Genomic DNA, 55,498 nt, shown 5'->3' with positions numbered 1-55,498 from the left:
GGCTCGTGGAGCTGGCCCCCGCGGGCGAGCTTTACGCCGCGCCCCTGCACCCCTACACGCGCGCGCTGCTGGCGGCCATCCCCGCGCCGGACCCCTCGGCCCGCCACAAGCGGGGCGAAGAGGCAGCGGAAACACGCGCCCCGGGCCCAGGCTGCCCCCTGGCCGCGCGCTGCGCCGAGGCCGTGCAAGGCTGCGCGGAAGAACCCGCGCCCTGGCGCGAGGCGGCCCCGGGCCACTTCGTGCGCTGCCACGCCCCAAGCGATTGAAACAACAAAAGGAGTCTTTATACCATGCTGGGCAACCAGGATAACCTGATCAAGGACATCGTGCGCGTCTTCATCTTCGAGAACTGGGCCAGATTCTACTACACGGCGGAGCAGGACGGCAAAACCGTGCTGGACATCCCCGAGGACGTGCTCGAGGCCTGCCGCAAGGCCCACCCCGACCTGGTGGCCCTGCTGGAGGAGACCAACAAGGCCGAGATCACCCCCGAATCCTGCCTGAAGAACGTGGGGGCGTTCGTCTGCCGCCTGCTGGACGGCGAGAAGTACCCGGGGGGCAAGGTGCTCCCGGCCCTGGATTCCAAGGCCTTCAAGATCGAGATGCACATGTTCTTCATGTGGCAGCGCGGCCACGAGCGCTACCTGGACGAGCGCGCCATGACCTTCGACGAATGGATGGAGATGTTCGTCAACTGGCGGCTTCTGGACGAGGTCAAGGCCTTCCAGGCCAAGCTGGAGCAGTCGCCGGAGCAGGCCCAGGCCGCTTCGGGCAAGACGCACTAGGGGCGAAAGACAAACCGGAGAGGGCGCCGCCCTCTCCGGACCTCTCCCGCCAGGGAACGATGTTCCCTGGACCCTTCACGGCTTCGCGCCGTTCACCAGCCGCATGTTCGCGTCCGGATGCCCCTTGGTTGGGCGAGCCTGGCGCGCAAGCGGCGACGGATAGTCTTCCCCCATCGATCCCGAACGCCGCGCGCCGGGCGCACAGCCATGCTCCGCGCTTAATCTTAACCCTCTTCCGGAATCCGCAGCACCTTCACGTTCACGAACTCCATGAGGCCCTGCACCCCGAGCTCCCGGCCGAACCCGGAATCCTTGACCCCCCCGAAGGGCAGCCTGGGGTCGGACTTCACCAGCGTGTTCACGGCCACGGTGCCCGCCTCCAGAAGCCCGGCGAGCTTTCGGCCCATGCGCCCGCTCTTCGTCCAGACGCTGGCCCCGAGCCCGAAGCGGCTGGAGTTGGCCAGCCACAGGGCCTCCTCGGCGTTCTCCACGGAGGTGATGCTGGCCACGGGCCCGAAGACCTCCTCCTCGAACACGGGCATCCCGGGCCGCACCCCGGCCAGCACCACCGGCCGGTAGTAGAACCCGGGACCCTCCACGGGGCCGCCCTCCAGCACCACGCGCGCGCCCATGGCCACGGACTCGCGCACCTGCCGGTCGAGGTTGTCGCGCAGATCCCTTCTCGCCATGGGGCCGATGCGCGTTTCGGCGCGCGTGGGGTCGCCCATGGGCAGGATGGACACGGCCTTGGCCATGCGCTCCTCGAATTCGTGCGCCACGCCTCGCTCCACGAGAAACCGCTTGGCCGAGACGCAGGTCTGGCCCGCGTTGTAGAAGCGCGCGGCCACGGCCGTGGTCACGGCGAGCTTGAGGTCCGCGTCGGCCAGGACGATGAACGGGTCGGACCCGCCGAGCTCCAGCACGGCCTTCTTGAGCGAGCGCCCGGCCGCCTCGGCCACGGCCGCGCCGGCGCGGCAGGAACCGGTCAGGCTCACGGCGCGCACGCGCCGGTCCGCGATGACGTCCGCCACGCGGTCCTCGGGTATGACCAGCACGCGCAAGAGGTCCGCCGGGAGGCCGCTCCCGGCCATGATCTCCTCCATGGCCAGGGCGCAGCCCGTGACCGTGGGCGCGTGCTTGAGCAAAAAGGAGTTGCCCGCCATGAGCACCGGCGCGGCGCAGCGCATCACCTGCCAGAGCGGGAAGTTCCAGGGCATGATGGCCAGCACGGCGCCGAGCGGCTCGAAGACGATGCTCGCGCCTTCGGGCGCGCCTTCGGGCTTCTGGGGCGCAAGCATGGCCGGGGCGTTGTCCGCGTAGAAGCGGCAGACGTTCACGCAGCGCTTGACCTCTGCCAGGGCCTCGCCGCGCGGCTTGCCCATCTCCAGGGTGATGAGGCCGGACAGGCGCTCGGTGGACTCCTCGAAAAGGGCGGCGGCGCGGTGCAGGATGGCTGCGCGCTCATCCAGGCGGTGGTTGCCCCAGCACGTCAGCGCGGAACGGTTCGCGGTGAGGATGGCCTCCACCTGCGCCTGGGAATGTTCTTCGTACTCGGCCGTGACCTGGCCCGTGGCGGGATTGATGCTCTTCACTGATAGGCCCTCGAAAAAAAACGTCCGGCCGTGGCGGCCGGACGTTCCGGGTAACTCTTACGTGGCGCGAAGTCCAGCGGACGGGCGCTACTTGCCCATGGCCAGATGCTTGCCCTGCTGGTCCTGCTGTTGGGCGGCCACGATCTTGAAGCCCTCCTCCACCAGCTTGGTGGCCTCCCGGGCGCGCACGCCCCGGTTGCGGGCCCCGAGCACCACGGCCACCAGGCGGGTGCCCCCGCGCTTGGCCGTGACCACGATGTTGAAGCCGGACGAGCAGACGAAGCCGGTCTTCAGGCCGTCCACGCCCTCCACCCTTCCGAGCAGGGAGTTGGAGTTGTGGCGCACGCGGTTGTTGTGGGTGAACTCGGTCATGGAGTGGATGGAGAGCGTCTCGGGGAAGCGCTTCAGGTAGGCGCTGGCCAGGATGGCCATGTCCCGGGCGGTGGTCACCTGGCCCTCGGCGGGCAGGCCGTTGGGGTTGAAGAACTGGGAGTTCGTCATGCCCAGCTCCTTGGCCTTGCGGTTCATCTCGTCCACGAAGGGCTGCACGGAGCCGTTGCCCAGGTATTCGGCCACGGCCACGCACCCGTCGTTGGCCGAGGCCACGGCGATGCCCTTGATCAGGTCCTCCAGGCGCACTGTCTCGCCCGCCTTCAGGCGCATGTTGGAGCCGCCCGCGTGGCTGGCGTCCTGGCTGACCGGGATGAGGTCGTCCGGCTTGAGCGTGCCGTTCTCCAGGCGTTCGTTGATCAGGTAGAGCGTGAGGACCTTGGTGAGCGAGGCCGGGGCGATGGGCTGGTCGGCCTCCTGGGCGAAGAGCACGCGGCCGGTTTCGGAGTCGATGGCCATGGCGGCCTTGGTGGTCACGCCGAACTCGCCCTTGAAGGAATCCGGCAGGGCCACGGCCGGGGCTTTCGCCGGGGTCGTGTCCTCGCTGCGCTTGCGCTGCTTGGATTTGGCCTTGGCCTGGTCCTGCCTGGCCGGGGCTTCCTTCTTCTTGGAGACCTTGGCCGGGGCGTCCTTCTTCTTGTCATCCGCCTTGGCGGACTTGGACGCCTTGGAAGACTTGGAGGATTCGGCCGCCGCCTTCTTCGAGGAAGTCTTGCCGGCCGCCTGGACCTGCTTGGACTGCTTCTTGTCGGTCGCGGTGGATTTGGCGTGAACGACCGGAGAGGAAAACACCAATGCGAGGATGGTAAAGGCGGCTGCGAACACCGTCCATTTGCGCATTCCGTGGAACTCCTTGGCGGCTTGCCGCCGGATTTCGTCATGTCCCGGCGGTCGATTGCAGGCCGGCCCGCCGTCACCCCGGCAGGACGTCCATCCAAGGACGGACGCCGCGCGGCCGTGTCAGGCGGGTCGAGAACTGCCTAGCGCAGGGACCCTGAACCGGGCAACCATTTTTTTTGTTTTATTTCCAAAACAAGATATCACTGCTGTAATGATGCAGTATCGCGAGCCGATGCAACAGTGCGTTGCTTGGCCGGATCATTGCTTGGGAGCATCCTGGGCAGGCTTCTCTTCTTTCTGGCTATCTTGCTGATTATCTTTAATTTTTTCTGTTTCCGGCTTGGGCTGCTCCGCATTGGCGGAAGGCTGCGGAGCGGCGTCCTGCCTGGGCGCGGGCGGGGTCAGCCTGGAGAGGTCGCCTTCAAGCTGGCTCACGAGGAGTTCGGCCGCCGTGGCGATGGAGCGCAGGTCGGATTTCGCGTACGCGTTGCGCGCGGCCACGATGTTGCCCGAGGCCACGTCGATGAGCCGCGCGTCCATGCGCACCGACGCGCCCGTCCTGGCCACGGACCCGGTGAGCACCCCCTGGGCCCCCACCATGCTGCCGATGGCCTGGGCGGCGGTGGCCGGGGCGTTGGAGCCCTTGCCGAACTGCATCTCGTCCAGCACCTTCTTGATGGCGGCTCGCTCCACCACGGCGAAGGAGCCGGAGTTGACGGCGGCCGTGATGAGGAATTCCGCGCTCACCCGGCCCAGGTTGTCCTTCTCCGCCTCGGAGGTGACGGGATCGAACTCCAGGATGGCGATCCTGAAGGAGGCGGGCTTGGCCTGGGCGGCCGCGAGGGCCGGCAGGGTCAGGATAGCTAAAATGACGAGCCAGATTGCGTACTTGCGCATAAGAAGTCCCTCCGGACCCGGCGGACCATACTAGGAAGCGCCTGCCCCCGCAAGGGCGGCCCGCTTCGCCCAAAAAGAGAGCGCCTCGCGGCCATGCCGCGAGGCGCTCGAAAGAGGCTTGGTTTCTCTGCCTACTGGCGCACGGAGCGCTCGAAGCGCGACTCCTTGCGCTCGATCAGGTAGCGGGCGAAGTCCTGGGCGTCCATGAAGACCACGTCGGGCGAGCCCTGGCCAAGGCCCAAGGGCGCGAATTGGCCGAGCATGCCCGCGTCCTCGTGGATCCACCACTTGCCCGCGGGGATGCGCGTGCCGCAGCAGGGGCTCGTCATGGCCTCGGCGGCGTAGCCCCAGCGCTGGCCCTTGAGCTTGGGCATGTTGGTGCACACGCTCTCCACCAGGGCGTCGATGTCGGCGTCGGTGATCTCGTGCTTGCGCTTCCAGTAGTCCAGGCGGCGCACTTCCACGGCCAGCTTGCGGATCTCGCCGAAGAGCTCGTCCAGGGTGGGCTCGGCGTGGGAGAAGGTGCGGCGGCGCTTGTCCGGGTCCATCACGTGGAAATAGGCGTAGCCGCCCGAGGGCTGCTCTTCGCCGGTCTTGGCCACCTCGAACCCCTTGGGCAGCACGTCGGCCACCAGGCGGCGCAGGTGCATGGGAACGCTGTTCATCTCTAAGCTCTCGAAATATATAAATTTGTAATAATGTCTAGCTGTTGAGCCCGTTGTTATTATGCCCAGTCGCTTTACTTGTAAAGGGCTGATGCGTTACATTTCCGCGCGCGACGTGCGCGCACGCGCGTCCAAAACCCGTCCCTTCCCGGAGCAAAGGCATGAAATACATCATTTTCGAGGATTTCGCCGGGCACCCCGCCCCGATCCTCTTCCCCGGCAGGATCAGCCACGGCGAAATGCGCGAGCTGGTGCCCTACTCGGCCGTGATCTCGGCCGGGTACGTCGAGGCCGACAACGGCCGTTTCCGGGTGCACGGGCATTCCGTGTCGCTCGGGGCGAAATCGCGCCCCGAGGACCTGGCCGTGATCCTCGAGCACATGGCCCCCGAGGCCTAGATTTTTGCCGCCTTCGAGTATAAGGGAGCATTTCGGCGTCCTGCCGACTCACATCATTCATCTGGAGAATACCGTGGAAGAATTCGAGATCGATCCCCAGGATCTGCTCCTGGAAAACGCCCTGCGCGTCGTGTTCAAGGCTGGCGAACTGCTCGACAACGAGGCCATCAGCGCCACCGAGCTCAAGGACGTCTCCGGCGCCCTGCGCGACGCCACCGAGATCATCCTCTCCATCGAAAGCGCCTGCGGCTGCGGCCACGACCACGAGGAAGCCGAGTAGCACCCGCCGATGGCCGTACTGCACAAGGCGCTGTTCATCCTGTTCTTTCCGCTGCTGACCGTCGCGGTCAGCAGCCTGTGCTGGCTCACGGCCGGCATCGGCGAGAACGCAAGGCTGGCCCACTGGTTCGAACGCCAGTGGGCACGCCTGGCGCTCGCCCTGGCCGGGGTGCGCGTGAAGGCCGACCTCAACGCGCTGGACCCGTCGCAGCCTTACGTCTTCGTGGCCAACCACCAGAGCCACTTCGACATCCTGGTGCTCTTCGCCACGCTCAAGCACTGGAACGTGCGCTTCGTGGCCAAGGAGGAGCTTTTCAAGATCCCCCTCTTCGGCCACGCCATGCTGCGCACCGGGCACATCCCCATCCTGCGCGAGAACTCCCGCAAGGCCATGAAGTCCATCGACGACGCGGTTGAGGCCTCCAGGCGCGGCGTGAGCGTGCTCATCTTCCCGGAGGGCACGCGCAGCCGCGACTGCTCCACCCTCGGCGACTTCAAGATCGGCGGCATGATCATGGCGCTCAAGTGCGAGCGGCCCGTGGCCCCTGTCATCGTCACGGGCACCATGGACGTGCTGAAGCGGGGCCGCAAGCTCCCCTCGCCCGGCGAGGTGCGCGTCACGGCGCTCGCCCCGTTCGACCCCAGGCAACGCTTCACCATCAAGAAACGCGAGGAATTCAAGGGCTGGCTCAAGGACCACATGGAAACCGCCTACCAGGAGCGCAAACGATGCCGGACGGCGTGACCCTCTACCCGCTGGGAGGACTCGGCGAGATCGGGATGAACTGCATGGCCGTGAGTTCCGGCGACACCATGGTGCTCGTGGACTGCGGCCTGATGTTTCCCGAGGACTACCTCTTCGGCGTGGACGTGGTCATCCCGCGCTTCGACTTCATCCTGGCGCGCAAGGAGCAGCTCAAGGCCATCGTGCTCACCCACGGCCACGAGGACCACATCGGCGCGCTGCCCTGGCTGCTGCCCTACGTGGACTGCCCCATCTACGGCTCGCCCTTCACCCTGGCCCTGGTCTCGAAGAAGCTCGAGGAGCACGACCTGCTCAAGTTCGCGGACCTGCGCCCGGTGAAGAAGAACGACCGCGTGGAGGTCGGCCCCTTCGCCTTCAATTTCTTCCAGGTCTGCCACTCCATCGTGCACAGCTACGGCCTGGGCATCGAGACCCCGGCCGGGCGCATCGTGCACACCGGCGACTTCAAGATCGACCGCTACCCCCTGGACGGCCACCAGACCGACCTGGAAGCCTTCCGCGAGTTCTCCGACCCCGGCGTGCTCTGCATGCTCTCCGACTCCACCAACGTGGAGCGCGAGGGCTTCGCGCTCACCGAAATGGAGATCAAGCAGTCCCTGGCCGAAATCTTCCGCAACGCCACGGGCCGGATCATCGTCACGCTGTTTTCCAGCCACATCCAGCGCATGCAGGAGATCTTCGACCTGGCCCACGACACGGGCAAGCGCGTGGCCGTCTCCGGCAAGAGCCTGGCCAACAACATCGATATCGCCCGGGACCTGGGCTACCTGCGCATGCCGCCTGGCGTGTGGGCCAGCATGGACGAGATCGGCTCGCTGCCCCTCGACAAGGCCGTGCTGCTGGTCACGGGCTCGCAGGGCGAACCCCTCTCGGCGCTGTCGCGCCTGGCCGCCGCCGAGCACCGCCAGCTGCGCGTGCAGCCGGGCGACCTGGTGCTCATGAGCTCGCGCTTCATCCCGGGCAACATCAGGGCCATCCACAAGCTCATCGACAAGCTCTACCGCCTGGGCGCCGAGGTGATCTACGAGCGCGCGCAGGCCATCCACGCCTCGGGCCACGCCCACCGCGAAGAGCTCTCGATCATGCTCGGCACCGTGCGCCCCAAGTTCTTCGTCCCCGTGCACGGCGAGTACCGCCACCTGGTCAAGCACCGCCGCCTGGCCCTGGAGCACGGCGTGGCCGAGGAGCGGGCCATCATCCTGGAGGACGGCCAGCCCATCACCTTCCACGCCGGGGGCGGCATCCGCCTGGAGGACCACATCCTCGTGGAGCAGGTCTACGTGGACGGCAAGGGCGTGGGCGACGTGGGCCAGAGCGTGCTCAAGGAGCGTCAGCTGCTGGCGGGCGAGGGCATGGTGGTGGTGATGCTCGTGATGGACGAGAAGACCGGCGAGATCATGATCGGGCCGAACCTGATCTCCAAGGGCTTCGTGTTCGAGCAGCACTATTCCCACGTGCTGGAGGACGCCAAGTGCGTCATCCTGGACACCATCGACTCCGTGCCGCCCGGCAACCCGGACAAGCTCAAGGAGCGCATCCGCTCGTCGCTGAGAAGATTCTTCAGGAAAGTGCTCGAGCGCGACCCCGTGGTGGTGCCGCTGGTGATCATGCTTTAAGATGCCTCCGGCGGCCGGGGGGAGTGCCTCCCCCCGGACCCCGTCAACGGCTTCGCGGGCTTCACCGCCCACTTGAACTACATCGGCTTAATAATCGAAGGCCCTTTGCCCCGCGCGAGCGCGGGGCAAAGGGCCTTCGATTTGGTTTCAATAACTTCACCCCTCGCCGCTTGCGGCGACGGCGGTCCGCCGGGATGAGCGCCGCCTTGGGCGCGGTCCCGGCGGTCCCCTCCCCCGCCCCTGCCCCTCCGGCCTGTCGGTGACGCCCGCGAAGCTACAGCCGGGGTCCGGGGGCAGGCTCTGCCCCCGGCGGGTCAAGGGCGGAGCCCTTGCGGGTCAGGACAGCGCCCTGCCGGGGTGCGGGGCAGAGCCCCGCCTGGCTACTGCACCGGCCCGCCCAGGGCGTATTCCAATCTCACCAGCGCGGCCTGCTCCTCCTGAAGCGCCTTGTTGTGCTCCAGGCGCGCGTGAAGAAGCTCCACCTCGGCCTTGAGCGCGTCGAGTTCCGGCAGTTGCATGGCCCCGGCGTATTTCGCGCTCCAGGCCGCCGCGCGCTGCGCCGGGGGCAGCACCCCGGAGGCCAGCCCCTCGGCCGTGGCCCTGGCCAGGGCCGCGTCCTCGATCGCCCGCAGGGCCTCTTCGCGCGCCGCCAGCCGGGCGTCCTCGAGCAAGCGCCCGGCCTGGCGCACCCGGTAGGCGGCCTTGGCCCGCTGGGCCTGGTTGGCGTCGAAGATGGGCAGGGCCAGCGAGACCCCGGGGCCGAGCGTCCGGTTGCCTTCGATGTCGTAGTCGTAGGCTCCGCCGACCTCGAAATCCTTGAGCCAGCGTACCTTTTCCAGCTCCACCCCGCTCTGGGCGGCCTTGAGGGCGAACGTGGCGGCCTGGACCTCCAGGTTGTTGGCGACGGCGTAGTCGAGCGCGACGGCCTTGTCCGGCAGGGACGCGGGGGAACCGGGCACGTCCCCGGCGAGGGAGAAATCCTGCCCGGGGGCCACGCCCATGAGCCGGGCCAGCCGGGCCTTGGCCACTTGGGCCCTGGCCTTGAGAGAGGAGACTTCGAGGGAGGCCTTGGCCGAGACGGCCTCCAGGGCCGCGATGGAGGCGTCGTCGGTGAGGCCGAAGGAGCGGTAGCGCTTGGCCATGGCCGAGAGCTTGGCGGTCCGCGCGGCCAGGCTCTCGGAGAGGGCCACGGCGCGATCCGCGTAGGCCGTCTCCAGCCAGGCGAGGCGCGCTTCGCGCGCGGCGGCCATGGAGTCGCGGCCGATCAGGAGGATGTCGCGCTCCAGCTCGGCCTGGGCCTTGGCCGTCCGGTCCTTCACTTCGGCCAGGTCCGACACGGAGACCATGGCCTGCGCGGCTAGGGCTGCGATGGGCCCGCCGGAGAAGAGCGGGAAGGAGAACAGCATGGCCAGCGACGGGTTTTTCGGCAAGCCCGCCTGGACCACGTCCGCCTTGGAGATGCCCACCTCGTCGAAGCGGGCCTGCACCCCGGGGTTGTTCAGGAGCGCCAGACGCACGGCGTCGCGCTGGGTCACGCCTCTAGCGAGGATCTCGCCAGCTTCCTTGCGCGCGAAGGCCTCGTCCTCGGGCGTGAGCACCCACATGGGGCGCTGGCCGTGGCGGGCCTGGGCGATGTCCGAGACCTTGCCGAAATCCGCCTCGGGCCGCACCTGGGCGCACCCGGCCAGAAGGGTCGCGGCGAAAAGCAGGCAGAGGATGTTGCGCATGGTCAAGTCGCCTCCCGGTTGGATGGTCGGGGCCTGCCTGGCCGTTATCCGTGCCCGCCGTGGCCGCCCTGGCCGGGCGGATGCGGGGCCGGTTGGGGGGAATGGCCGGGCGCGTGCGGCGAGTGTGCGCCGTCGCCAGCGACCTCGAAGAGCATGGTCATGCCGCCCATGGGCATGATCCCCATGGGCACGGGCGCGTGGGCGTTCACCACGTGGTGCAGCTTGTGGCAGTGCATGTGCCAGTAGCCGGGGTGGGTGAAGGTGAACTCCACGTCGCGGATGGCCCCCGGCGGCACGTTGACCGTGTTGCCCGGCCACTGGGCCGATTCGGGTATGGGCCCGCCCTCGGTGCCGGTGACCTTCCAGGTGACGCCGTGCAGGTGGATGGGGTGGGCGTGCATGTTGGAGAGGTTCGCCAGGCGCAGGCGCACGCTCTCGCCCACGCGCGCGGTGAGCACGTCCGTGGAGGGCGCGGCCTTGCCGTTCATGGTGAACCAGTTGGGGTCGGTGGAGGTCACGTCCACGTATTCGTTGCCGGGCAGAAAGCGCCACTCCTGGAGCAGGATGGCGAAGTCGCGGTCAACCCTGCGCGAGCCGTCCGCCGGATGGATGACGAAGAACCCGCCCATGCCCATGCCCACCTGCTTCTTCTCGTTGAAGGAGGAGTGGTACATGAACGTGCCCGCCTGGTGCAGGTCGAATTCATAGACAAAGGTCTGTCCGGGCATGATGGGCGGCTGGGTCAGCCCGCCCACGCCGTCCTGGTCGTTTGGCACTTCCAGGCCGTGCCAGTGGATGCTGGTTGGCTCGGGCAGCTCGTTTCGCACAATGATGCGCACCCGGTCGCCCTGCACGGCCTCGATGGCCGGGCCGGGGCAGGAGCCGTTGAAGCCCCACACGCGCACCTTCTTGGGCACGTCCATGCCGTGCATGGCCCCCTTGGCCTTGTGCCAGCGGTCCCAGAGCGAGCCCGGAGGCGGGGGGCCGTCCAGGATCAGGCGCTCCACGGGCTGGGCCGTGAGCCTGAAGACCTTCACGTTCCCGTCCAGCTCATGGCCGAGGGTGGGCACGTGCGGGGTGAGGACCACGCCCTGCCCCTTGCCCGTGAGCGGCGGGGGCGGCGAGAGCTTGATCGCGGGATCGCGCCAGGGGTGGAGCGGCGCGGAATGGCCCGAGTGGCCGGGCATGGGTTGGCCGGAGTGCTGCCCGTGCGGCGCGGCTGCCTCCACGGCCTTGGCCGCCGCGCCCAGGGGGACCAGGGCGGAGAGCGCCAGAAACAGGCGGCGGCCTGGGCTTGCCCCGGCCGGGCCTTGTTCGCGGGGGACGCCGCGCAGGCGCGCGGCCCATTGGCGGATGGATTGCACGAGTCTGGACACGCTCCCTCCGTTTTCGCGGCCTTGCCGCCTGGCGGTGACGCCCGGCCCTCCCCGTGACGGGAAGGCCGGGGCCGCCTTGTCCCGCGTGGGGAGGGCGGCCCGGTCCATCCTATATCATCACCCGGGCCGCAGTCCATGCCCCGGGAGAAAGTCCGGGGCTAGTGGCCGGAGTGGCCGGACTTGGGCTTCTCCGCGCCGGCCGGGGCAGCCGGGGCGCCGGCCGCGCCGGAACCCTTGCCGTGGCCCTCGCCGCCGTCGTGGCCGCCCATCATCTTGCACTTCATGCCCTCGCCCATCATGGAGCCCATGCCGTGCTCGGAGTGGCCCCAGGCGGGGATGCCGGCCTTCTCCAGGTTGCGCCTGAGCGTGATCTCGGCGGTGAGCAGCTTCTCCTCGTAGGAGGCGATCTCCTTCACCAGGGCCTGCACGGCCTTGTCGTCGGTGTTCGGCAGGGTCAAGAGGGCCTCGAGCTCAAAGCGCTTGGCCTTGAGCATCTGCTTGTGGGCATGCACGGTGCGGCCGTCGGAGAGCCAGATGGCCTTGGCGGCCTCGACCTTGTCGGCGGGCAGGTGCTTCAGCCAGCCGGGCATGCCCGGGGCGTACCCGGGGGCGGCGGTTTCGGCCTTGGCCGGGGCCTCGGCGGGCTGGGCCTTCTGGGCGGCCTTGTCCTGGGCGGCGAAGGCGCCCGCGCCGATCAGGAAGGCCAGGGCGACGCCGCCCACGGCCTGGAAGAAACGGGTGGTCTTGTTCATGGTGTGCTCCTTGGGGTTGAAAACCATACCCCCAAAGTAGCATTTGACGTGCCAAGATGTAACAGATCGATATTTCAGACAAACAATCAACACGCGCGGGCTTGCCAGGTGCAGGTCGGACGCGAGCTTGCACCTGGATGTGCAAATTTCCGCACAAGTGGCGTTACCCGGCGAACAGGGCGGAGAGGATGTCGAAGTCCAGCATGAGGAGCATGCCCATGCAAACGTAGTTGAAGGTGAAGGCCACGCACCCGGCGCGGTAGAAGGGGTTTGCCCGCAGGGAGGCGAAGAGCTCCGGGGCCAGGGAGTCCTCCCCCCAGCGCTTGAGCGCCCACAGCGACATGGAGAGCCCGTGGAAGAGCCCGTAGGCCACCCAGTTGAGCCCGTCGCCATGCCAGGCTCCCATGGCCAGGAAGGTAAGGAACAGCGCCCCGGCCTGGGCCGCCTGAGGGTGCAGCCCGGGGGCCCGCGCGCGCAGGGTCTTGAGCGAAGGGAAGAAGAGGTAGTCGCGGAACCAGGTGGAGAGGCTCATGTGCCAGCGGTTCCAGAACTCCTGGATGTTGGCCGCGAAAAAGGGCCGGTTGAAGTTCTCGGGCAGCTTGACCCCGAAGAGCCCAGAGAGGGCCACGGCCACGTCCGTGTAGCCCGAGAAGTCGAAGTAGATGTAGAGGTAGTAGGCCCAGGCCCCGAGCGCGAGCCCCGGCAGCCCGGGCAGGCGTGCGTCCTGGAACTCGGGAGCGGCCACGCTCGAATAGTAGGCCCACTTGGCCAGGAAGAGGATCTTCACGATGCCCCAGCACATGCGCGTCACGGCCGAGAGCGCGCGCTCGAGATCCAGGGGCGCGTCCGGGGCGGCGAGGTCCTTGCGCAGCTGCCCCATGCGGTTCACCGGGCCGGACACGTAGGGCGCGAAGTAGAGCCCCAGGAGCGCGCATTGCGCGGGCCCCACGCCCGGGTCGCGCCGGGCCTGGAACAGGGCGTCCACGGCCCTGAACACGAAATACGAAAAGCCCATCCAGCCCCAGCCCGTGAGCCCGGAGGCGTTCGCGTCCACGAACGGCAGCCACGAGGCGTACACCGGGTGCTTGCCCGCCACGAGAAGCCAGACCCAAAGGACCACCCACGGCCAGGCGCGCCCTCCCGCCCGCACCCTGGTCACCGAGAGGCACAGCAGGGCGACGCTCATGGCCATGAACGCCACGATGCGCGCCCCGTCGGCGAGCATCAGGAGGAACGGGACGGAGGCAAGCGCCAAAAGCCACGCCCGCCCCGACTCCCCGAGCCTGGGGGAGAGCACGCGGTAAAGCACCAGGGCCAGTCCGGCCAGGGGGTAGAAGGCCAGTTCGGTGTAGAAATTGAGCATGACGCGGGGTTTTGTCCTTCAGGCGGCGGGGCCGTGTTTCAGGCCTCGCCCGCGAGGGCGCTACGGGCCAGGGCGTCCAGGGCCTTGCGGTCGGTCTTGCCGTTGGCGTTTCGCGGCAGCTCCCCGAAAAAGAGCACCCGCCTGGGCAGCATGTAGGGCGGCAGCGCCCGGGCCAGGGCCGAGAGCACGCGGCCCTGGGCTTCCTCGTCCTGCATGGCGCGCGCGCCGAGCGCCTCCGGCGCGCCGGAGACGCAGGCCGCCAGCTCCGCGCCGGACTCGCCGGGCACGGCCAGCACCGCAGCCTCGATCACCCCGTCCAGGGCCGAGAGCGCGGCCTCCACGTCGCCGAGCTCCACGCGGTGCCCCCGCACCTTCACCTGCCCGTCGGCGCGGCCCAGGTAGTGGATCACGCCGTCCTCCCCGGCCCAGGCCAAATCGCCCGTGTCGTAGAGCACGTCGTTCAGGTCCGGCTGGAGCGGGTTGGGCACGAAGGCCCGGGCCGTGAGGTCGGGCCTCCGCCAGTAGCCCGCGCTGACCTGCTGGCCGCGCACGAAGAGCCTGCCCGGCGCGCCCGGAGCCACGGGTTCGAGCGTGTCCGGGTCGAGCACCAGGCACTCGCTGGGGGAGGTGGCCCTGCCGATGGGCACGGGCCTGCCCTGCTCCAGCGTCTCCACCTTGTGCCAGGTGACCACGATGGTGGTCTCGGTGGGGCCGTAGTTGTTGTAGAGCGCGCATCCGGGCAGGGCGTCCATCCAGGCCCGTGCCAGGTTGGGGGCCAGGGCCTCGCCCGCGAACACGGCCAGGCGCAGGCTGGGGAAGCAGTGCGGGGTGAGCTGGCGCGAGCGCAGCATCATGGCGATCACCGAGGGCACGGAGTTCCAGCAGGTGATGCCCCTGGCGGCGATGAACGGCCCCGGGAAGGCCTTCTGGGCCTGGGTGGAGAGCGGGTGCACGGACGCGCCGCCGTAGAAGGCCCCGAACACGTCGTGCACGGAGATGTCGAAGGTGGGGCTGGCGTGGCCCGAGAAGCGGTCCTCCGGGGTCACGGAGAACTGCCCGGCCATCCAGCCCAGGTAGGCGCGCACGTTGGCGTGGCGCACCATGACGCCCTTGGGCGCACCCGTGGAGCCGGACGTGTAGAGGATATAGGCCAGGTCCTGCCCGATGGACGGACAGGCCCGAGGCTCCGGCGCGCCCAGAACGTCCTCGCGGCCGAACGCCGGGCACGGCAGGGGGGTGTCCCTGTCCGGCTGCCCGTCCAGCACCACCAGAGCCTTGGGGCAGACCCCGGCCAGGGCCAGGGCCTGGGCGAGAAGCGGCAGGTGGGCCCGCACCGTGGCCAGGGCCTCGGGCGCGGCGTCGCGGATCACGGCGGCCAGGCGCGCGGGCGGGTCGTTGACGCCGAGCGGCAGATAGCAGCCCCCGGCCCTGGACGCGGCCACCATGCCCACGCAGCACGCCATGGACCCTTCCATGAGAAGCCCCAGGCGCGCGCCGCGCGAAAAGCCCTCATCTTGGAGGAGCCGCGCCAGCTTCCCGGCCTGCGAGGCCAGCTGGGCGTAGCTCAGGTGGTCGAGCGGACCCTGCACGGCCAGGGCGTCCGGGGTTTTCTCGGCCCAGCGCCAGACCGGCTCGTGCAAAAGCGTCGTGTCGCAGGAGCCGCTCACGAGTCCAGGACCCCTTCCCCGGCCAGGTGGGCGGCCAGGGCCTCCAGGGTGGTCAGTTCGCCCATGAGCTCGGGGGGGACGGCCACCCCGGCCCACTCCTCCACGGCCAGCACCAAGTTCACGTGCGCGAGCGAATCCCACGCCGGGATGCGCCCCATGCCCGGGTCCGGCCCCAGGTCCTTCACGCGCAGGGTCTTGGCCACGAATCCGGCCAGGTCCGCGTACGTCTTTCGAGCCATGATCAGAACGCTCCGTAGAAGGTGCCCCAGGCCACGCGCGCCCCGGTGACGTCCGGGTTCACGAGCAGCGACAGGGCGATGAACGCCAGCGCGCCCGCCAGGAGGCAGCGCGCGGCGAGCTTGATGGTCATTTGTCCTCCAGGCGCCAGGGCAGGCACACGTCCGGGTCCAGCGGCGGATAGGGCCTGACGCACATTTTCACGGGGGCCAGCCGGGCCTCGCCCGGCCAGCAGGACACTCCCCGGGGGGCCGCCCCGGGCAGGGCGGACGCCCGCCGCATGTCTTCGAGCAGCAGGCGCACGGCCTTGAGCTTGCCTATGGACGTGGGCTTGTAGCCGTAGCCGAACACCGGGTCCGTGAACTGCTGGAGCATGAACTCGCGCTGGGTGAGGCCGTGGTCCACCACGTGGTCGCTGACCACGTGGCCCATGGGCTCCAGGATGGAACGCACCGTGTCCACCACGCCCGGCCTGTAGAAGGCCTCGTACATGGCCGGGGGGATGGCCACCTCGGGCGGGAAGAACCAGACCAGGCGCACGCCCGCCTCCCCGAGCACCTGGCCCGCCATGCGCGCGAAGGCCCGGTGGGCCAGGGCCTCCTCGTCGGAGAAGGGGTCCACGGGCGGGTCCAGGCGCACGGGCGCGTCCAGGCGGGGGTCGCCGTGAAAGCGCGCGGCCGTGTCCAGGAGCGACAGCGTGCGCTTGCCCGCGTCGTCCTGGTCGAACCGGGCGAGCCAGGTGAGCCGCCAGACCGCGAGGTCGCGCAGCTCGGCGGGCTTGGAGAGCGCCAGTGCCGTGTTGCCGCGAAGCCCCATGTTCGCCGCGTCCGAACTGCGCCCCGCGAGCTTCTCCCGAAGCGCGAGCCAGGGGGAGTCCTTGAGGACCAAGGCGGCCGGGTCCACGCGGCCGCGCCAGCCCGGGCCGAAGCGGCGCTCGGCCCGGGCGAAGGCGTCCGAGCCGCGAATGATCTCCATGTAGGCCTCGATGGAGGCCGCGGCCCCGGGGTAGCGGCGCTTCCAGCCCTCGAGCACGCACAGGGCCTCCAGGCTCGCGCGCTCCACGTCCGCGAAGGGACTGGGCCGGAAGTGGAACATGCCCGAGGGGCCGTTGGCGTAGATCACGGTCTTGAGGTTTCGCGCCGCGAGGGCCTTGTCCAGGTACCAGACGTGGTCCAGAAAACCCGGGCCCGGGCGGCCCAGGTCGTAGAAGCCCTGGCCGGACGCGCCGAACTCCCTGGCCGCCACGAGGGCGGCCGTGGCCGCGTAGGAGCTTGCCGGGTCCTCGATTTCGGGCAGGCCGGGCTTGTCCAGGTCGTTGGCCACCCAGGCGTTGACGATGTAGCTCGACCCCAGAAAGACGTGCTTGGGCTGCTCCGCGCGGGAGGGGTCGAACAGCGCGTAGGCCGGCAGCTGGTGACGGCGGTAGACCGGGAAGCTTTCGGCCCAGAACACCTGGGGCAGGCGCGCGAAGGCCAGCCAGGCCAGGGCGAAGCCGCAGGCCGCGAGGAGCACGCCCGCCCAGGGCATGGGAAAACCGTTTCTTTTCGCGGCGGCTTCGGGCATCGGGGCTTCATAGCCAAAAACGGCCCGGTGAAAAACCTCTTTTCGGGGGACCCGGGCCACTTGCCAAGACAGCCGTCACGTTGTAGGTAGTCCTGCTTCCCAACTTCACACACGCCGGAAAGACCCCCGAGGGTGCCCGCGAGGGCCGGAGGGAAACGCCCGGCGTGGAGGAAAAACCCAAAGGAGGGCCCCATGGCCTACGTTACCATGAAGCAGCTTCTGGAGACCGGCGTGCACTTCGGCCACCAGACCCGTCGCTGGAACCCCAAGATGCGCCCCTACATCTTCGGCGCGCGCAACGGCATCCACATCATCGACCTGCAGCAGACCGTGAAGCTGTTCCAGAAGGCCCACGACTTCCTGGTCGACACCGTGGCCAAGGGCGGCAGGATCATCTTCGTCGGCACCAAGCGCCAGGCGCAGGAGGCCGTGAAGAAGGAAGCCGAGCGCGCCGGGCAGTTCTTCGTCACCAACCGCTGGATGGGCGGCATGCTCACCAACTTCCAGACCATCCGCGGCTCCATCGACCGCCTGAAGAAGCTTGAGACCGCCTTCGAAGACGGCACCATCAAGCGCTACCACAAGAAAGAAATCGCCATGTACGGCCGCGAGGTCACCAAGCTCAACGCCACCCTGGGCGGCATCAAGGACATGGACAGCCTGCCCTCCGCCGCCTTCATCATCGATCCCAAGCGCGAGGAGATCGCGGTCAGCGAGTGCCGCAAGCTGGGCATCCCGGTTGTCGCCGTGGTCGACACCAACTGCGACCCCGACGTCATCGACTACATCATCCCCGGCAACGACGACGCCATCCGCGCCATCAAGCTCTTCGTGACCTGCGTCGCCGACGCCTGCCTCGAGGGCGAGGCCTCCGGAAAGGACCGCCCCGAGCCCGAGGCCGCCGCCAAGGCCGAAACCGACGAAAAGCCCGAACCCGCCGCCGAGACCGTGGCCGCGGGCGAAGAGGAGGTTCAGTAGATATGACCCAGATCAGCGCCAGCGCGGTCAAGGACCTGCGCGACAAGACCAGCGCCGGAATGATGGACTGCAAGAAGGCCCTGGAGGCCTGCGGGGGCGACTGCGAGAAGGCCGTTGCCTGGCTGCGCGAGAAAGGCCTGGCCAAGGCCGCCAAGAAGGCCGGCCGCGCCACCTCCGAGGGCGTCATCGGCTCCTACGTGCACTCCAACGGCAAGATCGCCGTCCTGGTCGAGATCAAGTGCGAGACCGACTTCGTCGCTCGCGGCGAGAAGTTCCAGGAGTTCGCCAAGAACGTGGCCATGCAGATCGCCGCGGCCAACCCCGTGTGCGTCTCCTCCGACCAGATCCCGGCGGACCTGCTGGAGAAGGAAAAGGCCATCTACGTGGCCCAGACCAAGGCCGAGGGCAAGCCCGACAACATCGTGGACAAGATCGTCGAAGGCCGCGTCAAGAAGTACTACAAGGAAGTGTGCCTGCTCGATCAGCCCTACATCAAGGACGACAAGCTGAGCGTCCAGGACCTGCTCAACAACCTGGTGGCCACCCTGGGCGAGAACATCCAGATCGGCCGCTTCGTCCGCATGCAGCTGGGCGAAGACGCCAGCGAGGAATAACCAAAGCGGGCCGCAAGGCCCGTTTTTTTTGAGGCCGGGCCGCGCGGGCGACATGCCCGGAGCGGCCCGCCTCGCGCTGGCCCCCCGGCAGGGCCTCGCTTTCCAACGGGAAATCACGTAACAAGGGCGAACGCCCCACGGCGGCGCACTCCCGCCCGGCCGGCCGCACGGCGCGGCGGACCGGAACCGGGAAACGCCCCCAAGCCCACAGGAACCGGACTCACATGGAAAACCTTCGTTTCAAGCGCGTGCTCCTGAAGCTCTCCGGGGAAGCCCTGGCCGGGGCCAAAGGCTTCGGCATCGACCCCGAGACCGTCGGCAACTTCTGCAGGGAGATCGTGGACGCCGCCTCCATGGGCGTGGAACTGGCCATGGTCATCGGCGGCGGCAACATCTTCAGGGGCATGTCCGCCTCGGCCTCCGGCATGGAGCGCGCCAGCGCCGATTACATGGGCATGCTGGCCACCGTGATGAACGCCGTGGCCGTGCAGGACGCCCTGGAGAAGCTCGGCCTCTCCACCCGCGTGCTCTCGGCCATCACCATGCAGGAGGTCTGCGAGCCCTACATCCGCCGCCGCGCCGTCAGGCACCTGGAGAAGGGCCGCGTGGTCATCTGCGCCGCCGGGACCGGCAACCCCTACTTCACCACCGACACCGCCGCCGCCCTGCGGGCCATGGAACTCAAGAGCGAAGTGATCATCAAGGGCACCAAGGTCAACGGCGTCTACGACAAGGACCCCAAGAAGTTCGACGACGCCGTGATGTTCGACAGGCTGACCTACATGGAAGTGCTCGAGAAGCAGCTCAAGGTGATGGACTCCACCGCCGTGTCCCTGGCCATGGACAACAACATGCCTATCGTCGTCTTCAACATGTTCGTCCCCGGCAACCTGAGGAAGGTGATCACCGGGATGAACGCCGGTACCATCGTCGAATAAGGAGAGTCGCATGGACAACGTGCTCAAGGACGCCAAGAACCGCATGGACAAGGCCGCGGCGGCCCTGGAGAAGGAGTTCTCCCACCTGCGCACCGGCCGCGCCTCCGTGGCCCTGCTGGACGGCCTGAAGGTCGATTACTACGGCACCCCCACCCCGGTGGACCAGATCGCCTCCCTCTCCACCCCGGACAGCCGCACCATCACCATCCAGCCCTGGGACCGCGCGGCCTTCGCCCTGGTGGAGAAGGCCATCCTCAAGTCCGACCTGGGGCTGACCCCGGTCAACGACGGCAAGGTCATCCGCATCGGCCTGCCGCCGCTCACCGAGGAACGCCGCAAGGACCTGGTCAAGGTGGCCAAGAAGTACACCGAGGAAGCCAAGGTGGCCGTGCGCAACATCCGCCGCGACGCCAACGACGCGCTCAAGAAGCTTCAGAAGGACAAGGCCATCTCCGAGGACGACCTGCGCAAGGGCGAGGCCGACATCCAGAAGGCCACCGACTCCTACGTGGCCAAGCTCGACCAGAGCCTGGCCAAGAAGGAGAAGGAGATCATGGAGATCTAGCGCGCCCCGGCCCGCCTTGACCCTGGCGGGCCAGCGTGTACACTGCCCGTGGCCCGCGCCCGGGCCTTGCCCGTGAACGTTCCCTGCCCCTCCGGCCCGGCCGGGGGGGCAGTCCCACCAGGAGGACCAGCCCAGCCCATGTCCCAGACGCCGCAGATCCTGCCGCGCCACCTGGCCGTCATCATGGACGGCAACGGGCGCTGGGCGCAGCGCAGGGGCCTTTCGCGCAGCGAGGGCCACCGCGAGGGCACCAGGACAGCCAAGCGCCTGGTGACGCGCTGCCGCGAGCTGGGCATCGCCCACCTGACCCTGTACACCTTCTCCAAGGAAAACTGGGGACGCCCCCAGGACGAGATCCGCACGCTCTTCGACCTGCTGGTCAGCTTCCTGAACAACGAGCTCGCCTCGCTCATCGAGCAGGACATCCGCCTGAAGGTCCTGGGCGAACTGGAGGACTTCCCCTTCGCCGTGCGCCAGGTGCTCAAGCACGTGCTGGCCAAGACCGCGCACTGCAAGTCCATGACGCTGAACCTCGCGCTCAACTACTCGGGCCGGGGCGAGATCCTGCGCGCGTGCAGGCGGCTCGTGGAGCAGGGCGTGAAGCCGGGCGAGATCACGGAGGAGCGCTTCGCGCAGGAGCTCTTCACCGCGGGCCAGCCCGACCCGGACCTAGTCATCCGCACCAGCGGCGAGGTGCGCATCAGCAACTACCTGCTCTGGCAGAGCGCCTACGCGGAATACTATTTCACGGACGTTGCCTGGCCCGACTTCGACGACGCAGAACTCGAAAAGGCCCTGGCCGACTACGCGGGCAGGCAGCGCCGCTTCGGCCTGACCGGCGCGCAGCTGCCCGGATGAGCGCTCGCGACGCCGAAACGCCCCGACCCGCCGCCATGACCGCCTTCACCCTGGACCGGGACACCTCCAGGCGCATCACCGCCCTGCGCTCGCTGCTCATGCTCGCGGTGGTGGGCATCCACGCAGAGAAGGGCCTGCTCTTTTCCGGCGTGGCCGAGACCCAGGCGGCTGCCACCCTGTTCAACGCGGTCTGCCGCCACCTCTTCCAGACGGCGGTGCCCCTCTACTTCGCCATCTCCGGCTACCTGCTCTTCCTGCGCCCGGACAAAGGCCTGGCGGCCTACCCCGGGTTCGTGGCCAAGCGCTTCAGGACGATCATGCTGCCCTTCCTGCTGGTCAACCTGTTCTGGCTCGGCTGGATCGTGGTGGAGGGCTCGGTGCCTGGCATCGGCGGCACCACCTACGTGCGCGAGCGCGGCTGGCTGAACCTGCTTTTGGGCCTGGACGGGCTGCCGCTCATCTACCCGCTGTGGTTCCTGCGCGACCTGTTCCTGCTGGCGCTTCTGGCGCCGGTCCTCGGCCTGGCGCTGCGCACCCTTCCCTGGGCCGGGCTCGCGGCGCTGTGGCTTTCGTGGAACTTCATGCTGCAGGAGGGGCTCGTCCTGGACCTGGGCGGGGCCTTCTTCTTCTACCTGGGCGGGTTCCTGGCGGTGAAACGCGCGAGGCTCGACCCGCCCGCGCCCGTGTCCCTGGCCGTGACGGCCCTCTTCGTGGCGCTCACGGCGGTGAGCGTCTACGTGCACATCGCGCACCCCGGCTACCCGTACAAGTTCCCGCTCTGGAGGCAGTGCGTGCTCCTGGGCGTGGCCACGGTCTGGTTCTGGTCGCGTCCGGCCGGGCTCGGCGAGTGGAAGTGGCTGCACGCCCTGGCCCCGTACATCTTCTTCATCTACCTGCTGCACGAGCCCGTGCTCTCCTACCTGTCCCAATGGACACGGGGCGTCCCCCTGGCGGGCAGCACCGCGGCACAGCTCGGCTACACTCTCGCGCTGGCAGCCGCGACCCCCCTGGCCTGCCTTGGCCTGGGGCTTGCGCTCAAGAGGCTGCTTCCTCCCGCCTACTCCCTGCTGACGGGCGGGCGCTGAGCCCTCAGGCCCGGGCCTCGCCGTCCGGCAGCCTGACCCGCACCACCGTGCCCTCGCCCTGGCCGGTCTGAAGCTCGATGCTTCCGCCGTGCGCCTGGGCCACGAGTCTTGCCGTGTAGGTGCCAAGCCCCGTGCCGCCGCGCTTGCCGCTGGTGGCGTACTTCTCGAAGAAGCGCTCCCGGATGGCCTCGGGCACGTCGCCCGAGTTGGCCACCTCGAGCACGGCCCAGCCCGGCTCGCGGCGCAGGCGCACCGTGACGCGGTCCCCGGGCTTGGACGCCTCCAGGGCGTTGTTCACGAGGTTCGCCAGCATGGTGTAGCAGGGCAATTCCTCGGCCATGACCACGAAGGGATCCTCGGCCGATTCGATTTCCAGGGTCATCCTGGCGGAGCGGTACGGGCCGCCGCATTCCTCCCAGATGGCGCGGGCGAGCCCAGCCAGGTCGAGCTCGGCGCGGCTGGGCTGGTAGCTGCCGCGCTCCATGCTGTAGAGCGACAGCGACATGGTGACGATGGACTGCATGCGCCTGCCCGATTCGTGCATCAGCCGGATCATGTCGCGCTGGCGGGGGGTCAGGTTGTCGGCCTCAAGCAGAAGCTGCGGCAGGGTCAGGATGGCCGACAAGGGCGACTTGAGGTCGTGGCGCGTGATGCGCTCCACGTCCTCGCGCAGCTCCTCGGCCTTGCGCCGGTCCGTGACCTCGGTGACGGAGCTGGCCAGGGCGTCGCTGAAATGCTCCATGTAATCCGTGGCCATGTCCTCACGGTAGCGGGCGGGGCTCAGGTCGGCCACGACCATGAGCCCGGCCAGGCGGCCCTCCCGGAAACGGTCGGCCAGGGGATAGACGAAGCACGAGCCCCAGCGCCTGGCCTCGGCCTGGGTGAACACGCCTTCCGGGGCGAGCGTGGCGGGCCCCACGTAGCTGCGCCTGCCCGAGGCGCGCACCTTGGCGGCGAGTTCGAGCAGGAGCTCCTGGGGCATCACGGGCAGCTCCTCCGGCAAGTAGGCGCCGAACCCGGCCTCGTCCAGCACCAGGCGCATCCGCCCAACCCGGAAGAGCGCGCGCAGCCGCTCCAGGATGTCCGGCAGGGAGCCCAGGTCACGCAGGGACTCCACGATCACGAAGGCCTGGCGGAAGCGGTCGAAGGAGCGCAGCCCGTCCTCATGGCGCCTGCGGTTCTCCTCGATGGCCATCTCCAGCCTCCTGGCCTTGACAGCGGCCATGGCCGCCGCCTCCTCCAGCGCGGCCCGCTCTCCCACGAGTCCGAGCACGCCCTGGCGCAGGGCCTCGGCCTGTCCCGCCAGAAGCGGGGCGCGCAGTTCCCTGGCCGTGCGCTCCATGGATTCGAGCTGCCCCAGCAGCGATGATATCAGCGGATGGCCGTGCATGTGTCCTTGATAGCCCATGGAGCGCCCGGAGGAAAGCGGCCTCACCCGCCCGAATCAGCCCGGAACGCGATTTCCGGCTCCCGCTCATTGACTGGCGATGCAGGAGCGCGCATATGGGAATACAATCCCTTGGGTTGTTTCTAGGCCGGAATGATTGGGATAAGCTTCGATCATGGGGTGCGGTTCTTGAAGAAACACTTCGGCGACCGGTTGCGGACGCTCAGACAGCTGGCCAACCTGACGCAGCTGGAACTGGCGGAGCTGGTCGGCATCTCCGACCGATATCTGGGCCGCATGGAGCGCGGGCTCGTCTCGCCCTCGTTCGATTGTATCGAACGCATCGCCCAGGCCCTGAACACGCGTCCGGCCAACCTGTTCCTGTTCACCCCCGGCCCGGCCGCCACCCCTCCCCCGGGGCACGACCCGCCGGTGAGCAGGACCTTCCTGCATGTAAGCCACCTGGGCGTCTGGGAATACCGGGGCCTTGAGCACCCGTGCAGGCTTTCGCCCTCAATCCGCTCCATGCTGGGCTTCCCGGCCTCGCAGCCCAGGCAGCTCACCCGCAAGCGCCTGCTCGGCCACGTCCTGGAGGAGGACCGCCCGGCGGCCCAGGCCCTGCTCGACTCCCTGGACGCCATGCGCTCCCATCCGCTCACGCCGCTACGCATCATCAGGCGCGACGGCGCGTTGCGCCACGTGCTGCTCATGGCCGAGGCCGCCTCCGGCGAGGGGGGGGTCATGGGCGTGGCCATCGACGTCACGGACCAGCGCCGCTTCGAGGAGCTCCTGGCCGCTTCCAAGGACTCGCTCGAGTTCATGATCCGCGACCGCACGGCGCACCTGGCCTCCACCGTGGCCCGCCTGGAGGGCGAGGCCAGCCTGCGCGCCATGACCGAGCGCTCCCTGCGCCTGGCCGAGCGGGAAAAGGCCTCGATCCTCTCCAGCCTGGACAGCGTGATCATAAAGCAGGTGAACCCGCGCTACGAGGTGATCTGGGCCAACCAGGCCGCCGCCGGCACGAACGGCTCTGCGCTGGAGACCGGCAAGACCTGCCACGCCCAGGTCATGAACAGCGATACGCCGTGCCCCGGCTGCCCCGTGAGCGTGACCCTGGCCAAGGGCCGCCCGGCCAACGGCGAGCTCGAGACCCCGGACGGCCGCCACTGGCTCACGCGCAGCACCCCCGTGTTCGACGACGACGGCCAGATCGCCAGCGTGCTGTTCGTGGGCTTCGACGTCACCGAGCGCGTCAACGCGAGCATCGCCCTGGAGAACGCCATCCAGGAACGCTCCGCCCTGCTCAAGAGCTTCTCGGGCATGACCGTGAAGTTCGTGGACCCCGGGATGCGCGTGGCCTGGGCCTCCAGCGGGGACCCCAACTCCCCGGCGGTCAAGGGCGCGGAGTGCCTGGGCCAGCGCTGCCACAAGGTCTTCCAGGGCCTGGACCAGCCCTGCCCGGGCTGCCCGCTGCCCGAGTCCATGGCCAAGGGCAAGCCCTGGGAGGGCGAGTTCACGGCCCCGTCCGGACGCACCTACGTGGTGCGCTGCAACCCGGTGCGCACCCGCGACGGCGCGGTCAAGGGCGCGGTGCACATGTCCTTCGACATCACCGACCGCAAGCGCACCGAGGAATCCCTGGAGCGCGCGCGACGTTTCCTGGAGCTCCTGCTCGCCTCGTGCTCGGCCGTGCTCTTCACTAGCAAGCCCGGGGAGGACTTCAGCGCCACCTACATTTCCGACAACCTGCGCACGGTCTTCGGCCACGAGCCCGAGGCCTTCGTGGGCAACTACGAGGCCTGGGCCGCGAACCTCTACCCGGGAGAACTCGAGCGCCTGCTCGAGCGCAGGCCCCAACTCCTCGAGAAGGGCAGGCTCGAGCACGAATTCCGCTTCCGGCACGGCAACGGCAGCTGGCGCTGGACGCGGGTGGACTACCGCCTCGTTCGCGACGCGCAGGGCAGGCCCCTGGAGATCGTGGGGTCGTGGTTCGACATCACCGAATCCAAGGCCTGCGAACTGACCCTTAGGGAATCGGAGCAGCGCTACCGCAACCTCTTCCTCTCGAACTGCACGGTGCAACTGCTCATCGACTCGGACTCCGGGGCCATCCTGGACGCCAACCCGACGGCCCAGGCCTTCTACGGCTACCCCTTGGACGCGCTACGCTCCATGAACATCGGCGAGATCAACGTCCTGCCCGAGGACGAACTGCGCGCGGCCCTGGACGAAGCCAAGCTTGGCAGCCGCTGCCTGTTCACGTTCAAGCACCGCCTGGCCAGCGGCGAGGTGCGCGAGGTGGAGTCGCGAGTGTCGGCCATGAGCCACCACGGGCGGACCGTCTTCCACTCCATCATCATCGACGTGACCGGCAAGGGCCGCCCGCCCGCCCGCGAAGAAGACGGACCGGCCTGAACTTTCCTTGCCAGCGGGCCAGGAATTCTCTAGGGAACACATCTCCGGACGGGGCGTAGCGCAGCCTGGCAGCGCACCTGCCTTGGGCGCAGGGAGTCGTGAGTTCAAATCTCGCCGCCCCGACCAAAGAAATCAAGGGGTAGCTCTATTTGAGCTACCCCTTTTCTGTTGGATAACCGGCCTGGACAACCTGTTGGCCGCTCCTCCCCTTTTAAGCCCCGAATATGGGCCGGCCGTGTGACCTGTCCTCGCCGCCTCCGCGCTTCATGCCGGCACTGTTATCAGCCGCTCGGCCTGGAGATTGGAGCAATAGCCGCTGATCCTGGCAAATGAGCTCGGCTGGTAGCGGACAATGGCATTGCAGCGCGAGAGCAAATACATCTCCACCATTGCGTCCACGGCTTTGTCGAAATTGCTCATGCCCGTTATCCTGTGACTGTGCATGTGTTTTTCGCCGTCTGGGTAACGTTTGGGCATCAGCACCAGCTCGTCCTTGAACAGCTCTCCCATCATGCGCTCGACTCGAGGGTTGTCCGTCGCCAGATACACCCGGGCGCCAAGTTCCCTTTTCAAGTCCTCCACCGTCTTGCCCACTTCCTCCAGGGGCATGCGCAGATCGGTCTGCCGGATGTGAACCCCCACCATGGGCGTGGAGAAGTTCTTCTCCACGAAAGCGTCCACCCTGTCCGTCACCACCGGCCTTGGCAGGATGTGCTTCTTCATGAGTTCGCCGCAGACTTCGTCCACACCGAGGCCGGCGAACCGGGGCAAGTGCTCGTGGACATGCCCCAGAGCCTCGTGCAAGGGATCCAGGTTGAAAGACCAGAAGGCGGCTACGGTTTGCTCATAGCGTTTGGTCAGGTCCACCCGGGTCACGTCCATGACCTTGGGATCAAGGTGGTTGATGCCGTACTGCTCCATCAAGGCGTTGGCATACAGCAATTCGCGCCAGAACTCCGGACAAATGTCCTCGGTGCGCGGCATGCGGTAGGAGAAAGGCAGGCCGTCCAGCTTGAAAAGCTTTGGGAAAACGTTCTCCCCGTTGTCGGAATACATGAAGTCTGACCAGTCCACGCAAAGCTTGCGGCCGGTCATCATGCTGTAGACACTGGCGCACATGATTCCCAGGAGCCTGTTGCCCATGCCGCCGGAGGCCTTGACGGCAAGGAAGCGTTCACCGCTGGGGCCGGAGCGTACCGGCATTTTCTCGCAACGGGAGCGCACACCGGAGACCGGGCTTGGCGCGTCCGGGGGATGAACCGTTTCAGGGACGGGCCATGCAGCTGACCGCTCCTGAGCTTTGCGCAAGACCAGTAGGCCCTCATGATGGGCCTGATGGACCATGAGCCCGAGATCACGCGCGGATTCACGCCAGGAGCCGGCAAGCACTTCCCCTCGCGGCGGGATGACGGCCACGATGCCGTTCGCCGTCAGTTTGTCTCTCCAGGCTGCCAGGGTCTCGCGTGCCGTTAGTTGCTCCTGGGCTGCAACCACTGCCATATGAACCGATGCGTCCTTGAAGGCCTCGGGCGCCTCTTTACCCTGAAGCGGTCTGACGAAATCGCCTGCGTGGGCCGCGTCGATGTTTTTCCTGAAATCCGCGAAGGTCTCGCCTGAACCGGGCTCTTTCATCTCCCAATCCTCCACGCAGTAGAGAAGAGATGAGAAGTTCCGCGCCCTGACGAGCCCGTTGGCCAGCATGATGGCCAGAATCCCGGAAGGCGCTCCGGTGCAGGCCACGACGGCGTTCTCCGGCAGCAGCGGCAGCAGATCCAAGGCGCCCAGGAGGCTTTGCAAATCAACGTGCGAGCGGACCGAGTTGACCAGCTCTCCTTCGCCCGGATGAACGGCCGGCTTCACCTTCAAGCCTGATTCGAGCCACAGGTCGCGTTCATCCACGACCATGTTGGCGTAGAATCCCGGCGGGGTGACTATCCGTTGTTCGCCGCCCCCCGATAGCGGGCTCGGTGCCAGGCCGTACCTGGGTTCCGAGGCCATGCGCGCCTCAGTCAAGTGTTTGCGGAGGTACTTCATGCAGAGATCAATCTCATCCTCTGGCTTGAAGTACCGCTCCCACACCTCCCGGGCCTTGCGGCACATGGCTTCCCTCTGTCCACGGTCACGTTTGGCCAGCCACGCGCGAAGAATTTGTCCGGCTTGGCCTGCCTCCGCCTCCGGAATGAATAGGCAGAATTCAGAGTAGTTAATCTCGTCATCGAATGGCGGCCTGTAGGAATCCGACACGTGCACCGGTATGCGTCCCAGGCACATGGTTTCAAAGAATCTGATACTCGAGGAACCCATGCCGCGAGGGCACAAGGTGGTCCAGGATCTCCTCATGGCGTCGAGAAACTGTTCCTCAAGATTACGTGCATTCTCCACGTCGGCCATATGCAGATAGGACGTCTTCTTGCATGCCCAATCCACCGTGTTGGGACACTGAATATGATAGCGCAGTCCCTTCTCTTTAAAAACGCCCTGGATTAGGTTGCAGCGCACTGGCCAGGACAGGGTGCCCATGAAGTTGGTGTCCAGATCGATCGCGTTGAAATTGTAATCCGGGGAATTGCGCAGCACGTGGTGTCCCGGCGGATACGGCATGGCCCTGATATATTGGTCGTCTGCATTGGAGCGATCGGGAGTTGTGGTGAGAATAAGGGCCTGGGTGAACAACGGGTGCCCATGGTCGTGACAGTGAAAAAAGACGTGCTTTCGTTCATATGTGCGGAAAAAGGGAAGTTTGCGGATGAAATAATGAACGGGCATGGCCCTGATGACCTGGATGAAATCATCAAGAATGTAGGGGAAAACAATGTAGTCGGCGTCTTCCGGAGAGGCTACGGACACATATCTTCCTCTTGGGCAATTGAAATCGTTCTCCTTTCCGGCGTACAGAGGGACAAATTTCGGAGCGTCCACGGCCGCGGCCACTCGGAAAGGCAAATCAAAATGTACGCCCTCACGGTAGACGAAGAATCGCAACGGCTGATGCGCATCCATATCCATTCCCCCGCCATGCCGCCTCCGCCAGGACGCAATGGCCGCGTTGTGATGGAAATCCGAAATGCAAACATACCCGACTGCTCGAGCGGCCCCGCGAATCCGTCCCTGGAAGCCGGTGTCCGCCCCCCAAGCGAGGGCCGCAGCGGCCGTACGAATCAGCTGTTTTCCAGCACGAAAACCGGTTGTACGCCACTTCTCCCAGAGACGAGCAACTGCCTGGGATCGAATCCGATACTAGCCAAGGTGCTCCAACCATCGAACATCATTGTCAAACGTAGCAAGCCGTAGACCCGGTGAGCGTTCCATGTGACGGCATCAGTGCCGATCGGCAGGGCCAGATACAGGAGCCCCCCTTTGCGGATGATTCTCTTGGCGGCCTGCATTGCCTTAAGGTCGCCCTCAGGGTCGAGGGGATCGCCGTAACGGCCGAGGCCGTCGTGCTCGAAAGAGGATATGGACAGCCCCACGTCGAAAGGCTCGGGACATTGCGCGAATTGTTCGTAAGTGACCATGCGCACTGATGGATGTTCGGATATGATCGGCCCGTACTCGAAGATTACCACCTCCCGGGCACCGTACGCCAGGCAAATGGATTCATACCAGGGCGTCGCCGAACCGAACACCGCGACCCTCTTTCCGGCAAGTGGGAACAGGGCCAAAGCCTGATAGAGCCAAAGGTCTGTCACCCCGTAATAATGTGTTTCGCCACGCTTGGCCTTTGCCGTCAGGTCTAAAAAAGTTTGCATCGCGTAGTGCCTGGGCTGGCCAATGTCGTACGAATCATCGAAATACCAATCATACACCTTAGCCACGCCATTCATGGTGTAACGGTCCGCCAAGTCCATGGGCATGTTTTTGGGGGGCGTCATTTTCTTCATTGTGAAATCCCGTATTTTTTAAATATGCCAAAAGCAACACATGTCCCAATCTTGAGCCCCTCTGAGGGCAATCCGCGCTCTGCGAGAATGAGAGAACGAAGGAACGAAACATCTTTCCATGGTGACAACCTCCGGCGGCTAACCTTTGGATCACCGTTCTGACATAGTCAATGGCCGGTTTTCCCGAAAACATGTTATCCGATAAAACTTTATCGAAAGATTTCAAAGCACGGGACACTTTGTCCATTTCTCGGGCGCGGGGAGCCGTGAGTTCAAATCTCGCCGCCCCGGCAAGATAAAAAAAGGGTCACGGTTTTTGCCGTGACCCTTTTCATGTTGTTCGACTCGTTTTGCCGCATTCGCCCGGTCACCGGGCGCTCACTTGCCCAAGACCGCCAGCAGCTGGTCCATCCGGTCCGCATCCAACGACACCGCGCCCATGGGCGCTTCCCGGTTCAGGAACGCATATTTCTGCGTTCCCAGGCGGTGATAGGGGAGCAGCTCGTAGTCCACGTTGGCGTGGCCGGAAACCACGCCCGCGATGGCCCTTATGTCCTCGGGGGTATCGTTGAAGCCGGGGATGACGGGCGTGCGCACGTGTATGGGCAGCGACGGGAAATGCTCGGCCAGGAGCTTGAAGTTCTCCAGGATGCGCGTGTTGGGGACTCCGGTGAACTCCTTGTGCTTGGCGCTGTCCATGGACTTGATGTCGAACATGATGGAATCGAGCAGCTCGGCGGCCTGGCGCAGGATCTCCCACGGGGCCTGCCCGCAGGTCTCCATGGAAACGACGAATACCTGATCCCGGACATCGCCATACTCGACGCGCGCTTCACCCGAACGATGCCGCCGTTCGTGACCGCCGCCACGGGCATGGACGTGCTGACCCACGCCATCGAGGCGTATACATGCCTCCGGTCCAACGCCTTCACCACGATCTATGCGGAGCATGCCATCGCCTACGTGTCCCGGTATCTCCCCAGGGCCTACCGGTGCGGCGACGACATGGAGGCCCGCGAGATGATGCTGCTGGCCTCCTGCATGGCGGGCATGGCCTTCAACAACAGCGGGTTGGGGATAACCCACAGCCTGGCCCACAGCCTGGGGGGGCTTTTTCACGTGCCGCATGGGGTGGCCAACGCGGTGCTGCTCCCCTACGTGATACGCTTCAACAGCTTTCATGTGGGGGTGAAGTACCTCGAGATCGCCAAGGCCTTCGGGCTGCCTGCGACAACCGTGGAGGAAGGGACTTCCGGCCTGATCCAGTCGGTGCGCGAACTCAACGAATCCATGGGAATCCCGAACGGCATCCGAAAGCTGGACATCGGCGAGGGGGCGTTCAGGTCGCACATGGACGTGATCGCCAAGAACGTGCTCGAGGACATCTGCACCGGCGGCAATCCGAGACGGCCCTCCCGCGAGGACGTCATCCGGCTTCTCGGGGAGGCGTGGTAGAATCCGCGCCCGTGGACATGTCGGCGTAGGCGAAGCCGGCCCCAGCCCCCCTACTTCCCGGCCCCCTTGCCCACGGTCTCGCCCGGAACCTCCACGGCCTCGAGGCCGAGCGGGTCGCGCGGGTCGCGCGGCGTCTCCATGAGCACCGCCGGCATGGCCATCCACTGCGCCCGCGCCCCCCGCACGGACGCGGCCAGCACGTGCCCGCCCGTGGCGCGATCCTTGTCCACGAAGTGGAAGTGCCAGCCGGGGACAGCAGGCCCGGCCGCCTCCCGAGGGCTGCGGATGCCCACCAGCACGCCCTCGGCGTCCGCAAGGACCTTCGTGTTCTGCTGCTTGAGGGCCTCGGCCAGGCCCGGGTACGGCGGGGAGAAGCCCGGCACGCTGCGGATGGTCAGCGCCGGGAACACGCCGCTCACCCGCGCGGCCGCGAACGAACGCTCCGACGGCAATTTCGAGTCCAGCCACGCGGCCAGGGCCGCGAGGTCCCCAAGGTCCGGGGTGTCGGCCCCCGCGTCCGGGACGAAGAACGCCACCGTGGCGAAGGGCACGGCGGCCTCCCGGGGCGCGACGCTCAGCGCCAGCGAGGCGTCCGCGCGGTAGAACACCCCGTCCAGCACCACCATCTCGCCGTCCAGGCCGCGATAGGTGCCAAGGCCCAAGTCGCCCCTGGCGGCCAGGTCCGCCACGGTGGCCTCGCCCTCGTAGCCTCCCGCCATGAGCGCGGCCAGGCTGGAGTACTGGTAGAGCACGGGCCCGCCCGAGAGGGGCCTCGGGCCCGGGTGAGCGCCGTGGTGGCAGGCGGTGAGAAGAAATGCCAGGACCAGGACGCACGCGGCGTTTCTCATGGGAGGGGCTCCTTTGTCCGCGCGGGCATGAACCTGCTGGGCAGTCCCGGGCCGGAACGGGTTTCGAGGGATACGGAGCGGCGGCGCCGGGGGTTCGGCGCGGCCCCGCCTCGGGCTACCAGGAGTAGCCCTTGAGGATGTTGCACGAGGCGCACTGTGGCAGCGGGGCCGCCCCGGGCCTGAGCGAGTCTCGCAGTTTTTTCGCCGCCGGGCTCTCCCAGACGGAGCGGAAGTCCTCCTCGAAAACGTTGCCGAGGCTGTAGCTTTTGGCGATCTGGCAACAGGGGTGGACCTCCCCGCCGCGCCCCACCTGCACCCATTGGTACGGCATGGGGCAGCGGGACCGCGGCGCGTCGGAGGGCCGGTGGCAGGCCGCCCGCCCGGCGTGCCGATCTTCCGGGCGGGGCGCGGCCACGGGCGTTTCCACGGCCAGCCCGTGGCGCTCCCCGAGTTCGCGCGCACGGGCGAACACGGACGAAACCACGGCCGGGTCGATATTCTCCAGGGTCTGGCCGGGCACGCAGAGCTTCTCCGGGGGCAGCTTGCCCGCAACCGGGAACAGGGCCACGAACTTGACCCCATGGAGCCCGTAACGGGCCGCCAGGGAAACGATTTCCGGCACCTCCGCGATGTTCTCCTTCATGCAGGTGCAGTTGAAAAAGAACTTCGCCTTGGGCGCCAGGCGTTCCCTGACGGCGCGCAGGTTCTCCAGGAATTCGGTCAGCCGCTTGAAGGACTGTCCGCGAATGCGCCGGTACAGCGCCTCGGAGGCCGCCTCGATGCTGATGAGCACCTCGGACACGGCCCCGGTCTTCAGGACGTCCTCCATCACGGCCCGCCTGCCGCTGCTGCCGTTGGTGACGAAGCTCACGGAGCGGAACCCCTGCGAGCCCATGGCCTCCACGTACCCCGGGAGATCCTTGACCAGCGTGATCTCCCCGCCGTCGGTGATCATCAGGTTGGCGAACTGCTCCGGGTCGAAGTGCGACAGGGCCCTGACCAGGTCCGCGAGCGGCATCTGGGACACGGGGCCGCCCTTTTTGGTGTTCTCGCAGTGCAGGCAGGTCAGGTTGCAGGTCTCGGTGATGGGCACCTGGAGCGTGTGCCAGCTCTTCAGGGCGAAGGGCGCGTCGTCGGCCATGGTCAGGTCGTTTCGCTGCGCGTTGCAGGTGAGCACGCGCGCGCCGGTGAGCGAGCCCTCTTCTATCTGCGCCCTGATCTCGGAGGCGTAGGCGCTGCAAAGCACCACCGCCCCGCAGTCCGCGCCGCGAAGCTGCTCCGGGGACAAGACGGGCGCGCCGCCAAACTCGGTTCCCCACCTGGCCGGATCGTTGTCCACGTAGGCCGCCACGCGCCACCCTGTCCCGGCGGCCCTGCGCGCGAACCAGGACGCCATGCCCCCGGTGCCCCAAACGATCACGTCCATGCCCGCTCTCCCCTGCTTGCCCGGATGAGGTTCAGGCCCCGGCCCGCGCCGAGGGCCTCGCGTAGAGCACGGTCTCGGTCTGGATCATGCTGTGCTGCCCCAGGTGGAACACGTAGCCGTGCGGCAGCGCGCTCAAAAACTCCTGGGCCTCCCAGAGGTGCTCCTTGCGGTGGTAGACGGATATCTGCAGCTTGGGCGCGTGGCGCTCTATCGTGCCGCGCGCGCCGCGAAGCATCTCCATCTCCGCGCCCTCGATGTCGGCCTTGATCAGGTCCACGCGTTCAAGCCCCCGCTCCGTGACGAAATCGTCCACGCTCGTGACCTCGATCACCTCGTCGCCCTGGGGGTCCACGCAGCTTCCGCCGGGGCAGACCAGGTCGCGCCTGAAGCGCAGCCTGTCCTTGCCGCTCCAGAGCCCGAGGCCCACCGGGGTGATCGCGCCGTCCAGGCGGTGCTTGCTGAGCGCCGCCTGGAGGCGCTCGAAGTATTCGGCGCACGGCTCGAAGCAGTAGATCCGGCCGCGCCCGCCCATGCGGCGCAAAAACTCCGCGCTGGTCTCGCCGCCGTGGCCGCCCGCGTCCAGCACCACGTCGCCGGGCTCGGGCCGCACCAGGGGGTGCATGTACTGGGGATAGGGCGACAGGCGCAGGTAGCCGTCCTCGCCGTAGGCCCTGGAGAGCAGCACCCAGGAGAACGCCTCCCGGGACTCGTCGTCCGCCAGGCCCCGCAGGCAGGCCTCCAGGCGTCCGGCGTGCTCGTCCAGGAGCTCGGGTTCGAGAAACGCGCTGTAGTGGCGAAAGCAGTAGACCGGTCCGGGATAGCCCATGTCCACGAGCTGGCAAAGGATCTCCGCCTCCCACTGGCTGCAGACCACAAGCGCCCTGGAGCCGGACTCCATGGCGCGCGCCGGGGCCAGCACGGGCACGCCTTCGATGTCCGCGCCCTGCTTGGCCGGGGAGTTGTCGTGGACGGCCGTGACCTCCACGCCTCTTCGCCTGAGCAGGCGCAGGGCGGCCAGCCCGCGCGAGCCCGCCCCGAAGATGGCCGCGCTCGTGAACGGGAACGCCGCCTGGGAGGGGGTGATGACGCGCGAGTCCCGCTCCAGGACGGGCGCTTTCGGGGCAAGGGGCATGAAGGCTCCTGATTTCTCGGATGCTTGGGCGCAACAAAGCATAGCAACAGGGACAATCGGGCGTCCAGGGCATTTCCGGTTCACCCGGGCGCCCCGTCCCTGCGTCCGTGCCCGCGCGGCCCGCCTACTCCAGGCACGCGCCGGGCGAGGGTTTGAAGTGTCCGGCGAAAATCTGGCCGTCCCAGGCCAGATGGATGCCCCCTTCGCTGTTTAAGAACCCCAGGTAGCCGCCGAGCGCGGCGGGCGTGAACCCGTGGGGCGTGAACGACGCCTCGATGGTCACCGTCTCGCCGGGGGCGATGCGCTCGGGCAGGTCCTTCTGGCCCACGAAACGCAGCTCTTCCCCCTGCCTGGCCGAGGCCATCACGATCTTCACCGTGTTGCCGAGCACGGCCCGCTCGCGCACGAACTCCTCGCCGGAGTCGTTGGTCACGCGGATCTTGAAGCTGGCCTTGGAGAGCGGGCAGACCTTGAGCCCCACGGCGTCGGCCTCGAAGCGCAGCCTGCTCCAGTCGAAGGGCCGGTTGCAGCCGGTGACGTCGCCCTCCAGGAGCGCGAAGTTGCCGCGAAGGCGCAGGCTATTGGCCAAGAGCTCGCTCGCGGGCGCGGCAGACTTCACGATCCGCGGCGTGACGCCCGCGAGGGAATAATCCCGCACGCCCTCCGGGGAGGCGTGGAGCGTGCGGTAGCACTGCGCGAGCCCCTTGAGCTCGTTGTCGCTCACGAGGGTGAACGGCGTCAGCATCACCAGCCCCTTGTGCGAGGCGAGAAACGAGGTGAGGTCCTCGTTGACGCCGAAGCGGTACTCGTAGCGCTTGGCCAGCCATTTGTAGCTCAGCATGACCCGCAGGCCGTGGGCGATCTCGGAGTCCGGGTCGATGCGCGGCACGAGGATCACCTCCGGGGGAGAACCTTCGGCGTGCGGCCGGCTGGCCAGGAAGTCGAAGAAGCGCTCCATCCCGCCCTCGGCGGCCTTGTTGAACTTGAGGTGGTAGATCCCGCCCGCCACGGAGCTCGCCCCGGCCACGCAGACCGCGGCCACGGCCGCCGCCTTCCAGGCCCTGCCGCGCGCCCCGGCCGCCAGGCCCAGGGCCGTGCCCAGGGCCGGCAGCATGAAGGCCCACGCTGGCAGGAGGTACCACGGCGAGGTGATGCGCAGGACGAAGAACACGCCCACGTAGACGAGCGCCCCGGCCAGGCAGGCCACGGCCGCCCTCTCCCCGTCCCGGCCCCGCCAGAGCCTGGGCGCGAGCGCGCACAGGACGGCCAGGCCCCCCAGCAAGAGGACGTCGTTCTGGGCGTAGTAGGCGAGGATGTCCGAAAGGGGGAGCTGGCGCCCGGCGGCGTAGGTCTGCGCCCCCTTGTAGCGGTAGGCCAGGAAGTAATAGGCCGCGACGTAGAGCCCGGCGGAAACGAGCAGCGCGCGCGCGAAGCGCCCTTGCACGCCGCCGCGCCCGAAACCGGCCCCGATGACGAGCATGGAGGCCAGCGCGCCCAGGGCCAGGAATCCCGGCTCCTTGTAGTAGAGCGCCAGGTTGCCCGCCGCGAGCGCGGCCCAGAAGCGCCACCCCGCGCGCCTGTCGTCCGGCCCCGGCATGAAATAGAGCGCGGCCAGGAAGAACGTGAGCGAGGTGAGCTCCGGGATGAAGAGCCTGGAGGCGGCCACGAGAAACGCCGGGGTGGTGAGCATGAGCGCGCCCGCCGCGCAGGCCGCGCCGAGCGGGGCCCCGTAGCGGCGCAGCACGCCGAGCGCGAGGCCCGCGCAGGCCAGGAGCTTCAGGGACTGGATGCCGAGAAACAGCGGGGCGCTCATGACCCCGGCCTCGCGCAGGATCAGGAACTCCCGGCCGTTGAGCGGGCAGAACCTGGCCAGCTCGTTGCCCCAGAAGAGCCGCCAGTAGGACCCCAGCAGCGAATGGTTGTAGAAGACGTGGTCGTCGATGAGCCCGAAGGCCGCGTCGTCGAAGACGAGCCAGGCCAGCCACAGGGCCAGGGCCCAGTAGAGGCAGAGGAGCGCGCGCCCGGCCGGGCCGGACGGGGGGGGTACTGGACGCGCCCCGCGTATCAGCACGCGTCCCGCCGGATCTCGCGGCCCTCGCCCTCCCCGGCCCGGCCGCGGACGTCCTCGGGCCGGACGTTCCGCGTGCCCGCCAGCCAGTAGAGCGGGCGCATGCGGCCCTGCTCGTAGATCTTGCTCACGTAGAGGGCGATGATCCACAGGCTGAAGAGCACGAGCCCCGTGAAGAACGTCAAGAGCACCACCAGCGAGGTCCAGCCCGGGATGGTTTCGCCCATGGCGTGCTGGACCAGGGCGTAGGCCAGGTAGAGGAGGCTCGCGCCCCACAGCGCCGCCGCGCAGGTGAGCAGGAACGTCACCGGCGCGCTCGAGCAGCTGATGATGCCCGCCGAGGCCAGGTTGAGCATCTTGCGCAGGGTGTACTTGGTCTCGCCCGCGCAGCGCTCGCCGCAGTCGTAGCTCACCAGGCACTGCCTGAACCCCAGCGAGAAGAAGAGCCCGCGCATGTAGCGGTGCGGCTCGCGGAAGCGGCGCACCACCTCCACCACCCTCTTGGTGATCATGCGGAAGTCGCCGCACTGCGGGGCCACCTCGTCGTGGCTGATGGCGGAGAGCAATTTGTAATAGGCCTTGGCCGTGAGCGCCTTGAAGGCGGACTCGCCCTCGCGGTTCGTGCGCTGGGCGTGCACGATGTCGTAGCCCTCGGCCACCTTGGCCAGCATGTCGTCCACGAGCTCGGGCGGGTGCTGGAGGTCGGCGTCGAGGATGCACACGGCGTCGCCCCGGGCGAAGTCGAGCCCGGCGGTGAGCGCGATCTGGTGGCCCATGTTCCGGGCCAGGTGGACCACCTTGACGCGCTCGTCGCGCGCGGCGAAGGCGTCGAGTTTCACGGCCGTGTCGTCGCGGCTGCCGTCGTTGACGAAGACGAACTCGAAGTCCAGGTGGGGCCGGGCGGCGGCCAAGGCCTCCAGCCGGTCCATCATCATATGGATGCCCTTGGCCTCGTTGTAGCAAGGCAGGACGAAGGAAACCAACATTCTGGGTGTCATCTTGCGCTCCAACCCCACGCGCGGGGCCGGGGTCGAAAGGCCCTGCGCCAGGGCCAGTTCGCCTGGCTCGGGCGGGTGGCGGTTGCTGGTGGAATGCGCCGCGAAGCGGACGAGCGCGACCTTGCCAAATCGGCACGCCGAGTTCAACCGTTTATCCCTGCGCGCCCCGCCACTTCCGCCCGGGGCGCTCCTGGTGTATGGTTCGCGGGCACCCATGCGCATCCCGACCCTAAACCCACTCCCGCTCCCGCGCCTGGCCCAGGCCCTGGCCCTGCTCGCCTTCCTGGCCCTGGCCGCCGCCCCGTGCTCCGCATCCGGGCTCACGGAGGAGGAGAAGGCCTACGTGGAGAAGCTCGGCCCCGTGACGGTCTGCGTGGACCCGGACTGGGTGCCCTTCGAGTGGATCGATGAGGACGGCATCTACCAGGGCATCGCCGCCGACCTCCTGCGCCTGGCCGCCGAGCGCGCCGGGGTGCGCCTGCGCATCGTGCCCACCAAGGACTGGGACGAGAGCCTGGCCGCATCCCGCGAGGGCCGCTGCATGGCGCTCAGCTTCCTCAACCAGTCCCCGCAGCGAGACCAGTGGCTGCTCTTCACCGAGCCCCTGTTCACCGACTCCAACGTGTTCATCACCCGCGAGGAACACGGCTTCATCGACGACCCGGCGGCGCTCATGGGCGAGACCATCGTCTTCCCCAGGGGCACTTCCATGGAGGAGCGCATCCGCAGGGACTACCCGAACCTGAAGGTCGTCGTCACCGAGACCGAGATGGAGGCCCTGAACATGGTCTCGGAGCGCAAGGCGGACATGACCCTGCGCTCGCTGATCATCGCGGCCTACACCATCAGGAAGGAGGGGCTCTTCAACCTGAAGATCGCGGGCAGGCTCCCGGACTACGCCAACAAGCTGCGCATCGGCGTGGTCAGGGCGGAGCCCATGCTGCGCGACGTCCTGAACAAGGGCGTGGCCTCCATCACGGCCCAGGAGCGCGGGCTCATCGTCAACAGGCACGTGTCCATAAACGTCCAGGAGCGCGTGAACGTCCGCCTGGTCCTGGCCGTGTCCGGGGTTTTCGTGGTGGCCGCGGTCATCGGGCTTCTGTGGAACCTCCAGCTCAAGCGCCTGAACCGGGAGCTCGTGGTCACCTCGCGCACCGACCCCCTCACCGGCCTGCCCAACCGCATGCGCATCGACTCGCTCTTCAGGGAGGAGTTCGCCCGGGCCGCGCGCTACGGCAGGCCCCTCTCCATCATCCTCATGGACGTGGACCGCTTCAAGCGCGTCAACGACGAGCTGGGGCACCTCATGGGCGACAAGGTGCTCAAGGAGGTGGCGGGAGTCGCCCGGGCGTCCATCCGGGCCGCCGACTCCGCCGGACGCTGGGGAGGGGAGGAGTTCCTCGTGCTGTGCCCGGAGACCGGCCTGGAGGAGGCCCTGCTCGTGGCCGGGCGCATCCGCTCGACCGTGAAGGCCCACGTGTTCGAGAGCGGCCGGACCCAGACCGTGAGCGCCGGCGTGGCCGCGCTTCGCCCGGGAGACACCGAGGACTCCCTGCTCCAGCGCGCGGACACGGCCCTGTACCAGGCCAAGAACCAGGGGCGCGACCAGGTCCGCTCGTTGTAAGAGCCTCAATTTTTTCCGCCATTTCCGCGCATTGACAGCCGGGGCGAGATGGGAGAGGCATTGGGCGGCGTCCATGTCGTTGCGGGCGTTCACCATTGCCGAAGGATAACGCCAGAATGCTGCTGTCGCCGGCTTGGCCGCTCCGCGCCTATTTCAGGGCCTACGCCCTGCTCTTCACCTTCCTGCCGTGCGCGCTCATGGCGGTGTTCATAGGCTATTACCTCTCGGCCCGGCTCCAGAGCCGCGCCCTGGAGGACATGAGCCGCACGCTCTCCCTCCAGAAGCAGTTCATCGACACCTGGCTGGGCGACCGCCAGCGCGACGTCACGCGCCTGGCCGAGCTGCCCGAGCTGGCGGACCCCAGCCGCGAGCGCGCCACCGAGGCGTTCAGGCGCGCGGTGTCGGTCATGCCCGAGGTCAAGGGCGTGGTGCTCACCGACGAGTCGGGGCGAACCGTGGCGGACACCGTGGCCACGCCCGGGATCGACCTGAGCGACAGGGACTACTTCAAGGAGGGCCGGGAAGGCCGCCCGTTCATCAGCAACGTGGTCACCGGCCGCGCCACCGGGGCGCGCATCATCATCTTCTCCGCGCCCGTGAACGGCCCGGGCGGGCGTTTTTTGGGGGTGGTCTTCGCCACGGTCTCCCTGGACGTGATCGAAAAGGCCGTGGGCGGCCCCACGCTCGAACCCGGCGGCCACACCCTGCTCCTGGACGGGCGGGGCGCGATCATCCGCGCCGAGGGCCAGGACGCGGGCGCGCAGAACGACCCCAAGCCCTCCGAGGTGGACCCCGGCGGCTCGCCCTTCAACTACCTGGCCCAGGACGGCTCCAGGATGATCGCCCTGGCGCGCAGGCTCGACACCACGGGCTGGACCCTGGTGGGCACCGTGCCAGAGGATTCCCTGTCCAAGGCCGTGCGCCCGGCCCTGGCCGTGATCTTCTCCGCGGGGCTTCTCTCCTTCCTGGCCATCATGCCCCTGGCCTTCAGGCTGGCGCGCTCCATCGAGAAGGTGGTGGAGCCCCTGGCCAGCCACGCCAAGGGCCTGGCCCAGGGCCGCTACGACCAGCCCCCCCCTGCGCTGGCGCAAAGCGAGGGCCCCGTGGAGCTGGCCGTGCTGGCCGAAGCCTACGAAACCATGCGCGCCAAGATCATCGAGGACATGCGCCTGCTGGAAACCATGGCCCTGACCGACGAGCTCACGGGCCTGCCCAACCGGCGCTCCCTGATGGAGGAGGGGCCGAGGCTCCTGGAACTGAGCGCCAGGGCGGACAAGCCCTGCTCCTGCCTGATGATCGACGTGGACAACTTCAAGTCCATCAACGACCACTACGGCCACGCCAAGGGCGACGCGGTGCTGGCCGGGGTGGCCCGCGCGCTCAAGGGCCATTCGCGGGCCTCGGACCTGCTGGGCCGCCTGGGCGGCGAGGAGTTCTTGGTCGTCTGCGCCAACACGGGCAAGGGCGAGGCCCGGATGCTCGCGGACAGGCTGCTGGACGGCGTGCGCGCCCACCGGCAGGGCGGCGCGGACAGGCCGGAGGTCACGGTGAGCGTGGGCGTCTCGACCATCCAGGCCTACGCGGGCGACCCGTCGGGCATGTTCGACAAGCTCGTCCAGGCGGCTGACACTTGCATGTACAAGGCCAAGTCCGAAGGGCGAAACCGCGTGGTCTCGGCATGCTGCGACCCCGGCGCGCCCGTCTGCGAAGGGCCCAGGAAATAGGCCTGGAAGAACCGTGCACCACGAAGGCAACATCATCCGCCCGCCCTCGGGAGCCGACAGCATCCTCCTGGAGGTCTGCGTGGGCTGCCCGCGCAACGCCTGCGCCTTTTGCGGGGCATACCAGGCCGACCGCTTCCGGGTGAAGGACGAGGCCACGGTATTCGCGGACATCGACTACGCCGCGCGCAGGCTCACGCGCCAACGCCGGGTGTTCCTGTGTGGCGGGGACGCAATGGTCATGCCCTTTGCCCGTCTGGAGCGCATTCTGTCTCGCCTGCGCGAGGCCATGCCCAGGCTCACCCGCGTGAGCGCCTACGCCAGCGCGGCCAGCATCGCGGCCAAGAGCCCGGATGAACTCGCGCGCCTGCGCGCCATGGGCCTGGCCATGGTGCACATGGGCCTGGAGTCCGGCGACGATTCGGTGCTTTCACGCATGAACAAGGGCGTGACCACGGCGCAGATGCTCGCCGCGGCCCGCAAGGCCCGCGAGGCCGGGATGAAGCTCTCGGTGACGGTGATCGTGGGCCTGGCCGGGACCGAAGGCTGGCGCGAGCACGCCAGGCTCACGGGCGAGGCCCTCACGGCCATGGACCCGGACCACGCGGCCGCCCTGTGCCTGATCCCGGTGCCGGGCACGCCCCTGTGGGAGGACGTTCGAACCGGGCGCTTCACGCTGCACGACGCCCGGGGCATGGCCATGGAGTTGCGCGAGATGCTCGCGCACACGGGCATGACCGGAGGGCTTTTTCTGGCCGACCACGCCTCCAACTACGTGCCGCTCAAGCTCAGGATGCCCAGGGACAGGCAGGCAGGCCTCGCGCTTTTGGACGCGGCCCTGGCGGGCGAGAGGCCCTTCAAGCCGGAACGTGCGCGCGGGCTGTGAGCCCCCGGCCCGGACGGGCGTTTTTTTCGTGTTTCCCGCGCTTTCGCGTGGAACCGCCACGGGTTAGATTCCGAAGGACATGCGGTTTGGGCCATCCGGCCCGGTTCTTACCCCCAAACGTTCCGGCAGGGCGGCCCAGCCGCCCAGGACGGCCATGCGCACCGACGCCTCCCCGAGGAATCCCGGCACGCCCGGGAGCCAGGCCTGCCCGCTCCTCTCACCAGGCCATCCCGTCTCCCTGCAGCTGCCCGGCGACGACCGCACCTTCCGGGGCTGCGTGCTGGGCGTGGTCCCGGGGGAATTCATCATCGTCAGGCTTCCGGCGGCCATGCCCCAGCAGGTGGGGCAGGAGCCCGCCGCGATGCTCGTGCGCCTGGAGGACCAGGGCGTGGTCTACGGCTTCGAGTCCCAGGTGCTCTCGAGCCTGAAGATGCCCTTCCCCGTGGCCTTCCTCTCGTTTCCCCAGGACGTGGAGGTGCGCGTGCTCCGGCGCCACCCGCGCCTCAAGTGCCTGATCCCGGCCGTGATCGAGGGCCGGGGGTTCTCCTGCAGGGGCCACGTCAGCGACCTGAGCCTGGGCGGCTGCCGGGTGGTGGCCGCGCGCGGCGACCTCAAGGGCGCGGCCGGGGCGGGCTTCGGGGAACGCGTGGAGGTCAGCCTGCCGGTGGAGGCCATGCGCATCGAGAAGATCTCCGGCCAGGTGCGCGGGCGAAGCGAGGAAAACGGCTCCATCAGCCTGGGGCTCAGCTTCGAGAACGCCCTGGACGCCTCGCTCACGGCCGGGCAGCTCATGGAGCACCTCAAGGCCGCGGAGGCCATCCGGGCCAAGGCCACACGCAGCGCGCCGCGAAACCCCGGGGCCATCCCGGGCACGGAGCTGCGCGAGGCCACGGCCAGCGTGGGCGGCGCGGACCAGGTGCCGCTTCGCTGCATGGAGCCCATCGACCTCCAGTTCACGGGCAGCCACCTCTTCGAGCGCTCGGCCATCCTGGGCCTGGACGGGCGCGACACGGTCATCGCGGAAATGCCCGTGGCCTCCGGGCTCAAGAACTGCCCCAAGCCCGGCATGGGCCTGCGGGCGCGCTTCGAGTCCGGCGGGGCCTACTTCGGGTTCGTGACCCGGGTGGTCAAGTTCATCACCAGGCCGCGCCCCATGGTCTTCTTCCACTACCCCAGGAAGATCGAGATCCTCATGCGCCGCAAGCACCCCAGGATATCCTGCCTGCTGGCCGCCAGGCTGGTCAACGAGCACTTCGAGTCCTCGGCCTACGTCACGGACATCAGCCTGGGCGGCTGCCGAGTGCTGGCGGGCCTGAACAGCGGCGGCACCATCGTCAACGTGATGACCGGCGACCGCATGGACCTGGCCCTGCACCTGGACGGGCTGAGCGTGGAGCGCGTGCGCGCCCAGGTGAAGAGCTGCGACTACGAGAACGGCTCAGTGGCCATGGGGCTCATCTTCGCACTGGACAAGGCCCAGGCCGCGCGCGTGGGCTCCTTCATCGACAAGGTGGAGCACGCCCCGAGCTGAGCCCTGCGCGCTTTACAAACCGTCCCTCATCTGCGAGCCAGGGGCATGCACAGACTCCTCGCCCTGCTCCTGGCCCTTTTCCCCCTGTACGCCCTTGCCGCCGAGCCGCAGGCCGGCGAGCACGTGCCCGGAGCCTACGAATTCAAGGTGCCCCAAGGCTCGACGCCCGCGCAGAGAAAAGCCTGGATCAGGCAGGCCTCGGCCAGGCACGGGCTGGACCCGGCCCTGGTGCAGGCCGTGATGGAGGTGGAATCGGGCGGAGACGAGAAGGCCGTGTCGCCCAAGGGCGCGCAGGGGCTCATGCAGATCATGCCGGGCACGGGCAGGGAGTTGGGCCTCGGCGACCCCTTCGACCCCACGGCCAACATCGACGCGGGCAGCCGCTACCTGGCCGCCCAGCTCAAGGCCTTCGGCGACGTGCGCCTGGCCCTGGCCGCCTACAACGCCGGGCCCGAGGCCGTGCGCAAGTTCGCGGGAGTGCCGCCCTACCCGGAGACGCAGGCGTACGTGGCCGCCGTGTCCGGCCGCTACATCAGGCTGAAGACCGGCGGGAGCATCGAGGCCCTGGTGAAGAAGGCCCTGGAAGGCAAGTGATCAGGCCGAGGCGGCGGCCCGTTCCCGCGCGGCCGCCCAGCGCGAGAGCGCTGCCGTGACCACCAGCGAGAACGCCAGGCGCGCCCCGAGCGTTCCCCAGGGGCTCGCGCCGATCAAGGCGAGGAGCAGCGTGTCCTCGATGAGCGCGTGCGACAGGCTCATGAGCGACACGGCCGCGAACACGTCCTTTTTCGGGATGTGCCCGGCCCTGGTCTCGTGGATGATCAGCCCGCCGCCGTAGGTCAAGCCCATGGTCATGCCGATCACCGTGACCGTGGCCGCCGTGGGGCCTATGCCCATGAGCTTGAGGAACGGCGAAAGGAGCATCTCCAGGAGCTTCGTGAGCCCAAGCGCGTTGAGCGCGCGCATGAGCCCCATGAGCGCCAGGATGATGAGGAAGATGTAGCCCAGGTTCTTGAGCTCCCCGTATGCCCATCCGGCCAGGGAGGCCTCCTGCGGGGGCGGCAGCCAGAGCATGGCGGCCGGGCCTTGCAGGTACCCGCCCCCGTCCAGCACGAGGTGCGTGAGCCAGGCGCAGCCGAGCCCCCCGGCCACGCGCAGCAGGTTCTGCCCGAGAAAGCTCACCCCGCAGCGCTTGGTCACCTGGCCTTCCACCAGCAGGTTGTGCGCGATGAGCATGAGCACGCCAAGCACCGTGACCTGCGCCACGCTGAGCTGGCCCATGTCCTGCGAGAGGGCCTGGAACACGATGAGCCCGGCGTAGATGTTGGAGAGCATGGCCGTGGCCCAGGCCAGGCCCATCCCGGCGGGCAGGCCCACCAGCTCCATGAGCGGCCCCAGCGGCGCGGCCAGGTATTCGATGGCCCCCAGCTCCTTGAGGACCTTCACCACCACGATGATCGGGATCATCACCTTGAAGAGCGCCAGGCTGGCCCTGACGGCGTCGCGTGTAAGCCCGGTCACGGCTGCGACTGGGCCGGTGGTCTTGGTCATCCGAAAAGTCCTTGTCCGGCGGGTTCGGGCGGAGCCTAGCAGCCGTTGAAGAAGCGTTATTTTGCAGCCTGTTCAAAACAGCTCGCTGGCAAGGCGCAAGAAAAAGTCAAGCCCGATGCGTATTTCACATACGTGAGGGTTTGACTTTTTCTTGCAACGCAGCCAGCGAGAGTTTTTCAACAGGCTGCTAGGCGAGCCTCGGGCCCAGGGCCTTCAGTATCTTCTGCTTGAGCACGGAGCCGTCCATGGGCTTGATCATGAAGTCGGTGACGCCGAGCTTCATGGCCTCGGTCACGAGGGTCTTGTCGGGCACGCCGGTGATCATGATGAAGGGCGTGGACGCGTAGCGTTCGTGCCCGCGCATGCGCGAGAGAAGCTCCAGGCCGTTGAGCCCGGGCATCACCCAGTCCGCCACCACAATGTCCACGGGCTTTTGCTCGAGCACGGCCCAGGCCTCCTCGCCGTTGCCCGCCTGGAACACGCTTTTCAGGCCCAGGGGCTCGAGGATGCCCTCAATGACGCTGCGTATGATCGGGGTGTCGTCCACCACCAGCAGGCTGGTCTCGGCGAGCACCCGCCTGATGCGTTGCACGGTCTGCACGTCCATCTCAAAACTCCGTTCCAGCGCCCGGGGAGCCCTTGCGTCCCAGGGCTTCCCCGATGCGCGCGAAGAGATCATGCAGGAGCGCGTCCAGTTGCGCAAGCGTCCGCTTGGCCGGACCCGTCTCGCCCCCGGCCAGTTGCTCCTCGAGCCGTCCGGCCAGTGCGCCCGCCCCGTGGGCCGCTATCCCGGCGGCCGCGCCCTTGAGCCCGTGGGCCATGATCCAGGCCCCGCGCGCGTCCCCGGCCTCGAGCAGCGCGGAGATGCGCGCGCACGCGCCCCTGAAGTTCTCCGGAAAGGCGGCCAGCATCCGGGCCAGCAGGGCCTCGTCCCCGTCGAAGAGCGCGAGCGCCCGGGCCATGTCCACGCCGTCCACGCCGGGCAGAGAAGACGAAGCCGGGATAGGGGCCGGGAGCGCGGCGCCGGCGGGCGGGAGGGCTGGGCGCGCGCCCCCGGGCGGGAACAGGCGCGCGGCCTCGGTCATGAGCGCGGCGCGCGTCACGGGCTTCGCGAGGTAGCCGTTCATGCCCGCCGCCAGACACTCCTCGCGCCCGGCTCCGCCGCCACCGGCCGAGACGCCGAGCACGGGCAGCTCCCGGCAGCGCGGGTTGGAGCGGATGGCCCGCGCGGCTTCCAGGCCGTCCATCCCGGGCATGCGCACGTCGATGAGAGCCAGGTCCGGGCCGTGCTCCAGGACGGCGAGCACGGCCTGCACGCCGTCCTCCGCCTGCACCACCGAGGCCCCGGCCCCTTCGAGCACCGCAGTGAGCAGCTCGCGGTTGAAGGCGTTGTCGTCCGCCACCAGCACGCGCAGGCCGGAAAGCTCCGCGCCGCCCGCGTCGCCGCCTCCGGAGCCCTTGCCGCCGCGCCTCGCAAGCCCCAGGCCCAAAAGGGCCGGCACGCCGCCAAGGGCGAACGCGCCCGCAAGGCCCGTCCGGGCCGGGCCGCCTCCTGGCCCGTCCAGGGAGATGCGCCAGGCCCCGATGGGCGCGCCCCAGGGGTCGCAGGCCAGGCCCACGCCCTCCAGGCGTCCGCCCCCGAGCGCGCGCACGGCCACCGGGACCCCGCTGGCGGGCGCGGGCCGGGCCACGTCGATCAGGCCGATGTCCACGGGCAGGCGGCGAAGGTCCAGCCAGGCCGCGTCCAGGGAGGCCTCGCGGCCGAGTTCCGCCGTTTCCCCGGCGTCCAGAAGGTGCGCCAGCACAAGCGTCCCCCCGCCCGGCCCGGGCAGGGGCGCGGCCGCGAAGAGCACCGGCCCGGCCGCGGTGAGCACGATCCCGGAATCGGCGGGATTTCGCTCCCGGCTCGTGACGCCGTAGAGTTCGAGGAGTTCGGCCAGTTCCAGGGAGAACGCCGGGGCGTGCGCGAAGGCGCGCGCGATCCGGCCCGAGGCGTCGGCCAGGAGCACGGCGTCCGCGCCCCCGGATTGCGCCGCACCTGGGGACCCGTCAGCGCGGGCCATGTCCGAGGCCTGCGCGCGCAGGGCGGACAGGCGCGCGCCCAGCGCGGCCTGGAGCCGGTCCATGCCGTGGAGCAGCCCGACCCGGGCCGCTTCCCCGGCGCGCGAACGCTCGGCGCTCCACAGCCCGCCAAGGGCGCAGGCCAGCGCCAGCAGCGCCGCCGCGAGGCCCAGGATTGTCTTCGTTCTGCGCGCTTTCACTGTCGTGTCACCAAGCCCTCGGCCGCCCCCGGACACCTCCCGGGCGCGGTCTGCGAAGTGAAACGCGCCCCGCTCCGGACGTTCCGGGCGGGGCGCGGCGGATGTCAGCAGGCGTGGCGGAAGCCCTTTGCGGGCCTTCCGCCGGGACGCGGGCCTTTAGCCCTTGTCCACCACCATCCGGATCAGGCGCACCAGCTGGTGGGTGAATCCGGCCTCGTTGTCGTACCAGATCACCACCTTGAGCATGTTGCCGTCGAGCACGGTGGTCAACAGGCCGTCAACCACGCCGCCGTGGGTGTCGCCCAGGTAGTCCACGGAGACCAGGGGCTCCTCGGTGTAGCCCATGCTCTCGGTGGCCTTGGATTTGAGGAGCTCGTTGACGCCTTCCTTGGTCACGGGCTTCTCCATCTCGCAGGTCAGGTCCACGATGGAGCCGTCGGCGGTGGGGACGCGGATGGAGTAACCGTCCAGCTTGCCCTTGAGTTCGGGCAGCACCAGGGTGGCGGCGCGGGCGGCGCCGGTGGTGGTGGGGATCAGCGAGACGCAGGCGGCGCGGGCGCGGCGGGGGTCCTTGTGGGAGCCGTCCAGGATGCGCTGGCTCATGGTGTAGGAGTGGATGGTGGTCATGAGCCCGTGCTTGATGCCGTAGGCGTCGTTCAGCACCTTGACCACCGGGGCCAGGCAGTTGGTGGTGCAGGACGCGGAGGAGACGATGGAGTGGGAGGCCGGGTCGTAGTCGTGGTCGTTGACGCCCATGACCACGGTGCAGTCCGGGTTCTTGGCCGGGGCGGAGATGATCACCTTTTTGGCGCCGCAGGCCAGGTGCTGGGAGGCCTTCTCGCGGTCGGTGAACTTGCCCGTGGTGTCCACCACGATGTCGATGCCCAATTTGCCCCACTCCCACTCGCCGCCGGGCTGGCGGGTGACCAGGATCTGCTTGCCGGCCACGGTGATGCCGTGCTCCCAGGTGCCTACCTCGCCCTGGAAGGTGCGGTGCACGGAGTCGTACTTGAGAAGCCTGGCCAGCTCGGCGTTGTTGGCCCGGGCGTTGATCACCGCCACTTCGAGGTTCTTGTCTCCGGCAAGAATCCTGGTCAGGTAGCGGCCGATGCGGCCGAATCCGTTAACGCCAATCTTGGTCGCCATGTATGCCTCCTTGGTGCGCGCGACGCGCCCGAAATGAAGTGTAACGGACAAGGGGCGCGGCCCCTTTCCGGCCGCGCCCCCGAAGTTCGGTTTCCGATCAGGCCTTGCCCGAGCAGCCCAGCACGTTGCGGATCTTGTGGGCCACCATGTCGCGCACGGCGTCGCGGGCGGGGCCCAGGTACTGCCTGGGGTCGAAGTGCTCGGGGTTCTCGTCGAAGTACTTGCGGATCACGGCGGTCATGGCCAGACGGATGTCCGTGTCGATGTTGATCTTGCACACGGCCATGGACGCGGCGCGCCTGAGCATCTCCTCGGGCACGCCCTTGGCCCCGCCGACCTTGCCGCCGTGGGCGTTGGCCATCTCCACGAACTCCTGGGGCACCGAGGACGAGCCGTGCAGCACCAGGGGATAGCCGGGCATGAGCTTGCCGATCTTCTCCAGGCGCTCGAAGTCGAGCTTGGCCTCGCCCTTGAACTTGTAGGCCCCGTGGCTGGTGCCGATGGCGATGGCCAGGGAGTCGCAGCCGGAGCGCTCCACGAACTCCACGGCCTGGTCCGGGTCGGTGTAGACGCTGTGCTCGGAGCTGACCTCGTCCTCCACGCCGGCCAGGCGGCCGAGCTCCGCCTCCACGAACACGCCCTGGGCGTGGGCGCATTCCACCACCTGCTTGGTGAGCGCGATGTTCTCCTCGAAGGGCAGATGCGAGCCGTCGATCATCACCGAGGTGAACCCGGCCTTGATGACCTTCTGGCAGATGTCGAAGTTCTGGCCGTGGTCCAGGTGCAGCACCACGGGCAGGCCGGTGTCCTGCATGGCCGCTTCCATGAGCTTCATGATGTAGTTCTCGCCCGCGTACTTGCGGGCCCCGGCCGAGACCTGGAGGATGAGCGGGGCGCGCTCCTGGTTCCCGGCGGCGATGATGCCCTGGACGATCTCCATGTTGTTCACGTTGAACGCGCCGACGGCGTAGCCTCCGGCGTAGGCTTTCTCGAACATTTCCTTGGGGGAAACCAAAGGCATGACGCTCTCCTCCTTGCGGGATGCGGGCGGATGTTTCTTATGCGGGAAAGGCGGGTGAAAAAATCGCCGCGATAGCGCGTAAATATAGCCTCAGGAACCGTTTTTTGTCAACGAAGGGAGGGGTTTCCGCCGCCCCGGCGGCGCGTGGCGAGTTGACTTGGCCACTTATTTTGATCACTTGGGAGACTGGAGGTGACCCATGCCCGACATGAAAGGCTCCCGCACCGAAAAGAACCTGCTCGCGTCCTTCGCCGGGGAGTGCCAGGCCAGCGTGCGCTACGGCTTCTACGCCAAGCAGGCTCGAAAGGAAGGCTACGTCCAGATCGCGGCCATCTTCGAGGAGGCCTCCGAGCAGGAGCGCGCCCACGCCAGGCGCTTGCAGAAGCTCATGGGCGAGGCCGAGGCCGAGGTGAGCCTCGCGCTGCGCTCCTCGCTTGGGGGCACGACGCTCGAAAACCTGGAGGAGGCGGCCGGATGCGAGGCGCGCGAGGCCACCGAAGACTACCCGGCCCACGCCGCCGCGGCCCGGGAGGAGGGCTTCGCCGAGGCCGCCGCGGTCTTCGCGGCCCTCGCCGTGGCCGAGGCCGGGCACAGGGAGCGCTTCCTGGCCCTGGCCGGGAACATCCGCCAGGGCAGGGTGTTCGCCAGGCAGGAGCCCGTGACCTGGCGCTGCCGCCACTGCGGCTGGACCAGGCACGCCACCGCCGCGCCCGAACGCTGCCCGGCCTGCGCCCACCCGCAGGCGCATTTCGAGATCGCCGCGTCTAACTGGTAGCGTCCGGCTGGCCCGTCAGGGCCGCGGCCAGGGCCTGGGGGGCCACGGGGCGCTGGAGCACGGCGTCCACCACGCCCAGGAGCGACCCGGCCTCGGCCCTGTCCGAGAGGAGCACCAGGCGCACGTCCTCGCGCACGGCCCGGCACGCCTTGAGGAAGGCCCGGCCGGACATGCCGTTCAGGTCCTCCCCGGCCAGCACCGCGTCGAAGAGCCACGGCACCTTGGAGAAGGCCTTGAGCGCCCTGGAGGCGTCGCGCATCATGGTCACCTTGAAGCCCAGGTCGGAAAGCTGCATGCCGAGCGCCCGGCGCGAGAAGGCCTGGGCGTCCACCACCAGGGCCCTGCCGCCGTGGGCCCGTGCCGCGCCCTGGGTCGAGTCCGCCAGGGGCAGGAAGACCTCGAACAGGCTGCCCCGGCCCAGTTCGCTCTCCACGCGCACGCCCCCGCCCAGGGACCTGACCGCGCCGTAGACCATGGCCAGGCCCATGCCCGTGCCCTCCCCCGGCTTCTTGGTGGTGAAGAACGGGGTGAAGATGCGCCTCATGAGGCCCTTGTCCATGCCGTGGCCCGCGTCCTCCACCGAGAGCACCGCATACTCGCCCGGGGCCAGGCCGTCCGGGGCGTGGGCGTGGGCCGCTCCCGCCGTCCTGCGGGCGAGGCCCACAGCCAGCCTGCCGCCCCGGTCCCGCATGGCGTGCAGGGCGTTGTCGGCCAGGTTCACCACCAGCTGGTGCACGATGCCCGGGTCGGCCATGACCTCGAGCCCCTCCCCGCCGTCCTCGAAGCTCAGCTCCACGTCCGGGGGCAGGGAGCGCCTGACTCCAGCCAGCGTCTCCCTCACGATGCCGTTCAGCGAGATCCTGGATGTGCGCAGGTCCCCCCTGCGGCTGAAGGCCAGGATCTGCTTGATGAGCTGCCTGGCCCGGCCCCCGGCCTGGATGATCTCCTCCAGGGGCCTGCGCAGGATGTCGCCCTCCTGCAGGAGCTGCATGCCCACCTCGGCGTTGAGCAGGATGGGCGTCAGGATGTTGTTGAAGTCGTGGGCGATGCCCCCGGCCAGGGTGCCCACGGCCTCCAGCTTCTCGGCGCGGCGCAGGCGCTTCTCCAGGCGGGTCACGTGGGCCACGTCGCGAAGGAGCGCCACGGCGTTGGTCACCCGCCCGGACTCGTCGCGCAGGGGCGAGAAGATGGCCTCGGCCACGATGGGCTCGCCCCCGGGCTTGAGGTCGGTCACCGGCCCGCTCCACTCCCTGGCCTCGGTGAGCGCGCTCATGATGTCGCGCACGGGCATGGGGCGGCGCCCCCTGCCGAAGAAATCGAAGAAGGCCGACCCCAGCACCGCCGAGCGGTCGAGCCCGGTGATCCTGGTGAAGGCCGGGTTGACGTACTCCACTCCCCAGGTGCCGCCCGTGAGGATGGCCACGCCCTCGGCCGCCTGCTCCACGGCCGTGGCCAGGAGCATGCGCTCGGACTCGGCGCGCTTCCTGGCCGTGATGTCGCCAAGCACCCCCTCCACGCGCACGATGGCCCCGTTGCCGCCGCGCACGGCCCAGGAGCTGGCCGACACCCACAGGGGCGAGCCGTCGCGGCGGCGCACCCGTATCTCGCTGCGCTCCACGAAGCCCGTGGCCGCCAGCTCGCGCATGACGGCGTCGCGCTCGGCCGGGTCGTGGTAGACCTGGGTGCGGATGTCCGTGACGCCCTCCACCAGTTCCCTGGCCGAGCGGTAGCCCAGGATGGAGGCCAGCGCCGGGTTGACCCAGAGGAAGCGGCCATCCATGGTGGACTGGAACATGCCCTCGGTGCTGTTCTCGTAGAGGCTCCTGAGCCTGGCCTCGGATTCGGCCAGGGCCCGCTGCGCCCTCACGCTCTTGGTCACGTCGCTGACGATGGCGAAGAGCACGTCGCGGTCGGCCACGCGGATGCGGCTCACGCGCATCTCCACGTCGCGGTAGCCCCCCCCCGCGCAGAGGTGCCTGCAGGGCCTGCCCTGGCAGCACTCCGCCCCTTCGCGCCAGAAGGACGTGTCCGCGCATTCGGGCCTGCCCGGGCAGAGGTCGGCCAGGGCCATGGAGCGCAGGGCGCCCAGGTCCCGGCCGTAGAACCCGAGCGCCGCGTCGTTTGCGTCGAGTATGCGCATGGTCTCCGGCTGGAGGATGAGCATCACGGCGGAATGCTTGCGGAACATGGCCTCGAAGAGCGCGGCCTCGCTGCGGCGGGCCTCCTCCAGGCTCTTGCGGTGCTGCACGTCGTAGGCGCAGCCCACGATCTCCAGGGGCTCGCCGTCCGGGCCGCAGCGCAGCACCAGCTGGTCGCGCACCAGCCGCCAGGAGCCGTCCTTCACGCGCATGCGGTACTCGCGGCTGACCTCGCCGGACGCGAAGAGCGTCTCGAAGGAGGCCCGCACGGCCGGCTCGTCGTCGGGGTGCAGGCTCTTCCACCATATCTCCGGGTCGGCCAGGAACTCGGCCGGGGTGTAGCCCGTCTCGCGCTCCACGTTGGCGCTGACGCTGGTGGCCCGGAGCGTCTTGGGGTCCACGGTGAAGAGCACCACCGGCCCGCGCGCCAGCGAGCGCCCGGGCGCGGATCGGCCCGCCTCGATGAGGCTCCTCATAGGTCGTGCGGCCCGGGCCCGGCCTCGCGGGTCAGGCTGGAGTGGAAGGCGAAGCTCGAGCGGATGTGGTTCTTGACGTAGTACATGGCCGCGTCGGCCTTGCGGATGAGCTCCCAGGGGTCGAGCCCGTCGTCGGGGTAGAGGCTGATGCCGATGCTCGCGCCCGGGCCCTTTTCCCCGCCCAGGCTGTCGTAGGGGCGGCACACGTCGCGGATGACCTTGCGCGCCACCTCGGCCGCGCCCGCCTCGCCCTTCTGGCCCGGCAGCACCACCACGAACTCGTCCCCGCCCACGCGGGCCACGGTGTCCGAGGCGCGCACCTGGCCCTGGATGCGCGCGGCGGCCTCCTTGAGCACCTCGTCGCCCACGGCGTGGCCCAGGCGGTCGTTCACGGGCTTGAAGTTGTCCAGGTCCACGAAGAGCACGGCCACCTTGGCCCCGTCGAGCCGGGCGGCCTCGGTCACCCGCGCCAGCCGGTCCATGAGCAGCATCCGGTTGGCCAGACCCGTGAGGGGGTCGTGGAGGGAGGCGTGCATGGCCTTCGCCTCCATGTTCTTGGCGTTGGTGATGTCCTGGATGATGCCGTCGTAGAAGTTCACGCTGCCGAAGGCGTCGCGCCTGAGCACCGGGGTGTTGCGCACCCAGCGCACGGAGCCGTCCTTGTGCAGGATGCGGTGCTCCATGGGGCCGGTGTCCTCACCGCGCAGGAGCCGCTGGGCCTGCTCGAGCACGGAGGCGCGGTCGTCCTCGTGGATCATGGAGTACCAGAGGTTGGGGTCCCGGGCGAACTCGGGCGGGGTGAACCCGGTCACGGCCGCGCAGCCCGGGCCGTGGGCGGTGTGGGCGGCGCGGCCCTGCTCCACGCGCACGGTGTAGACGTAGTCGCTGACGGTCTCCAGGAGCTTGCGGTAGCGCTCCTCGGATTCGCGCACGGACCGCCACGCCTCCTCGAGCCTCTCGGCCCGAAGCCTCAGTTCGCCCAGTTCGGCGAGGAGCTCTTCCTGGTTCCTGCACGACTCGCTCATGATCCTCTTCTTGCTTGAACGTCGCCACCGCGTCAACACGCCGGACCGCCTCCCTGCCCGTCGCCGCGCTTGCTGGCGATGGTGCGCCAGGATAGGAACACCTCTTTCACCACAGCAGGGAGCATCCGGCATGACCGGCGCAGACGAACTCCTCCAACGGTCCGCGCGCATGAGCGCCCAGGCCCGGCAAGTGCTCGAGGACACCCAGGCCCTCGAAATCTGGCGGCAGGCCGGGGCCACGGCCAACCTCGTGGGCTCGCTCAGGACCGGGCTCATGATGACGCGGCGCGACATCGACATCCACGTCTACTCCTCGCCCTTCACCGTGGAGGCGAGCTTCGCGGCCATGGCCCGGCTCGCCGCGAACCCCTCGGTCAAGCGCATGGAGTTCCTCAACAGCATGGACACCGGCGAGATGTGCCTGGAGTGGCACGCATGGTGTCTCGACAGGCAGGGCGAGATGTGGCAGCTCGACATCATACACATCATGGACCAGTCGCCCTACGCCGGGTATTTCGAACAGGTGGCCGACCGGATCGCCGCGGCGCTCACGCCCGAGACGCGCCTGGCCATCCTGGCCATCAAGCGGGACATGCCCCCGGACGCGGGCGCCATGGGCATCGAGGTGTACAAGGCCGTGATCGAGGACGGAGTCAGGGACCTGGAGGGATTCCTCGACTGGAAACGCTCCAGGCCCGCAACCGAAATACTGCGCTGGATGCCCTGAGCGGGCCAGGCGCAACAGGAGTCAGCCATGAAGGACGAACTGAAGCCCAGGCACTACGAACTCATGCGCGCCAAGTACCCCGCCTGCATCGACGCCGTGGAGGCCCTGGGAAAGGCCGTGCGCGACGCGGGCCCCCTGGACGAGAAGACCATCCTGCTCGTGCAGCTGGGAGCGGCCGCCGCCGCGCACTCCGAGGGCTCCGTGCTCTCCCACGCGCGCCGGGCGGTCAAGGCCGGGGCCACCCTGGAGGAGATCTACCACGCCCTCTTGGGCCTGACCTCCACCATCGGCTTCCCCACCGTGGCCGCCGCCGTGAGCTGGGTGCGCAAGAACCTGGAAGACGAATAGGACGGACAGGACCATGGCCGCGCCCCGATGCGCGAACACCTTCACCCGCGACCCAGACCTGCCCTTCCTGGAATCGCGCGATTCGCGCATCCAGGGCGCGCCCTTCGGCCTGCACACCCACGAGACCTTCTCCGTGGCCGTGGTGGAGGAGGGCTCGACCATGATGGACTGCCGGGGCGGGCGCTGGCCCGCCGGGCCGGGCACGCTGGTCTTTTTGCCCCCCGGGGAGCCGCACGCCTGCAACCCGGACCCCGGCGCGCAGCTCAAGTACCGCAAGTTCTATTTCGACCCGGACTGGTTCCGGCCCTGCCTGGAAGGGGCCGGGGCCGTCCCTGGCGGCCTGGACGCCGGAGGTCCGGCCCTGGTCGACGACGAGGGCGCGGCAAGGGCCTTCTCGCGCTTCGCCCAGGCCCAGGACGCGAAAGCGGGAGCGGCCGCCAAGCTGGCCCTGCTCGAGGAGGCCCTGGGGCTTCTCCTGCGCTCGCCCCGGGCCACGGCCGTATGCGGCCAGTCCGCCCGGGCCGAGCGCCTGGCCGCGCTGGACGCCGCCCGGCTGATCGCCCAGGACCCGGCGCACGGCGTGCCCCTGCGCGAGACCGCCCGGGCCGTGGGCGTCTCGCCCTGCCACCTGCCGCGCATCTTCCGCCTGGCCCTGGGCGTGACCCCCGGGGCCTACCGCGCGCAGAAGCGCGTGGAACTGGCCAAGCGCC

General features: G+C 68.4%; 51 protein-coding genes and 1 tRNA gene (2 of these 52 only partly in view). 24 read left to right on the top strand and 28 right to left on the bottom strand.

Annotation, left to right across the window (positions count from 1 at the left end):
* Positions 1-266, top strand: the final stretch of a protein-coding gene (locus ACZ5V4_RS12535; protein WP_464315195.1) for an ABC transporter ATP-binding protein. Its footprint begins 691 nt before the window's first position; the window shows 266 of its 957 coding nt (coding positions 692-957); its start codon lies beyond the left edge, outside the window; it ends in the stop codon at positions 264-266.
* Positions 267-290: 24 nt separating this feature from the next.
* Positions 291-785: a hypothetical protein gene (locus ACZ5V4_RS12530; protein WP_464315194.1), complete on the top strand. Its 495-nt coding sequence runs from the start codon at positions 291-293 to the stop codon at positions 783-785.
* 224 nt (positions 786-1,009) lie between these two features.
* Here ACZ5V4_RS12530 and ACZ5V4_RS12525 read toward each other — a convergent pair whose 3' ends face one another.
* The 4 genes from ACZ5V4_RS12525 to ACZ5V4_RS12510 all read right to left on the bottom strand — a co-directional run bounded on the left by ACZ5V4_RS12525 (position 1,010) and on the right by ACZ5V4_RS12510 (position 5,169).
* Positions 1,010-2,377, bottom strand: coding sequence for an NAD-dependent succinate-semialdehyde dehydrogenase (locus ACZ5V4_RS12525; protein ID WP_464315193.1), 1,368 nt, complete (start codon positions 2,375-2,377; stop codon positions 1,010-1,012).
* An 87-nt stretch (positions 2,378-2,464) separates the two neighbouring features.
* Complete coding sequence (locus tag ACZ5V4_RS12520; protein ID WP_464315192.1) at positions 2,465-3,607, bottom strand: D-alanyl-D-alanine carboxypeptidase family protein; 1,143 nt, start codon at positions 3,605-3,607, stop codon at positions 2,465-2,467.
* A gap of 258 nt (positions 3,608-3,865) precedes the next feature.
* On the bottom strand, positions 3,866-4,504 hold the full coding sequence (locus tag ACZ5V4_RS12515) for a FlgO family outer membrane protein (protein WP_464315191.1): 639 nt from the start codon (positions 4,502-4,504) through the stop codon (positions 3,866-3,868).
* A gap of 131 nt (positions 4,505-4,635) precedes the next feature.
* Positions 4,636-5,169, bottom strand: a complete 534-nt coding sequence (locus ACZ5V4_RS12510) for a hypothetical protein (protein WP_464315190.1) — start codon at positions 5,167-5,169, stop codon at positions 4,636-4,638.
* Positions 5,170-5,330: 161 nt separating this feature from the next.
* Here ACZ5V4_RS12510 and ACZ5V4_RS12505 point away from each other — a divergent pair, with 161 nt between their 5' ends.
* The 4 genes from ACZ5V4_RS12505 to ACZ5V4_RS12490 all read left to right on the top strand — a co-directional run bounded on the left by ACZ5V4_RS12505 (position 5,331) and on the right by ACZ5V4_RS12490 (position 8,228).
* On the top strand, positions 5,331-5,567 hold the full coding sequence (locus tag ACZ5V4_RS12505; protein ID WP_464315189.1) for a hypothetical protein: 237 nt from the start codon (positions 5,331-5,333) through the stop codon (positions 5,565-5,567).
* 73 nt (positions 5,568-5,640) lie between these two features.
* Complete coding sequence (locus ACZ5V4_RS12500; RefSeq protein ID WP_464315188.1) at positions 5,641-5,847, top strand: hypothetical protein; 207 nt, start codon at positions 5,641-5,643, stop codon at positions 5,845-5,847.
* Between the two features lie 9 nt (positions 5,848-5,856).
* A complete protein-coding gene (locus ACZ5V4_RS12495) occupies positions 5,857-6,591 on the top strand; it encodes a lysophospholipid acyltransferase family protein (RefSeq protein ID WP_464315187.1) in 735 nt (244 codons plus the stop codon).
* Positions 6,576-8,228, top strand: a complete 1,653-nt coding sequence (locus tag ACZ5V4_RS12490; RefSeq protein WP_464315186.1) for a ribonuclease J — start codon at positions 6,576-6,578, stop codon at positions 8,226-8,228. The genes ACZ5V4_RS12495 and ACZ5V4_RS12490 overlap by 16 nt, the downstream gene beginning before the upstream one ends.
* A 380-nt stretch (positions 8,229-8,608) precedes the next feature.
* On the opposite strand, the gene ACZ5V4_RS12485 is transcribed toward ACZ5V4_RS12490, so the two are convergent.
* From ACZ5V4_RS12485 to ACZ5V4_RS12450, 8 genes are all read right to left on the bottom strand, one after another.
* The gene (locus ACZ5V4_RS12485; RefSeq protein ID WP_464315185.1) at positions 8,609-9,955 is read right to left on the bottom strand and encodes a TolC family protein; all 1,347 of its coding nucleotides are present in this window, start codon (positions 9,953-9,955) and stop codon (positions 8,609-8,611) included.
* A 44-nt stretch (positions 9,956-9,999) separates the two neighbouring features.
* On the bottom strand, positions 10,000-11,331 hold the full coding sequence (locus ACZ5V4_RS12480) for a multicopper oxidase family protein (protein ID WP_464315184.1): 1,332 nt from the start codon (positions 11,329-11,331) through the stop codon (positions 10,000-10,002).
* A gap of 158 nt (positions 11,332-11,489) precedes the next feature.
* Positions 11,490-12,083 (bottom strand): hypothetical protein, encoded by a 594-nt coding sequence (locus ACZ5V4_RS12475; protein WP_464315183.1) that lies wholly within the window; start codon positions 12,081-12,083, stop codon positions 11,490-11,492.
* A 163-nt stretch (positions 12,084-12,246) separates the two neighbouring features.
* Positions 12,247-13,446: an MBOAT family O-acyltransferase gene (locus ACZ5V4_RS12470; protein WP_464315182.1), complete on the bottom strand. Its 1,200-nt coding sequence runs from the start codon at positions 13,444-13,446 to the stop codon at positions 12,247-12,249.
* Between the two features lie 38 nt (positions 13,447-13,484).
* Complete coding sequence (locus tag ACZ5V4_RS12465) at positions 13,485-15,113, bottom strand: amino acid adenylation domain-containing protein (RefSeq protein WP_464315181.1); 1,629 nt, start codon at positions 15,111-15,113, stop codon at positions 13,485-13,487.
* Positions 15,110-15,352, bottom strand: a complete 243-nt coding sequence (locus ACZ5V4_RS12460; RefSeq protein ID WP_464315180.1) for an acyl carrier protein — start codon at positions 15,350-15,352, stop codon at positions 15,110-15,112. Before ACZ5V4_RS12460 ends, ACZ5V4_RS12465 begins: the two co-directional genes overlap by 4 nt.
* A gap of 2 nt (positions 15,353-15,354) precedes the next feature.
* A complete protein-coding gene (locus ACZ5V4_RS12455; protein ID WP_464315179.1) occupies positions 15,355-15,483 on the bottom strand; it encodes a hypothetical protein in 129 nt (42 codons plus the stop codon).
* Complete coding sequence (locus ACZ5V4_RS12450; RefSeq protein WP_464315178.1) at positions 15,480-16,913, bottom strand: hypothetical protein; 1,434 nt, start codon at positions 16,911-16,913, stop codon at positions 15,480-15,482. The genes ACZ5V4_RS12455 and ACZ5V4_RS12450 overlap by 4 nt, the downstream gene beginning before the upstream one ends.
* Positions 16,914-17,105: 192 nt before the next feature.
* On the opposite strand from ACZ5V4_RS12450, the gene rpsB reads away from it, so the two are divergent.
* The 6 genes from rpsB (at position 17,106) to ACZ5V4_RS12420 (ending at position 21,951) form a co-directional block, all read left to right on the top strand.
* Entirely contained in the window at positions 17,106-17,891 is a 786-nt protein-coding gene (gene rpsB / locus ACZ5V4_RS12445) for a 30S ribosomal protein S2 (protein ID WP_464315177.1), read from the top strand.
* Between the two features lie 2 nt (positions 17,892-17,893).
* A complete protein-coding gene (tsf, locus tag ACZ5V4_RS12440) occupies positions 17,894-18,505 on the top strand; it encodes a translation elongation factor Ts (protein WP_464315176.1) in 612 nt (203 codons plus the stop codon).
* Positions 18,506-18,729: 224 nt separating this feature from the next.
* Positions 18,730-19,443: a UMP kinase gene (pyrH, locus tag ACZ5V4_RS12435; RefSeq protein ID WP_464315175.1), complete on the top strand. Its 714-nt coding sequence runs from the start codon at positions 18,730-18,732 to the stop codon at positions 19,441-19,443.
* Between the two features lie 10 nt (positions 19,444-19,453).
* Positions 19,454-20,008, top strand: a complete 555-nt coding sequence (gene frr / locus ACZ5V4_RS12430) for a ribosome recycling factor (protein ID WP_464315174.1) — start codon at positions 19,454-19,456, stop codon at positions 20,006-20,008.
* Between the two features lie 138 nt (positions 20,009-20,146).
* Entirely contained in the window at positions 20,147-20,866 is a 720-nt protein-coding gene (uppS, locus tag ACZ5V4_RS12425) for a polyprenyl diphosphate synthase (RefSeq protein WP_464315173.1), read from the top strand.
* A gap of 35 nt (positions 20,867-20,901) precedes the next feature.
* Entirely contained in the window at positions 20,902-21,951 is a 1,050-nt protein-coding gene (locus tag ACZ5V4_RS12420) for an acyltransferase family protein (RefSeq protein WP_464315172.1), read from the top strand.
* A gap of 4 nt (positions 21,952-21,955) precedes the next feature.
* Here the strand turns inward: ACZ5V4_RS12420 and ACZ5V4_RS12415 are convergent, their stop codons facing one another.
* Positions 21,956-23,341 carry a sensor histidine kinase gene (locus ACZ5V4_RS12415; RefSeq protein WP_464315171.1) on the bottom strand — a complete coding sequence of 462 codons (1,386 nt, stop codon included), beginning with the start codon at positions 23,339-23,341 and terminating at the stop codon, positions 21,956-21,958.
* A 186-nt stretch (positions 23,342-23,527) separates the two neighbouring features.
* Between ACZ5V4_RS12415 and ACZ5V4_RS12410 the strand changes: the two genes are divergently transcribed.
* Complete coding sequence (locus ACZ5V4_RS12410) at positions 23,528-25,753, top strand: PAS domain-containing protein (protein ID WP_464315170.1); 2,226 nt, start codon at positions 23,528-23,530, stop codon at positions 25,751-25,753.
* A gap of 49 nt (positions 25,754-25,802) precedes the next feature.
* Positions 25,803-25,879: transfer RNA gene (locus ACZ5V4_RS12405), tRNA-Pro, on the top strand.
* A gap of 138 nt (positions 25,880-26,017) precedes the next feature.
* Here ACZ5V4_RS12405 and ACZ5V4_RS12400 read toward each other — a convergent pair.
* From ACZ5V4_RS12400 to ACZ5V4_RS12390, 3 genes are all read right to left on the bottom strand, one after another.
* Positions 26,018-28,759 (bottom strand): nodulation protein NodZ, encoded by a 2,742-nt coding sequence (locus ACZ5V4_RS12400; protein ID WP_464315169.1) that lies wholly within the window; start codon positions 28,757-28,759, stop codon positions 26,018-26,020.
* Between the two features lie 152 nt (positions 28,760-28,911).
* Complete coding sequence (locus tag ACZ5V4_RS12395) at positions 28,912-29,634, bottom strand: DUF268 domain-containing protein (RefSeq protein WP_464315168.1); 723 nt, start codon at positions 29,632-29,634, stop codon at positions 28,912-28,914.
* A gap of 378 nt (positions 29,635-30,012) precedes the next feature.
* Positions 30,013-30,417, bottom strand: a complete 405-nt coding sequence (locus ACZ5V4_RS12390; RefSeq protein WP_464315167.1) for a glycyl-radical enzyme activating protein — start codon at positions 30,415-30,417, stop codon at positions 30,013-30,015.
* Between the two features lie 72 nt (positions 30,418-30,489).
* Between ACZ5V4_RS12390 and ACZ5V4_RS12385 the strand changes: the two genes are divergently transcribed.
* Positions 30,490-31,089, top strand: coding sequence for an iron-containing alcohol dehydrogenase family protein (locus ACZ5V4_RS12385; RefSeq protein ID WP_464315166.1), 600 nt, complete (start codon positions 30,490-30,492; stop codon positions 31,087-31,089).
* A gap of 50 nt (positions 31,090-31,139) precedes the next feature.
* On the opposite strand, the gene ACZ5V4_RS12380 is transcribed toward ACZ5V4_RS12385, so the two are convergent.
* The 5 genes from ACZ5V4_RS12380 to ACZ5V4_RS12360 form a co-directional block, all read right to left on the bottom strand.
* Complete coding sequence (locus ACZ5V4_RS12380) at positions 31,140-31,937, bottom strand: acetolactate decarboxylase (protein ID WP_464315165.1); 798 nt, start codon at positions 31,935-31,937, stop codon at positions 31,140-31,142.
* Positions 31,938-32,052: 115 nt separating this feature from the next.
* Positions 32,053-33,363, bottom strand: a complete 1,311-nt coding sequence (locus ACZ5V4_RS12375) for a radical SAM protein (protein WP_464315164.1) — start codon at positions 33,361-33,363, stop codon at positions 32,053-32,055.
* 31 nt (positions 33,364-33,394) lie between these two features.
* Positions 33,395-34,495, bottom strand: coding sequence for an FkbM family methyltransferase (locus ACZ5V4_RS12370; RefSeq protein ID WP_464315163.1), 1,101 nt, complete (start codon positions 34,493-34,495; stop codon positions 33,395-33,397).
* A gap of 124 nt (positions 34,496-34,619) precedes the next feature.
* Positions 34,620-36,566, bottom strand: a complete 1,947-nt coding sequence (locus tag ACZ5V4_RS12365; RefSeq protein WP_464315162.1) for a hypothetical protein — start codon at positions 36,564-36,566, stop codon at positions 34,620-34,622.
* Positions 36,560-37,561, bottom strand: a complete 1,002-nt coding sequence (locus tag ACZ5V4_RS12360) for a glycosyltransferase family 2 protein (protein WP_464315161.1) — start codon at positions 37,559-37,561, stop codon at positions 36,560-36,562. The genes ACZ5V4_RS12365 and ACZ5V4_RS12360 overlap by 7 nt, the downstream gene beginning before the upstream one ends.
* A 214-nt stretch (positions 37,562-37,775) precedes the next feature.
* Between ACZ5V4_RS12360 and ACZ5V4_RS12355 the strand changes: the two genes are divergently transcribed.
* From ACZ5V4_RS12355 to ACZ5V4_RS12335, 5 genes are all read left to right on the top strand, one after another.
* Positions 37,776-39,185, top strand: coding sequence for a diguanylate cyclase (locus ACZ5V4_RS12355; RefSeq protein WP_464315160.1), 1,410 nt, complete (start codon positions 37,776-37,778; stop codon positions 39,183-39,185).
* A gap of 116 nt (positions 39,186-39,301) precedes the next feature.
* Positions 39,302-40,909, top strand: a complete 1,608-nt coding sequence (locus tag ACZ5V4_RS12350; RefSeq protein ID WP_464315159.1) for a diguanylate cyclase — start codon at positions 39,302-39,304, stop codon at positions 40,907-40,909.
* Between the two features lie 13 nt (positions 40,910-40,922).
* Positions 40,923-41,792: a B12-binding domain-containing radical SAM protein gene (locus tag ACZ5V4_RS12345; protein ID WP_464315158.1), complete on the top strand. Its 870-nt coding sequence runs from the start codon at positions 40,923-40,925 to the stop codon at positions 41,790-41,792.
* A gap of 154 nt (positions 41,793-41,946) precedes the next feature.
* Positions 41,947-43,323 (top strand): flagellar brake protein, encoded by a 1,377-nt coding sequence (locus tag ACZ5V4_RS12340; protein ID WP_464315157.1) that lies wholly within the window; start codon positions 41,947-41,949, stop codon positions 43,321-43,323.
* 45 nt (positions 43,324-43,368) lie between these two features.
* Positions 43,369-43,917 (top strand): lytic transglycosylase domain-containing protein, encoded by a 549-nt coding sequence (locus tag ACZ5V4_RS12335; protein WP_464315156.1) that lies wholly within the window; start codon positions 43,369-43,371, stop codon positions 43,915-43,917.
* Here the strand turns inward: ACZ5V4_RS12335 and ACZ5V4_RS12330 are convergent, their stop codons facing one another.
* From ACZ5V4_RS12330 to fba, 5 genes are all read right to left on the bottom strand, one after another.
* Entirely contained in the window at positions 43,918-44,871 is a 954-nt protein-coding gene (locus tag ACZ5V4_RS12330; protein WP_464315155.1) for a hypothetical protein, read from the bottom strand.
* Positions 44,872-45,058: 187 nt separating this feature from the next.
* On the bottom strand, positions 45,059-45,478 hold the full coding sequence (locus ACZ5V4_RS12325; RefSeq protein WP_464315154.1) for a response regulator: 420 nt from the start codon (positions 45,476-45,478) through the stop codon (positions 45,059-45,061).
* A gap of 1 nt (position 45,479) precedes the next feature.
* Entirely contained in the window at positions 45,480-47,132 is a 1,653-nt protein-coding gene (locus ACZ5V4_RS12320) for a response regulator (protein ID WP_464315153.1), read from the bottom strand.
* Between the two features lie 156 nt (positions 47,133-47,288).
* Positions 47,289-48,278: a type I glyceraldehyde-3-phosphate dehydrogenase gene (gene gap, locus ACZ5V4_RS12315; protein WP_464315152.1), complete on the bottom strand. Its 990-nt coding sequence runs from the start codon at positions 48,276-48,278 to the stop codon at positions 47,289-47,291.
* A 97-nt stretch (positions 48,279-48,375) separates the two neighbouring features.
* On the bottom strand, positions 48,376-49,299 hold the full coding sequence (gene fba, locus ACZ5V4_RS12310) for a class II fructose-1,6-bisphosphate aldolase (protein ID WP_464315151.1): 924 nt from the start codon (positions 49,297-49,299) through the stop codon (positions 48,376-48,378).
* A 199-nt stretch (positions 49,300-49,498) separates the two neighbouring features.
* Between fba and rbr the strand changes: the two genes are divergently transcribed.
* Entirely contained in the window at positions 49,499-50,074 is a 576-nt protein-coding gene (gene rbr / locus ACZ5V4_RS12305) for a rubrerythrin (RefSeq protein ID WP_464315150.1), read from the top strand.
* On the opposite strand, the gene ACZ5V4_RS12300 is transcribed toward rbr, so the two are convergent.
* Complete coding sequence (locus ACZ5V4_RS12300; protein ID WP_464315149.1) at positions 50,064-52,688, bottom strand: hybrid sensor histidine kinase/response regulator; 2,625 nt, start codon at positions 52,686-52,688, stop codon at positions 50,064-50,066. The two genes, rbr and ACZ5V4_RS12300, sit on opposite strands and share 11 nt — an antisense overlap.
* Positions 52,685-53,713 carry a diguanylate cyclase domain-containing protein gene (locus tag ACZ5V4_RS12295; RefSeq protein WP_464315148.1) on the bottom strand — a complete coding sequence of 343 codons (1,029 nt, stop codon included), beginning with the start codon at positions 53,711-53,713 and terminating at the stop codon, positions 52,685-52,687. The genes ACZ5V4_RS12300 and ACZ5V4_RS12295 overlap by 4 nt, the downstream gene beginning before the upstream one ends.
* 130 nt (positions 53,714-53,843) lie before the next feature.
* On the opposite strand from ACZ5V4_RS12295, the gene ACZ5V4_RS12290 reads away from it, so the two are divergent.
* The 3 genes in view from ACZ5V4_RS12290 to ACZ5V4_RS12280 are tightly spaced (at most 27 nt apart) and all read left to right on the top strand, a layout consistent with a single transcriptional unit that may run on beyond the window.
* Positions 53,844-54,440 carry a hypothetical protein gene (locus tag ACZ5V4_RS12290; RefSeq protein WP_464315147.1) on the top strand — a complete coding sequence of 199 codons (597 nt, stop codon included), beginning with the start codon at positions 53,844-53,846 and terminating at the stop codon, positions 54,438-54,440.
* A gap of 27 nt (positions 54,441-54,467) precedes the next feature.
* A complete protein-coding gene (locus ACZ5V4_RS12285) occupies positions 54,468-54,788 on the top strand; it encodes a carboxymuconolactone decarboxylase family protein (protein ID WP_464315146.1) in 321 nt (106 codons plus the stop codon).
* Positions 54,789-54,801: 13 nt separating this feature from the next.
* Positions 54,802-55,498, top strand: the 5' portion of a protein-coding gene (locus ACZ5V4_RS12280) for an AraC family transcriptional regulator (RefSeq protein WP_464315145.1). The gene runs 134 nt beyond the window's last position; the window shows 697 of its 831 coding nt (coding positions 1-697); it begins with the start codon at positions 54,802-54,804; its stop codon lies off the right edge, out of view.

Source organism: Fundidesulfovibrio sp. YSD1 (assembly GCF_055397115.1).
Note: the sequence above shows the minus strand (reverse complement) of the source record. Positions and strands in the feature narration are given on the sequence as shown.

Excerpts from the sequence above, each read along its gene's own strand:
- ACZ5V4_RS12530 (WP_464315194.1), top strand. The coding sequence starts at position 291 with ATGCTGGGCAACCAGGATAACCTGATCAAGGACATCGTGCGCGTCTTC.
- ACZ5V4_RS12520 (WP_464315192.1), bottom strand. The coding sequence starts at position 3,607 with ATGCGCAAATGGACGGTGTTCGCAGCCGCCTTTACCATCCTCGCATTG.
- ACZ5V4_RS12515 (WP_464315191.1), bottom strand. The coding sequence starts at position 4,504 with ATGCGCAAGTACGCAATCTGGCTCGTCATTTTAGCTATCCTGACCCTG.
- ACZ5V4_RS12510 (WP_464315190.1), bottom strand. The coding sequence starts at position 5,169 with ATGAACAGCGTTCCCATGCACCTGCGCCGCCTGGTGGCCGACGTGCTG.
- ACZ5V4_RS12505 (WP_464315189.1), top strand. The coding sequence starts at position 5,331 with ATGAAATACATCATTTTCGAGGATTTCGCCGGGCACCCCGCCCCGATC.
- ACZ5V4_RS12495 (WP_464315187.1), top strand. The coding sequence starts at position 5,857 with ATGGCCGTACTGCACAAGGCGCTGTTCATCCTGTTCTTTCCGCTGCTG.
- ACZ5V4_RS12490 (WP_464315186.1), top strand. The coding sequence starts at position 6,576 with ATGCCGGACGGCGTGACCCTCTACCCGCTGGGAGGACTCGGCGAGATC.
- ACZ5V4_RS12485 (WP_464315185.1), bottom strand. The coding sequence starts at position 9,955 with ATGCGCAACATCCTCTGCCTGCTTTTCGCCGCGACCCTTCTGGCCGGG.
- ACZ5V4_RS12475 (WP_464315183.1), bottom strand. The coding sequence starts at position 12,083 with ATGAACAAGACCACCCGTTTCTTCCAGGCCGTGGGCGGCGTCGCCCTG.
- ACZ5V4_RS12470 (WP_464315182.1), bottom strand. The coding sequence starts at position 13,446 with ATGCTCAATTTCTACACCGAACTGGCCTTCTACCCCCTGGCCGGACTG.
- ACZ5V4_RS12460 (WP_464315180.1), bottom strand. The coding sequence starts at position 15,352 with ATGGCTCGAAAGACGTACGCGGACCTGGCCGGATTCGTGGCCAAGACC.
- ACZ5V4_RS12455 (WP_464315179.1), bottom strand. The coding sequence starts at position 15,483 with ATGACCATCAAGCTCGCCGCGCGCTGCCTCCTGGCGGGCGCGCTGGCG.
- ACZ5V4_RS12450 (WP_464315178.1), bottom strand. The coding sequence starts at position 16,913 with ATGCCCGAAGCCGCCGCGAAAAGAAACGGTTTTCCCATGCCCTGGGCG.
- rpsB (WP_464315177.1), top strand. The coding sequence starts at position 17,106 with ATGGCCTACGTTACCATGAAGCAGCTTCTGGAGACCGGCGTGCACTTC.
- tsf (WP_464315176.1), top strand. The coding sequence starts at position 17,894 with ATGACCCAGATCAGCGCCAGCGCGGTCAAGGACCTGCGCGACAAGACC.
- pyrH (WP_464315175.1), top strand. The coding sequence starts at position 18,730 with ATGGAAAACCTTCGTTTCAAGCGCGTGCTCCTGAAGCTCTCCGGGGAA.
- frr (WP_464315174.1), top strand. The coding sequence starts at position 19,454 with ATGGACAACGTGCTCAAGGACGCCAAGAACCGCATGGACAAGGCCGCG.
- uppS (WP_464315173.1), top strand. The coding sequence starts at position 20,147 with ATGTCCCAGACGCCGCAGATCCTGCCGCGCCACCTGGCCGTCATCATG.
- ACZ5V4_RS12420 (WP_464315172.1), top strand. The coding sequence starts at position 20,902 with ATGACCGCCTTCACCCTGGACCGGGACACCTCCAGGCGCATCACCGCC.
- ACZ5V4_RS12415 (WP_464315171.1), bottom strand. The coding sequence starts at position 23,341 with ATGCACGGCCATCCGCTGATATCATCGCTGCTGGGGCAGCTCGAATCC.
- ACZ5V4_RS12400 (WP_464315169.1), bottom strand. The coding sequence starts at position 28,759 with ATGGATATGGATGCGCATCAGCCGTTGCGATTCTTCGTCTACCGTGAG.
- ACZ5V4_RS12395 (WP_464315168.1), bottom strand. The coding sequence starts at position 29,634 with ATGAAGAAAATGACGCCCCCCAAAAACATGCCCATGGACTTGGCGGAC.
- ACZ5V4_RS12390 (WP_464315167.1), bottom strand. The coding sequence starts at position 30,417 with ATGGAGACCTGCGGGCAGGCCCCGTGGGAGATCCTGCGCCAGGCCGCC.
- ACZ5V4_RS12380 (WP_464315165.1), bottom strand. The coding sequence starts at position 31,937 with ATGAGAAACGCCGCGTGCGTCCTGGTCCTGGCATTTCTTCTCACCGCC.
- ACZ5V4_RS12375 (WP_464315164.1), bottom strand. The coding sequence starts at position 33,363 with ATGGACGTGATCGTTTGGGGCACCGGGGGCATGGCGTCCTGGTTCGCG.
- ACZ5V4_RS12370 (WP_464315163.1), bottom strand. The coding sequence starts at position 34,495 with ATGCCCCTTGCCCCGAAAGCGCCCGTCCTGGAGCGGGACTCGCGCGTC.
- ACZ5V4_RS12360 (WP_464315161.1), bottom strand. The coding sequence starts at position 37,561 with ATGACACCCAGAATGTTGGTTTCCTTCGTCCTGCCTTGCTACAACGAG.
- ACZ5V4_RS12355 (WP_464315160.1), top strand. The coding sequence starts at position 37,776 with ATGCGCATCCCGACCCTAAACCCACTCCCGCTCCCGCGCCTGGCCCAG.
- ACZ5V4_RS12350 (WP_464315159.1), top strand. The coding sequence starts at position 39,302 with ATGCTGCTGTCGCCGGCTTGGCCGCTCCGCGCCTATTTCAGGGCCTAC.
- ACZ5V4_RS12340 (WP_464315157.1), top strand. The coding sequence starts at position 41,947 with ATGCGCACCGACGCCTCCCCGAGGAATCCCGGCACGCCCGGGAGCCAG.
- ACZ5V4_RS12335 (WP_464315156.1), top strand. The coding sequence starts at position 43,369 with ATGCACAGACTCCTCGCCCTGCTCCTGGCCCTTTTCCCCCTGTACGCC.
- ACZ5V4_RS12330 (WP_464315155.1), bottom strand. The coding sequence starts at position 44,871 with ATGACCAAGACCACCGGCCCAGTCGCAGCCGTGACCGGGCTTACACGC.
- ACZ5V4_RS12325 (WP_464315154.1), bottom strand. The coding sequence starts at position 45,478 with ATGGACGTGCAGACCGTGCAACGCATCAGGCGGGTGCTCGCCGAGACC.
- gap (WP_464315152.1), bottom strand. The coding sequence starts at position 48,278 with ATGGCGACCAAGATTGGCGTTAACGGATTCGGCCGCATCGGCCGCTAC.
- fba (WP_464315151.1), bottom strand. The coding sequence starts at position 49,299 with ATGCCTTTGGTTTCCCCCAAGGAAATGTTCGAGAAAGCCTACGCCGGA.
- rbr (WP_464315150.1), top strand. The coding sequence starts at position 49,499 with ATGCCCGACATGAAAGGCTCCCGCACCGAAAAGAACCTGCTCGCGTCC.
- ACZ5V4_RS12300 (WP_464315149.1), bottom strand. The coding sequence starts at position 52,688 with ATGAGGAGCCTCATCGAGGCGGGCCGATCCGCGCCCGGGCGCTCGCTG.
- ACZ5V4_RS12295 (WP_464315148.1), bottom strand. The coding sequence starts at position 53,713 with ATGAGCGAGTCGTGCAGGAACCAGGAAGAGCTCCTCGCCGAACTGGGC.
- ACZ5V4_RS12290 (WP_464315147.1), top strand. The coding sequence starts at position 53,844 with ATGACCGGCGCAGACGAACTCCTCCAACGGTCCGCGCGCATGAGCGCC.
- ACZ5V4_RS12285 (WP_464315146.1), top strand. The coding sequence starts at position 54,468 with ATGAAGGACGAACTGAAGCCCAGGCACTACGAACTCATGCGCGCCAAG.